The sequence below is a fragment of the Sphingomonas epibiotica genome (genome assembly GCF_039615155.1).
Taxonomy (GTDB): domain Bacteria; phylum Pseudomonadota; class Alphaproteobacteria; order Sphingomonadales; family Sphingomonadaceae; genus Sphingomonas.
Window position 1 is genome coordinate 505,407 of sequence record NZ_JBDGHY010000002.1, and the last position, 57,671, is coordinate 563,077.

At 65.4% G+C, this 57,671-nt stretch carries 45 protein-coding genes and 1 pseudogene (2 of these 46 cut by a window edge); 28 read left to right on the forward strand and 18 right to left on the reverse strand.

The window, feature by feature from the left end:
• Both AAIO73_RS06125 and AAIO73_RS06130 read left to right on the forward strand, forming a co-directional pair.
• Positions 1-2,986 carry the 3' portion of an efflux RND transporter permease subunit gene (locus tag AAIO73_RS06125; RefSeq protein ID WP_345876847.1) on the forward strand. Its footprint begins 185 nt before the window's first position, so only the last 2,986 of its 3,171 coding nucleotides appear in the window; the start codon falls outside the window, past its left edge; the stop codon is at positions 2,984-2,986.
• 12 nt (positions 2,987-2,998) lie between these two features.
• On the forward strand, positions 2,999-4,399 hold the full coding sequence (locus tag AAIO73_RS06130) for an efflux transporter outer membrane subunit (protein ID WP_345876848.1): 1,401 nt from the start codon (positions 2,999-3,001) through the stop codon (positions 4,397-4,399).
• Positions 4,400-4,404: 5 nt separating this feature from the next.
• Here the strand turns inward: AAIO73_RS06130 and AAIO73_RS06135 are convergent, their stop codons facing one another.
• The gene (locus AAIO73_RS06135) at positions 4,405-5,670 is read right to left on the reverse strand and encodes a PQQ-dependent sugar dehydrogenase (protein ID WP_345876849.1); all 1,266 of its coding nucleotides are present in this window, start codon (positions 5,668-5,670) and stop codon (positions 4,405-4,407) included.
• Between the two features lie 220 nt (positions 5,671-5,890).
• Between AAIO73_RS06135 and AAIO73_RS06140 the strand changes: the two genes are divergently transcribed.
• Positions 5,891-7,579: a GH39 family glycosyl hydrolase gene (locus tag AAIO73_RS06140; RefSeq protein ID WP_345876850.1), complete on the forward strand. Its 1,689-nt coding sequence runs from the start codon at positions 5,891-5,893 to the stop codon at positions 7,577-7,579.
• A gap of 80 nt (positions 7,580-7,659) precedes the next feature.
• The gene (locus tag AAIO73_RS06145) at positions 7,660-9,141 is read left to right on the forward strand and encodes a DUF389 domain-containing protein (protein WP_345876851.1); all 1,482 of its coding nucleotides are present in this window, start codon (positions 7,660-7,662) and stop codon (positions 9,139-9,141) included.
• A gap of 254 nt (positions 9,142-9,395) precedes the next feature.
• On the opposite strand, the gene AAIO73_RS06150 is transcribed toward AAIO73_RS06145, so the two are convergent.
• The 11 genes from AAIO73_RS06150 to AAIO73_RS06200 all read right to left on the reverse strand — a co-directional run bounded on the left by AAIO73_RS06150 (position 9,396) and on the right by AAIO73_RS06200 (position 23,568).
• Positions 9,396-10,001, reverse strand: a complete 606-nt coding sequence (locus AAIO73_RS06150; RefSeq protein WP_345876852.1) for a hypothetical protein — start codon at positions 9,999-10,001, stop codon at positions 9,396-9,398.
• Entirely contained in the window at positions 9,998-10,699 is a 702-nt protein-coding gene (locus AAIO73_RS06155; protein WP_345876853.1) for a HupE/UreJ family protein, read from the reverse strand. Before AAIO73_RS06155 ends, AAIO73_RS06150 begins: the two co-directional genes overlap by 4 nt.
• Positions 10,696-11,064: a hypothetical protein gene (locus AAIO73_RS06160; protein WP_242116407.1), complete on the reverse strand. Its 369-nt coding sequence runs from the start codon at positions 11,062-11,064 to the stop codon at positions 10,696-10,698. Before AAIO73_RS06160 ends, AAIO73_RS06155 begins: the two co-directional genes overlap by 4 nt.
• A gap of 19 nt (positions 11,065-11,083) precedes the next feature.
• Complete coding sequence (locus tag AAIO73_RS06165) at positions 11,084-11,812, reverse strand: DUF4198 domain-containing protein (RefSeq protein WP_345876854.1); 729 nt, start codon at positions 11,810-11,812, stop codon at positions 11,084-11,086.
• A gap of 169 nt (positions 11,813-11,981) precedes the next feature.
• A complete protein-coding gene (locus AAIO73_RS06170; RefSeq protein ID WP_345876855.1) occupies positions 11,982-12,371 on the reverse strand; it encodes a hypothetical protein in 390 nt (129 codons plus the stop codon).
• Between the two features lie 171 nt (positions 12,372-12,542).
• Positions 12,543-13,517 (reverse strand): hypothetical protein, encoded by a 975-nt coding sequence (locus AAIO73_RS06175; RefSeq protein WP_345876856.1) that lies wholly within the window; start codon positions 13,515-13,517, stop codon positions 12,543-12,545.
• 74 nt (positions 13,518-13,591) lie between these two features.
• On the reverse strand, positions 13,592-14,830 hold the full coding sequence (locus AAIO73_RS06180; protein WP_345876857.1) for a purple acid phosphatase family protein: 1,239 nt from the start codon (positions 14,828-14,830) through the stop codon (positions 13,592-13,594).
• 11 nt (positions 14,831-14,841) lie between these two features.
• On the reverse strand, positions 14,842-18,045 hold the full coding sequence (locus AAIO73_RS06185) for a TonB-dependent receptor (RefSeq protein WP_345876858.1): 3,204 nt from the start codon (positions 18,043-18,045) through the stop codon (positions 14,842-14,844).
• Between the two features lie 96 nt (positions 18,046-18,141).
• The gene (locus tag AAIO73_RS06190) at positions 18,142-19,071 is read right to left on the reverse strand and encodes a FecR family protein (protein WP_345876859.1); all 930 of its coding nucleotides are present in this window, start codon (positions 19,069-19,071) and stop codon (positions 18,142-18,144) included.
• On the reverse strand, positions 19,068-19,544 hold the full coding sequence (locus AAIO73_RS06195; RefSeq protein ID WP_345876860.1) for an RNA polymerase sigma factor: 477 nt from the start codon (positions 19,542-19,544) through the stop codon (positions 19,068-19,070). Before AAIO73_RS06195 ends, AAIO73_RS06190 begins: the two co-directional genes overlap by 4 nt.
• Positions 19,545-19,920: 376 nt before the next feature.
• Positions 19,921-23,568, reverse strand: a complete 3,648-nt coding sequence (locus AAIO73_RS06200; RefSeq protein WP_345876861.1) for a lamin tail domain-containing protein — start codon at positions 23,566-23,568, stop codon at positions 19,921-19,923.
• 349 nt (positions 23,569-23,917) lie between these two features.
• Between AAIO73_RS06200 and glyA the strand changes: the two genes are divergently transcribed.
• The 10 genes from glyA to AAIO73_RS06250 all read left to right on the forward strand — a co-directional run bounded on the left by glyA (position 23,918) and on the right by AAIO73_RS06250 (position 39,203).
• The gene (glyA, locus tag AAIO73_RS06205; RefSeq protein ID WP_345876862.1) at positions 23,918-25,228 is read left to right on the forward strand and encodes a serine hydroxymethyltransferase; all 1,311 of its coding nucleotides are present in this window, start codon (positions 23,918-23,920) and stop codon (positions 25,226-25,228) included.
• The gene (locus AAIO73_RS06210) at positions 25,228-26,481 is read left to right on the forward strand and encodes a sarcosine oxidase subunit beta family protein (protein WP_345876863.1); all 1,254 of its coding nucleotides are present in this window, start codon (positions 25,228-25,230) and stop codon (positions 26,479-26,481) included. The genes glyA and AAIO73_RS06210 overlap by 1 nt, the downstream gene beginning before the upstream one ends.
• 12 nt (positions 26,482-26,493) lie before the next feature.
• Positions 26,494-26,778 (forward strand): sarcosine oxidase subunit delta, encoded by a 285-nt coding sequence (locus tag AAIO73_RS06215; protein WP_345876864.1) that lies wholly within the window; start codon positions 26,494-26,496, stop codon positions 26,776-26,778.
• The gene (locus AAIO73_RS06220; RefSeq protein WP_345876865.1) at positions 26,775-29,756 is read left to right on the forward strand and encodes a sarcosine oxidase subunit alpha family protein; all 2,982 of its coding nucleotides are present in this window, start codon (positions 26,775-26,777) and stop codon (positions 29,754-29,756) included. Before AAIO73_RS06215 ends, AAIO73_RS06220 begins: the two co-directional genes overlap by 4 nt.
• The gene (locus AAIO73_RS06225) at positions 29,749-30,288 is read left to right on the forward strand and encodes a sarcosine oxidase subunit gamma (RefSeq protein ID WP_345876866.1); all 540 of its coding nucleotides are present in this window, start codon (positions 29,749-29,751) and stop codon (positions 30,286-30,288) included. The genes AAIO73_RS06220 and AAIO73_RS06225 overlap by 8 nt, the downstream gene beginning before the upstream one ends.
• 5 nt (positions 30,289-30,293) lie before the next feature.
• Positions 30,294-31,655, forward strand: a complete 1,362-nt coding sequence (locus AAIO73_RS06230) for an L-serine ammonia-lyase (RefSeq protein WP_345876867.1) — start codon at positions 30,294-30,296, stop codon at positions 31,653-31,655.
• Between the two features lie 10 nt (positions 31,656-31,665).
• The gene (locus AAIO73_RS06235) at positions 31,666-32,151 is read left to right on the forward strand and encodes a prolyl-tRNA synthetase associated domain-containing protein (protein WP_345876868.1); all 486 of its coding nucleotides are present in this window, start codon (positions 31,666-31,668) and stop codon (positions 32,149-32,151) included.
• Positions 32,152-32,465: 314 nt separating this feature from the next.
• A complete protein-coding gene (locus AAIO73_RS06240) occupies positions 32,466-34,460 on the forward strand; it encodes a BCCT family transporter (RefSeq protein WP_345876869.1) in 1,995 nt (664 codons plus the stop codon).
• Positions 34,461-34,674: 214 nt separating this feature from the next.
• Positions 34,675-37,146 (forward strand): TonB-dependent receptor, encoded by a 2,472-nt coding sequence (locus tag AAIO73_RS06245; protein WP_345876870.1) that lies wholly within the window; start codon positions 34,675-34,677, stop codon positions 37,144-37,146.
• Between the two features lie 62 nt (positions 37,147-37,208).
• Complete coding sequence (locus AAIO73_RS06250; RefSeq protein WP_345876871.1) at positions 37,209-39,203, forward strand: tetratricopeptide repeat-containing sulfotransferase family protein; 1,995 nt, start codon at positions 37,209-37,211, stop codon at positions 39,201-39,203.
• Here the strand turns inward: AAIO73_RS06250 and AAIO73_RS06255 are convergent.
• On the reverse strand, positions 39,185-40,267 hold the full coding sequence (locus tag AAIO73_RS06255) for a GlxA family transcriptional regulator (protein ID WP_345876907.1): 1,083 nt from the start codon (positions 40,265-40,267) through the stop codon (positions 39,185-39,187). The genes AAIO73_RS06250 and AAIO73_RS06255 overlap by 19 nt on opposite strands.
• 146 nt (positions 40,268-40,413) lie before the next feature.
• On the opposite strand from AAIO73_RS06255, the gene AAIO73_RS06260 reads away from it, so the two are divergent.
• From AAIO73_RS06260 to AAIO73_RS06320, 13 genes are all read left to right on the forward strand, one after another.
• Positions 40,414-41,163 (forward strand): electron transfer flavoprotein subunit beta/FixA family protein, encoded by a 750-nt coding sequence (locus tag AAIO73_RS06260; RefSeq protein WP_345876872.1) that lies wholly within the window; start codon positions 40,414-40,416, stop codon positions 41,161-41,163.
• 20 nt (positions 41,164-41,183) lie between these two features.
• Positions 41,184-42,116 (forward strand): electron transfer flavoprotein subunit alpha/FixB family protein, encoded by a 933-nt coding sequence (locus tag AAIO73_RS06265; RefSeq protein WP_345876873.1) that lies wholly within the window; start codon positions 41,184-41,186, stop codon positions 42,114-42,116.
• A gap of 35 nt (positions 42,117-42,151) precedes the next feature.
• A complete protein-coding gene (gene purU, locus AAIO73_RS06270; protein WP_345876874.1) occupies positions 42,152-43,009 on the forward strand; it encodes a formyltetrahydrofolate deformylase in 858 nt (285 codons plus the stop codon).
• A gap of 55 nt (positions 43,010-43,064) precedes the next feature.
• Positions 43,065-45,626, forward strand: a complete 2,562-nt coding sequence (locus AAIO73_RS06275) for a GcvT family protein (protein ID WP_345876875.1) — start codon at positions 43,065-43,067, stop codon at positions 45,624-45,626.
• A 20-nt stretch (positions 45,627-45,646) separates the two neighbouring features.
• Entirely contained in the window at positions 45,647-46,096 is a 450-nt protein-coding gene (gene folB, locus AAIO73_RS06280; RefSeq protein ID WP_345876876.1) for a dihydroneopterin aldolase, read from the forward strand.
• A 121-nt stretch (positions 46,097-46,217) separates the two neighbouring features.
• Positions 46,218-47,465: an aromatic ring-hydroxylating oxygenase subunit alpha gene (locus AAIO73_RS06285; protein WP_345876877.1), complete on the forward strand. Its 1,248-nt coding sequence runs from the start codon at positions 46,218-46,220 to the stop codon at positions 47,463-47,465.
• A gap of 22 nt (positions 47,466-47,487) precedes the next feature.
• Positions 47,488-48,567 carry an FAD-binding oxidoreductase gene (locus AAIO73_RS06290; protein ID WP_345876878.1) on the forward strand — a complete coding sequence of 360 codons (1,080 nt, stop codon included), beginning with the start codon at positions 47,488-47,490 and terminating at the stop codon, positions 48,565-48,567.
• Positions 48,568-48,776: 209 nt separating this feature from the next.
• Positions 48,777-49,952 (forward strand): zinc-dependent alcohol dehydrogenase, encoded by a 1,176-nt coding sequence (locus AAIO73_RS06295; protein ID WP_345876879.1) that lies wholly within the window; start codon positions 48,777-48,779, stop codon positions 49,950-49,952.
• An 11-nt stretch (positions 49,953-49,963) separates the two neighbouring features.
• The gene (locus AAIO73_RS06300) at positions 49,964-50,551 is read left to right on the forward strand and encodes a hypothetical protein (protein WP_345876880.1); all 588 of its coding nucleotides are present in this window, start codon (positions 49,964-49,966) and stop codon (positions 50,549-50,551) included.
• A gap of 110 nt (positions 50,552-50,661) precedes the next feature.
• Entirely contained in the window at positions 50,662-50,907 is a 246-nt protein-coding gene (locus tag AAIO73_RS06305; protein WP_345876881.1) for a hypothetical protein, read from the forward strand.
• 21 nt (positions 50,908-50,928) lie between these two features.
• Positions 50,929-51,174 (forward strand): SRPBCC family protein, encoded by a 246-nt coding sequence (locus AAIO73_RS06310; RefSeq protein WP_345876882.1) that lies wholly within the window; start codon positions 50,929-50,931, stop codon positions 51,172-51,174.
• 207 nt (positions 51,175-51,381) lie between these two features.
• Entirely contained in the window at positions 51,382-52,017 is a 636-nt protein-coding gene (locus AAIO73_RS06315) for a zinc-binding dehydrogenase (protein ID WP_526023772.1), read from the forward strand.
• Entirely contained in the window at positions 52,014-52,349 is a 336-nt protein-coding gene (locus AAIO73_RS06320) for an MDR/zinc-dependent alcohol dehydrogenase-like family protein (RefSeq protein WP_345876883.1), read from the forward strand. Before AAIO73_RS06315 ends, AAIO73_RS06320 begins: the two co-directional genes overlap by 4 nt.
• On the opposite strand, the pseudogene AAIO73_RS06325 reads toward AAIO73_RS06320, so the two are convergent.
• The 3 genes and pseudogenes from AAIO73_RS06325 to AAIO73_RS06335 form a co-directional block, all read right to left on the reverse strand.
• Positions 52,348-52,653: pseudogene (locus AAIO73_RS06325) on the reverse strand (aldo/keto reductase); the annotation flags it as partial. The gene AAIO73_RS06320 and the pseudogene AAIO73_RS06325 overlap by 2 nt on opposite strands.
• A 70-nt stretch (positions 52,654-52,723) precedes the next feature.
• Positions 52,724-53,023 carry a putative quinol monooxygenase gene (locus tag AAIO73_RS06330; RefSeq protein WP_345876884.1) on the reverse strand — a complete coding sequence of 100 codons (300 nt, stop codon included), beginning with the start codon at positions 53,021-53,023 and terminating at the stop codon, positions 52,724-52,726.
• Positions 53,016-54,047, reverse strand: a complete 1,032-nt coding sequence (locus tag AAIO73_RS06335) for a zinc-binding alcohol dehydrogenase family protein (RefSeq protein ID WP_345876885.1) — start codon at positions 54,045-54,047, stop codon at positions 53,016-53,018. The genes AAIO73_RS06330 and AAIO73_RS06335 overlap by 8 nt, the downstream gene beginning before the upstream one ends.
• Here AAIO73_RS06335 and AAIO73_RS06340 point away from each other — a divergent pair.
• Complete coding sequence (locus AAIO73_RS06340; protein WP_526023766.1) at positions 54,037-54,495, forward strand: winged helix-turn-helix transcriptional regulator; 459 nt, start codon at positions 54,037-54,039, stop codon at positions 54,493-54,495. The two genes, AAIO73_RS06335 and AAIO73_RS06340, sit on opposite strands and share 11 nt — an antisense overlap.
• 23 nt (positions 54,496-54,518) lie before the next feature.
• On the opposite strand, the gene AAIO73_RS06345 is transcribed toward AAIO73_RS06340, so the two are convergent.
• Together AAIO73_RS06345 and AAIO73_RS06350 are read right to left on the reverse strand one after the other, a co-directional pair.
• Positions 54,519-54,776 carry a hypothetical protein gene (locus AAIO73_RS06345; protein ID WP_345876886.1) on the reverse strand — a complete coding sequence of 86 codons (258 nt, stop codon included), beginning with the start codon at positions 54,774-54,776 and terminating at the stop codon, positions 54,519-54,521.
• A gap of 6 nt (positions 54,777-54,782) precedes the next feature.
• Positions 54,783-57,671 carry the 3' portion of an error-prone DNA polymerase gene (locus AAIO73_RS06350; RefSeq protein WP_345876887.1) on the reverse strand. The gene runs 375 nt beyond the window's last position, so the window shows 2,889 of its 3,264 coding nt (coding positions 376-3,264); its start codon lies beyond the right edge, outside the window; the stop codon is at positions 54,783-54,785.

The window sequence follows — 57,671 nt, forward strand, 5'->3', positions numbered from 1 at the left end:
CGTCGCCGCCCCGATCGAGCAGGAGATCAATGGCGTCGACGGGATGCTGTACCAGTCGTCGCAATCGACCGGCGACGGGCGGGTGACGATCACCGTCACCTTCAAGCCCGGCACCGACCTCGACGCCGCGCAGGTGCTGGTCCAGAACCGCGTCGCGATCGCGACCCCGCGCCTGCCGCAGGAGGTGCAGCGCCTCGGCATCGTCACCAAGAAGACGACCCCGGACTTTCTGATGGTCGTCAATCTGGTGTCGCCCGACCGTTCGCTCGACACGCAATATCTCTCCAACTACGCGCTGACGCAGGTCAAGGACCGGCTCGCCCGCATCGAGGGGGTGGGCGATGTCCAGCTCTTCGGCGCACGCGACTATGCGATGCGGGTGTGGATCGATCCGGGCCGCGCCGCCGCGCTGAACCTGACTGCGGGCGATATCGTGCAGGCGCTGCGGGCGCAGAACGTACAGGTCGCCGCCGGAACGCTCGGCCAGCCGCCCTATAATCAGGGCAATGCCTTCCAGCTGAACGTCGAGACGCAGGGTCGCCTGACCGAGCCGCAGCAATTTGCCGATGTCGTGATCCGCACCGATGCCGATGGCCGGCAGGTCCGCGTGCGCGACGTGGCACGCGTCGAACTCGGCGCAGCCGATTATTCGACCAACACCTATCTGTCAGGCGAACCGACCGTGCTGCTCGGCGTGTTCCAGCGCCCTGGATCGAACGCGTTGGCGGCGGCGGAAGCGATCACCGCCGAGATGGACACGCTGCAAAAGACCTTCCCCAAGGGTCTGGAATATCGCGTCATCTACAACCCGACCGAATTCATCGCCCAGTCGATCGACGAAGTGATGAAGACGCTGGGCGAGGCGATCGTACTGGTCGTGCTGGTCATCATCGTGTTCCTGCAACGCTGGCGCGCGGCGATCATCCCGGTCGTGGCGATTCCGGTATCGCTGATCGGCACCTTCGCGGTGCTGCTGCTGGTCGGTTATTCGCTGAACAACCTGTCGCTGTTCGGGCTGGTGCTGGCGATCGGGATCGTCGTCGACGACGCGATCGTGGTGGTCGAGAATGTCGAACGCAATCTGGCGCGCGGTATGACCCCGCTACAGGCAGCCTTCACCTCGATGGACGAGGTGGCGGGCGCGCTGGTCGCGATCGTCGCGGTGCTGTGCGCGGTGTTCATCCCGACGCTGTTCATGAACGGCATTTCGGGCGCCTTCTATCAGCAGTTCGCCGCGACCATTTCGACCGCGACGATCATCTCGCTGATCGTGTCGCTGACCCTGTCCCCGGCGCTCGCCGCGCTGCTGCTGAAGGGCCATGCCGAGGACGCGCCGGTAAATTCGCGCTTCATGCGGACGCTGCGGCGTGCGGGCGACGGCTTTAATCGCGGGTTCGAGGCGATGAGCGAACGCTACAGCCGGATGACGCATGCGCTGGTGACCCGGCCGAAGCGGGTGATGGTCGCCTATGCCGGATTGATCGCTGCGACCGTGGCGATGCTGTGGACGACGCCGACCGGCTTCATCCCGCAACAGGATCAGGGCTATTTCCTGACCGTCATCCAGTTGCCCTCCGGCTCGTCGGTCGAACGCACCGATGCGGTGATGCGCAAGGTCGCCAGCCGCATCCTGCCGATCGACGGGGTGAAGGGCGCGGTGATGCTCGCCGGCTTCGACGGCCCGTCGCAGACGCTCGCCCCCAATGCCGCCGCCGCCTATATCCCGCTCAAGGACTTCAAGGATCGGAAGGGCCTGCACGTCAGCCAGATCATGGCCGAGGCGCAGAAGGCGACCGCCGACATCACCGAAGCCCGGCTGATGATCGTGCCCCCGCCGGTCATCCAGGGTATCGGCGCCGCCGGTGGTTTCCGGATGATGGTGCAGGACAAGGGCGGCCACGGCTATCAGGCGCTGGGCAAGGAAGCCTATGCCCTGATCGCCAAGGCCAATCAGGCACCCGGCCTTGCCGGCGCCTATACCTTCTTCGACACCGCCACGCCGCGCGTCTTCGCCGATATCGATCGGGCGAAATCCGACCTGCTCGGCGTGCCGCCGGAACGGGTGTTCGAGGCGCTGAACGTCTATCTCGGCTCGGCCTTCGTCAACGATTTCAACCTGCTCGGCCGCACCTATCGCGTGACGGCGCAGGCCGACGCGCCGTTCCGCGCGACCGAAAGCGATATCGCCAATCTCAAGACGCGCTCGAACGCCGGCGGCATGGTGCCGATCGGATCGCTGGCGACGTTCGAGGACAAGACCGGCCCGTATCGCGTCGTGCGCTACAACATGTTCCCGGCGGTCGAATTGGACGGCAACACCGCGCCCGGCTTCTCCTCGGGCCAGTCGCTCCTGACGATGGAGAAGCTGGCGGATGAGACGCTGCCCGCCGGCTACAGCACGGAATGGACCGATATCGCCTTCCAACAGCAGCTGGCCGGCAATACGGCTGCGATCGTCTTTGCGCTGGCCGTGGTGTTCGTCTTCCTCGTGCTGGCGGCGCAATATGAGAGCCTCGTGCTGCCGCTGTCGATCATCATGATCGTGCCGATGTGCCTGTTGGCGGCGATGATCGGGGTCAACCTGCGGGGCATGGACAACAACGTCCTGACCCAGATCGGTCTGGTCGTGCTGATCGCGCTGGCCGCCAAGAACGCGATCCTCGTGGTCGAATTCGCACGGCAGGCAGAGGCGGAGGACGGGCTGTCGCCGATCGAAGCCGCGGTGCGTGCGGCGGGCGACCGGTTGCGCCCGATCCTGATGACCAGCTTCGCCTTCGTGCTCGGCGCCGTACCGCTGCTGGTGGCGACCGGGGCAGGGGCCGAACTGCGGCAGGCGCTAGGGACCGCGGTGTTCTTCGGCATGCTTGGCGTCACCGGCTTCGGGCTTGTCTTCACTCCGACCTTCTATGTCGTTTGCCGCGCGCTGGGCGATCGGCTGCGGTTCCGCCGGCCGCAGCCCGACGCATCGCTCCAGCCCGCCGAATAAGGGAGCCAGATCATGGTCCGCATTCTCCTCGCTTCCGCTGCCACGCTGGCGCTTGCCGCCTGCACGGTCGGTCCCGACTATCACCCGCCGGTCGCGCCATCCGCCGCCGCCGGCCGGTTCGTCGCCGCCGGCCCGGCAGTCAACACGACCGTCGCTGCCGACGATCGATGGTGGCAACTGTATCGCGACCCGGTGCTCGACGGGCTGATCGCCGACGCGCTGGCCGCCAATACCGATATCCGCGTCGCCGTCGCGCGCCTCGCCGCCGCCCGCGCATCGCTGCGCGAGGTGCGCGGCGACCGCCAACCACAGGGGGCGGCTGGGGCAAGCGCTACCTACGGCCGGCTGTCCGCGATCCAGCGCCCCCCCGGCCTAGAGCGCGAAAACTGGACGATCGATACTGGATTGGACGTCGCCTATGAGGTCGACCTGTTCGGCCGCATCGGTCGAAATGTCGAGGCGGCGCGTGGAGAGGTCGGCGCGGCGCAGGCAGATGCCGATAGCGTCCGCGTCGCCGTCGTCGCCGATACCACCCGCGCCTATGCAGATGCCGCCGCTGCCGCCGAGCGGCTTGCGGTGGCGGAACGGATCGTCGCGCTGATCGACCGGTCACTGAAGGTAACGCAGGGGCGGGCGCGGGTCGGGCTGACCACCGGGCTCGACACCGCGCGGATCGCCGCGCTGCGCAGCCAGCGACAGGCGGATATCCCCGCCATCGCTGCCGAGCGGCAGGCGGCGCTGTTCCGTCTCGCCACAATGACCGGGCGGACCCCGGCCGAGCTTCCCGCGATCGCGGCGGAACGCAGCGCGACGCTTCGCCTTTCGCAACCGATCCCGGTCGGCGATGGCGCGGCGCTGCTGGCACGGCGCCCCGATGTCCGCGCCGCCGAACGCCGCCTGGCGGCGGCGACCGCGCGGATCGGGGTGGCGACCGCCGATCTCTATCCGCGGATCAGCCTGGGGGGATCGATCGGATCGACGGGTACCGGCCTCGGCAATGTGTTCGGCGCGGGGCCGCTCAACTGGCTGCTCGGTCCGCTGCTCAGCTGGAACGTCAATCCTGCCAAGGCGCGCGCCCGGATCGCCGGGGCGGAGGCGAACAGCCAGGCGGCCCTTGCGACCTTCGATGGCGTGGTGCTCACCGCGCTCCGCGAGACCGAGACGGCCCTGTCTAACTATGCCCGCGCGCTGGACCGCCGCACCGCGCTACAGGCCGCACGCGACCAGGCGGCGATTGCCGCGCGGATCACCCGTGCCCAGCAGCGTGAGGGACAAATTGACAGCCTCGCCCAGCTCGATGCCGAACGCACCTTCGCCGATACCGAAGCGGCACTGGCGCTGGCCGACACGCAGATCGCCGATGCGCAGATCGACCTGTTCCGCAGCCTCGGCGGCAGCTGGACCAGCAGCTGACGGGATCAACCCGCGCGCGGCGAGGTGAGCCTTAGCAGCCGTCCATCGCTGCCGTCCTCCAGCAGCCACAGCGCACCATCCGGACCGGCCATGACCGCCCGGATGCGTGCGCCCATGTCCCAGCGTTCCGCTTCGCGCGCGGTCGTGCCGTCGAACGCTATCCGCACCAGCGCCGTCGCTGCCAGTCCGCCGACGAATGCCGAGTCGCGCCAGTCAGGAAACATGTTACCGTTGTAGAAGGCCAGACCCGCCGGTGCGATCACCGGCGTCCAGTAGAGCGCCGGCTCGCGGAATTTCGCGTTCCCGGCAGGCGATGCGATCGGGGTGTCGTCGTAATTCTTGCCATAGGAAACGACCGGCCAGCCATAATTGCCGCCTGCCTCGATCAGGTTCAGCTCATCACCGCCCTGCGGTCCCATCTCGGTTTCCCACAACCGCCCCTGCGCGTCGAAGGCGAGGCCATAGGGATTGCGATGCCCGGTCGACCAGGTTTCGGCCGGCGTCAGATTGGGCGCCGGCATCTCCGCCTTACGCACCGCCGCCTTGGCCGCCGCACCGGTATTTTCCGGCGGATCGATGAGGCCGATCACGGTCGCGCCGGTCTTGCCCGCCTGCGGATTGCCGGGAGCGGGCTTGCCATCGAGCGTCAGGCGCAGGATTTTGCCCAACGCCTGATCGGGGTCCTGCGCCGGCGTGAAGCGCTGCCGCTCGCCCGACGTCAGGAACAGGTAGCGGCCGTCGGGCGAGAAGGCGATATAGCCGCCGAACTGCCCGCCCGCACCGCGCGGCAATTGCCGCCACAATACCTGCACGTCGCGAAGCGTTGGCTGCGAAGCGTTGAGGTCGAGCGTGCCGCGCGCCAGCGCCAGCCCATCGCCCCCTTCGCCCGGTTCGGAATAGGTCAGATAGACGTGCTGGGTCTGCGCGTAATCGGGGGATGTCGCGACGAACAACAGCCCACCTTGCCCCTCGAAATGGACCTTCGGTACGCCGGTGACCGGCGTCTTGTTGCCCGATGCGGTCACCAGCCACAGCCCGCCCGGCTTTTCAGTCACGAGCATCCGCTGGTCGGGCAGGAACGCCAGCGCCCATGGATTGTCGAAGGTCGCAACGGTCTCGGTCTTGAACGGCTTGCTCTTGGCCGGCGTCGCCGCACCGTAATTGACGGGCGCCGCTGCCTCCGGCGCGGTCGCGTTCTGTGCCGGCTGGGACGTGCCGCAACCGGGCAGCAACAGCAGGGTGCCGAGGCTTAGCAGGGGAAATCGCAACACAGATCGCCTTTCGGACAGGGGGTCGCTACAGACCGCGACCACGTCAGAAGGGCGATACGATCCCTTCGAAGTCAATAGCCTGGGTCGTGGTCCAAATTATCGCCGTCCGCAATTACCGCTTGCGGCCTGCGGCTTTTTTGTAGGAGTAAACAATCGGTTCGGCAAGAGGTTCGCGCGAAGCGGCCCGTGGATCGAGTGACAACCAACGGAGGAGAGGCGCATGATCCGTTTTCCCGAACTGGCGGCGCTGGCCGCTGCTTTGCTGCAGGGAGCAGCCGCGGTGGCGCAGACGGTGCCAGCCCCAAACACGGCACCCGCATCGGTCCGCGACGTGTCGGTCTCGGTCGATGCACGCACGTCGCTGGGACCGTTGCCGCCCGCATGGCGCTTCTTCGGCGCCGACGAACCCAATTACGCGACGATGAAGGACGGGCGGAAGCTGCTGGTCGAACTGGGCGAACTGAAACCGGGCGAGGTGTTTTTCCGTGCGCACAATCTGCTCAGCACCGGCGACGGCACGGCCGCGTTCAAATGGGGGAGCACCAACGCCTATACCGAGGGACCGGACGGCAAGCCGGTCTATGACTGGACGATCGTCGACAATATCATCGATACCTACCTCGCTCGCGGCGTCCGCCCGTATCTGCAGATCGGCTTCATGCCCCAGGCACTGTCGACCGCGCCGAAGGGTACGCCGTACCAGCATAGCTGGCGGCCCGGCTTCGATTACCGGCTGATCGCGACCGGCTGGACCTATCCGCCGAGCAGTTACGAAAAATGGGCCGAACTGGTCTATCAATGGACCCGGCACAATGTCGAACGCTATGGCGCGGACGAGGTGAACCGTTGGTATTTCGAAGTCTGGAACGAGCCGGATTCGAAATTCTATTGGCAGGCGTCGCCCGAGGATTTCAACAAGCTGCACGATTTTGCGATCGACGCGGTGCGCCGGGCGCTGCCGACGGCGAAGGTCGGCGGCCCCGATGTCGCCGTGGCCGGGGAGTTCATGGAAGGCTTCATGCGCCATGTCGCTTCGGGCCGGAATTACGTGACCGGCCGGACCGGCACGCCGACCGATTTCCTGTCCTTCCATGCCAAGGGCGCGCCGAGCTTCGTCGATGGTCATGTCCGCATGGGGCTGTCGACGCATCTGCGCAATGTCGACCGGGGGTTCACCCGGGTCGCCGGTTTCCCCGCGCTCGCCGCCAAGCCGATCGTGATCGGCGAGAGCGATCCCGAGGGCTGTGCCGCCTGTCCGGGACCGCAAAACGCCTATCGCAACGGTACGATGTATTCGAGCTACACCGCCGCCAGCTTCGCGCGAATCTGGGACCTAGCGGCACGGCGGAAGGTCAATCTCGACGGCATCCTGTCCTGGTCGTTCGAGTTCGAGGACCAGCCGTGGTTCGCGGGCTATCGCCAGCTGTCGACCAACGGCGTCGACCTGCCGGTGCTCAACGTCTTCCGCATGTTCGCGAAAATGGGTCCCGAACGTATCGCCGCGACCAGCAGCGCGCAGGTGCCGCTCGATACGGTCGTGACTGACGGGGTGCGCGGCGATGCCGATATCGGTGCGCTGGCGACGCGCACGCCCGACGGGCGGGTCGCCGTGCTGTTGTGGCATTATCACGACGATGACGTCGCCGGGCCGGTCGCGCGGGTGAAGCTCGACATCGCCGGGGCGAAGGCGAGGTCGGGCAAGCTGTGGCGAGTCGATCGCGACCACGCCAACGCCTTTACCGCATGGCAGCGTATGGGATCGCCGCAATCGCCGAACGAGAAGCAATATGCCGAATTGGAGGCGGCGTCGGCAATGCAGCAAGATACGGTCGTCGTCACCAGCGGCCGGTCCTTCGCCATTGATCTGCCGCGGCAGGGGGTCGCGCTGCTTACGCTCGACGAGCGCTGACGCGGCAGTCTCGCCAAATCCGGTCGTGCGACGTTATGCCGCATCGCACGTTGAGCGTGACGTGTCGAACGGGCGGGAGCATGGACGGAATGACGGCAACGACGGCAGACGGCCGGACAAAGGCAAGCCGCTGGTGGTCGATGTGGGTAGTCGGAGGGGTCGATCATGACGCAGTTCTGCGGCAGATTGCCGAGGATTCAGGCTGGTCGGGGCGCTATGCGTTTCTGATCGTGGTGTCGGCGGCGATCTCGCTGCTGGGGCTGTTAATGCCGTCGGTCGCGGTGCTGATCGGGGCGATGTTGCTGTCGCCGCTGATGATGCCGATCATCGGGCTGGGCTTCGGGATCGCGACGCTTGATACGCGCGAAATCCGGCGAGCGGCGATCGCGTTGGTCGCCGGTGCGGCGATCGCGGTGGCGCTGTCGGTCGTGCTGGTCAGCCTGTCGCCGATCCAGACAATTACCAGCGAGATTGCCGGCCGCACCCGCCCGACGCTGTTCGATCTGCTCGTCGCGCTGCTGTCGGCGGTCGCCGGTGCCTATGCGCTGATCCGCGGTCGGGGCGGCACGGTGGTCGGCGTCGCCATCGCCATCGCGCTGATGCCGCCATTGGCGGTGGTCGGCTTCGGTATCGCCACCCTGAACTGGACCGTCTTTTCGGGATCGGTGCTGTTGTTCCTGACCAACGCGATCACCATCGCGCTGACAGCCGCGCTGGTCGCGCGCGTCTATGGTTTCGGCAGCCATTTGTCGCCGCAGCATACCGGATGGCAGCTGATGCTGTTCGTCGTCGCGCTCGGTGTGCTGTCGGTACCGCTCGGCACCGGTCTGCGCCAGATCGCGTTCGAGGCAGTGGCTCAGCGGCAGGTGCGCGATACGATCCGCGACCGCTTTCCCGACGCCTCGCGGCTGGGACAACTCGATATCGACTATGCCGCGACGCCGATCCGCGTCCGCGCGGTCGTGCTGACTCCGAAGCTCGACCCGCAGGCGGACCGCGTCCTCGCTGCCGATCTGCAAAACCGGCTCGGTCGCCGGATCGACCTCCATGTCGACCAGCTACGCGTCGATCCTGCTGCCGGCGGTGTCGAGGCGGCGCAGATCGCACGGGCCGCGGTCGCGACTCCCGATCCCGACCAAGAACAGCGACGCGCACTCGCCGACCTCGCGCTCATTGCCGGGAGCGAGGCCGCGCCTGCACAGGCCGACCCGACGACCCGGACGTTGCAGGCCACCGCTGCGCCGCTGCCAGGGCTCGGCATGGTGGGGTATCGGGCGCTGGAGGTCCGCGCGCAACAGGCGCTAAACGCATGGCAAGTCCGGCTAGCCCCGCCTGCCGATGCACCGTTGCCGATCGTGGCCATTGACGCTGGCGTGATCGATAGCGGCGCGCTCGACGCCGCGGCGTGGGGATCGGCGCGGCTGGGGCGTCAGATCTCGATCGACGGTGGCACCGCCAGCCAGCGCCGCGCGGTCGCGGAGGGGATCGTCGCCCGGGGCGGCACAGCGGTCGCCGGCAGCGCCGGAGGCGCGCTTCGCCTCGACTGGGTGGCAACGACGTGACCGGTCGCACCCGTTTGCGGTGACTGGCGACGTCCGTGCGCACTGGCGGAACGGCATGCTCCGCCAGTGGGCCGTGATGGTCCGGCAACGTTCTACAGCGTGATGACAACAGGCAGAACCGTTCGTGCTGAGTAGGGGCTGAGCTTGTCGAAGACCCGTATCGAAGCAGCGGCCGCAGACGGTCCTTCGATACGCCATTTCGACAAGCTCAATGGCTACTCAGGACGAACGAGTCAATTTCATGTCATCCAACTCTAATTTCGCACGAAAACGCTTTCGTAAAAGCCGTCGAGCCTGACGGTAACCGTGATCGGTTTGTCCTCGCGGTTCTTCCAGTACCAGCCATGCGTGCCGGCAAAGGGCGCGGTGAAGCTGCCCTGCGAGGACGCGACGTCCTTCTGCTTCCAATAGTCCGTGAACTCGTCCTCCTTGCCCCCGGTAGGTTCGCCGTGCATGTCGGCACGAACGGGACCGGTCGCCGTCCAGCGGAAGTTGAAGCTGTCGCCAGCCTTCATCCGTGCCTTCACCTCGATCCCCTTGCCGGGTTCGAGGATGACCGTCTTCGCATCGCTCCGGAACGGGGTGGCACGTGCGATGTTCGCCTGCGTTTGCGCAGGGACGGCAGCGACCGTCGGGGCGGACGCGGCAACCGGCGAAACGGGTGCGTCTTCCACCGCATCGTCGCCGGCCGCCATCCGGGTAAGGCCCAACGCCTTTCCTACTCCGGTCGGGTCGACGGCATATTCCGCCGGGAGAACGAACAGCACGAGGATAGCGGCACCCGCTGCCAGCGCAGCGACAGAAGCCCGGCCCAGCGTCCGTGGCGTTGCCTGATACGGCGTAGTGGTTGCAGCAGTCATGCGACCTTCTCCGTCATGAAACCGGCAAGCTGGTAGCCGGTGAGAACGATCCCCGCGCACATCAGCGCGGCGTTGGCGACGACGACGCTCCGGGTGAAACTCGGCGAGCGGCGCCACAGCGTCATCAGGATCAGGATGATGCTGAGCGCGAGGAACTGCCCCATTTCCACCCCGATGTTGAAGCTCAGCAGGTTCGGGATCAGCCCATCGCGCGACGCGATCAGGTCCTGCAGCTTGGTCGCCAAGCCAAAGCCGTGAAAGAAGCCGAAGATCAGCACCGCGGCCTTCTGGTTCGGCTGAAACCCGATCAGCGTCGGAAATGCACCCAGATTATCCAGCGCCTTGTAGACGACCGACAGCCCGATGATCGCATCGACCAGAAAGGGGTTGGCGTGAATATTGAAGAACACGCCCGCCATCAGCGTCGTGCTGTGCCCGATCGCGAACAACGTTACATAGGTGCCGACGTCCTTCAGCCGATAGAGGAAGAAGATGACGCCGAACAGGAACAGCAGGTGATCGTACCCGGTCACCATGTGTTTCGCCCCCAGATACATATAGGGCACGATGTTGATGCCGGGATTGTTCTGGATGAACGCCTTGTCCCCCTCGGCGACGCCATGCGCCGCGGCGACGCCATGCAGGCCGAGCGCCAATGCCGCGCCGAGCAGCGGCCACGCGCGACGCAGCCCCCTCATTTGACGGCGAAGGTCGCGGTCTGCCGCGCCTGCGTCTTTCGATCGATCAGCAGGACGCCGACCTTCGATCCGGCGGGGATCTTGGCGCCCTTGGCGACGAACTGGTTGTTGGCAGCCGGCGTCAGCATGACCTCGCTGCGTTGTGCTCCGGTGGTGACGAACAGCTTGCCCATCATGCCGGCGGCGGGAACCTCGTCGCCATCCTCCATGACATAGAGCGACACGCCGGCGGGCGCGCGGACCAGTTCGAACACGGTTTCGCCGACTTCGACGACCTGTCCGCCATGACGCGGCTTGTCGTCGCCATGGGCGAGGGCGGGTGCAGCGATCAACGCGAGTGCGATCGACAGGGTCTTGATCTTCATGGGTGATCTCCTCGAACGATTATTTCTCGGGTGCGTGCGGCAGCGTGAACGACAGCGTCGCGGTATGCTCGTAATGGTCGATCTTGGTCGGCTGGTCGGTCGGCGAGACATAGACGGCGCGCAGCACGTTCAGTCCCTGATTGCGGACCGGGAAGGTGACCGTACCGTCGGCCTTGGTCGCGATTTCCGCCGCGTCGGGATCGTTCACCATGTCGTTGATGACCGTTGCGCCGGACACCGGCTTGCCCTTGAAATAGACCTTGTAGGTCATCGGCGTGCCGAGCTTCGCCGGCAGCGCGCCGACCGGCACGATCTGCAGCAATTGCGACGGGATCAGCGGGACCGGCTTGGTCAGCGTGCCCTGGATGGTGGTCGCGTATTTTACCGTGGTTTCGCTCTTGACCGCATTCGGGACCTCGTCCTTCGGTTTCTTCACGAACTCGCCGTCCGGCAGCTTCGACCAGGTGCCGTTCTGGAGCACCGCGCTCACCAGTGCCGGCGGGGCGTCGGTATCGACAACGACCAGCGACCCGTTGGTGCGCAGTTGCGCGCCGATCGGATTCAGGTCCGCATCCCAGGCCTGCACATTCTCCATGTTGGGCTGCCGCTTCACGGCCTCAAGGTCGTCGGCACCGATGCCGTAGATGATTGCGATCTGCTTGGCACGCTGCGCGAACCAGATTCCATGGGCATTCGCCAATGCAGGCGCGAGAATGCCGGCCGAAACGGCTGCCGTGGACAACAACATTCTTATCTTCGTCACGTCATTCCCCTTTGCTGATCGAAAGTGATGCTAATATGGCTTCGCGGTATCGAATGGCCTTATCGATCCAGCGTTCGGCATAAGCTGCCAAAACAGTCGGAACATGGGGCATTTTGCCGAGAAGGATCTTTGCAGACACATCACCGGGTCGCCGTCAGAAATATTTGCGCGATGGGATATCACGACGCCACCACTTCAATCGCAGAAACCAGGCGGTTGGCAGGTAAAGCGGCACCAGTAGTGCGAAGTGCCAAAGGATGACGCCGCGATAATTGTCGAAGCTATGGCCCGGGTCCCAAAGGGCAGCCGCACTATGATAGACGATGTGCAATATCGTCAGGTGGAACAGGAAGAAGAACATCGGCGCACCGCCGAACACCGCGAGCGCGGCCGTCAGCCGCAAGGTGTCGATACGCAGCATGAGAAGCACGATCAGCCCACGCAAGCCATCGATATCCCGCAGCCGGGTCCGGGCTGCAGGTGTCGCTAAGCTATCCGCGCGTTGCGCGACCGTCGCGGAGCCAATCGAAGCAAACGATGCCATCTGTCATTCCCCGGCTCGACGGGATGGGCCGTCCCTGTCGCAGGATGATGGCGGTAGCGAAGCAATATACCCCGCGTTTATTGCCCGAACCGTCGCATATGCCGGATTTGCAGGACTGTGCGACACGATCTGTCGCGCAGCACTGCAGGTCGGTTCGACGTAATCTAATCCCTATCGTGACAACGGCAGCGCCAGGGGTGCCCGTAACTGCCTCGCCATGGTCACACTGTCCGCCGCAATCCTATGGCTCGGTTGAGTGCCCCCCACTTCCCGGGGTTCGAGTCGATACAGAGCGATGCCCCCTTGGCCACTTCCCGGACGGTCGTCTTCGCGGCTGAGGACGTTGAGCGACAGCCTGCCGTTTGCGTCCGCGTGGAAGCCAAGGCCCTCGATCTCCTGGTCGCCGGCAAGCTTGAGGGAAGCTAATTTCTCCACCGTACCCGTCGTCAAGTTGGCGCGCAGGACCGTTTTGTCGTCGCCATCGGTGGCAAGATAGATCCACCCGTCGCGCACCTTGCCCCCCTGCGCCCGATCGATCGGTCGGGATAGCGGGAGGTAGCGGCGGAAGGTAAAGTCGAGCAGGCTGTAGACGGCCAGTTCGCTCGCCTGATGATAGGCGATGCCATAGGCCACGCCGTTCGCCGCATCGACCGCGATCCAGCTGGCGATGTCGTCGGTCCCATGCGGCGGGCGGAGCGGGTAGGCGCGTCCGGTATAGCGGAACGTGCGCGCGTCGTAGAGCGCCACCGTCGGATGCGCATAGGCCTTGCCGACGGTCGGGTCGATATGGCTCGAATCGAGCGGCACATAGAGCAGGCCATCGGCGTAATCGATGTCGCCGATATGGTTGAGGCCGATCGGCGAGAGCCGCGAAGGTCGCCATAGCCGGGCGGGGATGGCGCTACGGTCGATACGAAGCGTGCGGAAGTCGCTATCGACCCGCTCCAGCGACCGTGTGCCGGAGAATATCCAGTGGACGCCGTCCGTGGTGACGCCTTGGCCGCGGGCGTCGCTGGCTGCCGGACCGTGAAAGAAGCGCCGTTCCACGATGCGCCACGGGTCCGCCGGGGCGGTAGCGGCCGAGGCGGCAGCCATGGTCGCGGTGGCGATCAGGCAGCGTGCGACAAGGAAAGCCAAGCGGCGCATCGATACGCTTCTTCCGTAAAAAGGTGCGGCACCACGCCCGTTCGGCGGGGCTAATGCGGTCGCCCCGCCTGCGGTCACTTGCGCAGCACGGTTTCATCGAACAATCGGCCCGCCGCCGTATAGGCGCGAATGACCATCTCGCGGTCGGAAACGTCGATCAACTGAAAGGTCTGGGTGTCGGTCGCGCTTTTTTCTGCCCATTGCCGGACGCCGCCATCGTACATCTTGGGTCCCGCGACCGCGACGACATAGGTCGCGCCCTTGCCTGGCGTGCCCGGCCCGTCCGGACCGACGGTGCCGCGACCATAGCCATGGTCGTGGCCTTGCAGGACGAGGTCGACCTTATATTTGTCGATCAACGGCTTCAGCGCATCGCGCACCCGTTCGTTGTCGCGCTGCGGCTCCAGCGAATAGAGCGGGAAGTGCAGCACCAACACCGTCCAGCGATTGGGGTTGTGCGCCAGCAGCGGTTCCAGCCATTTCACGATCGCCATGCGCGATTCCGGCACGCCGTGAAGCTGCGGCGCGTCGATCGAGATTAGCCGCAGCCCCTGATAATCGGTGCTCCAGCAAGTATCGCGCAGCCGGTCGAACCCGGCGGGGCCATTGGCGGGCAAGGTGAATTGACGCTGCCATTGCGGGTTCAGCACCGGGCCACGGCCATATTCGTGATTGCCCGGCGTCGGCATCTGCGGCGTCTGGCCATAGGCATAGCCGCCCGCGGCGAACCATTCGCCCCATTCGGCATCGCTGTCGTGGCGGTTGATCAGGTCGCCGCCCTGCACGACGAACGCGGCGTCGCCCGCCATCCGCAGCCCCATGCGCAGCGTCCGCGACGCCTCCGACAGGATCTGGTTCTGCATGTCGCCGATATAGAGGAAGCGGAAAGGGCGCGCGGTCGCGGCGGCGGTGCGGAACTGTAGCCATTCGGACCAGTGCGCGCCGTCGCCGACGCGATAGGCATAGACGGTGTCGGGTTTCAGCCCGGTCATGGTCAGGCTGTGATAGGCGGCATGGAGCGTTGGTGTCTCGCGCACCGCGATCGTCGCGTCGTCGGTCTGCGCGGGCAGGCGCGTCGCGGTCTTGACGAAGTCCGGGCCATCGCCCGCCTCGGCCAGTTCGACCAGCCCGGGCAGCCCCGCCGCCGAGCGCCATGTCACCGCCATGGCATGGGCCGGATCGGCAGCGAGGTTTAGGACGATGCGTTCGGGCGAGGCAGTAGGCGCGGCGAGCGGCGGCTCGGGTGCCTCCTGCGCGGCGATCGGCGCGGCGAACAGCAGGGCACCCAGCAGGAGCATGGGACGAAAGGTCATGGTGCTGGTCCTCAGAAGACGGCGTTGATGCCGAACGAGACGCTGCGGCCGTTCTTGGTATAGGCGCGGCTCGACCCGATGCCGGGTCCGAAGGTCTCCCAATAGGTGTAGTTGTCGAGCAGGTTCTGCACCTGCACCGACAGCGCGACGTCGCCCACCACCTTGTAGCGCGCCGTCAGGTCGACGAACGAGTAACCGTGGTCGTACGGATCGTTGCCGAAATCCTGAATGCCGCCCAGGAACTTCGACTGGTGCGTCCACGACGCATAGATCTCCGCCCTTTTGTGGTTCCAGAACAGCTGGATGTTGGCGATCCGCTCCGGCGTTTCGACCAGCGGCAGGGTGTAGCCATCGGGATGCCAGCTGATCCCGGTAATCGCGCGCGACTTTTGCAGGGTCAGGTTGACGTTGAAGCCGAGGTCCGCGAACGCTCCGGGGAGCCAGTGCAGCATCTGCTGTGCGCTGAACTCCGCGCCATAGACCTGCGCCTGACGCCCGTTATTGGGCATGGCGATCGTCACGCCCTCCGGCGACACCAGTTCGCCGAGCGTCCCGTTGCGCACGTTGCTGGAAGAGGAGCGGAAGAGGAAGTTGCGGATATCCTTGTAGAACAGTGCCGCGCTATAGGCACCGAACTTGCCGGCATAATGTTCCAGCGACAGATCGATATTGACCGCGCGCATCGGCTTCAGCCGCGGATTGCCCTGACGGATGGCCATCAGAACCCATTGCGCGGTCGGGTTTTCGACGCCGTCGCCATCGGGATCGGAGTCGTAGCTATATTCGCGCGACGAACTCATCCGCGCGATATCGGGGCGTGAAAAGCTGGTCCATATCGCGGCGCGCGCCAGCGTCCGCGACGCGACGTCGTAATTGAGGTGGAGCGACGGCAGCACGTTGACGAAGCTGCTATAGTCGGTCGTGTAGCGTTCGCCGCGAACCGGATCGAGCGCATAGGCATCGATATCGTTGGCGGTATGTTCGACGCGGACCCCGCCGATCAACTGTGCCGGACCCCAATGCGCCGTCGCCATCGCATAGCCGGCCAGCACGCGCTCGTCGAACCGGAAGCTGTCCTCACCGGTCAGTTGCGCCGCGTCGGGCGAAACGGCCAAACCGCTGAAGATCGTGCTTGTCCCCTGTTCGGCGCGTTGCAGTTCGGCGAGCATCTTGCGGTTGTCGATCACCGTGCCGAGGCGATAGTCGCCCGTATAGGCACCACCGAACATCGACGTCACCGGCTTGCCGAAGAAGGCGGCGAAGTCGGCCATCGTGCCCTCGGCACTCAGATCGAGGAAGGTGCCGTTGTAGACGCTGCGGCGCGAGCGGAAGACCTTAGCCCCCAGCTTGATCGAATCGAGCCATACCGACCCCGGCGTCCACGACAAATTCATCTGCGACTGCCACAGGCTTTCGCCGCTGCCGCCGACCTCGCCTGACAAACCGTTGAAGGGATATTGGGACGGGTCCTGCACCGCCGCCAGCCCGGCCGGGTTCAGAATCCATTTCGGGAAGCGGGGATCCTGCATGCTGCTGATCGCGACGCCGGTGTTGCCGAGCCAGCCATATTTGTCGCCGCGGAACTGAAGGTCGTAGCTGTCGTCCAGATTGTCTTCGGAACGCGAGAAGGACAGGTCATAGTCGAGCTTGACCGCAGCGAAGTCGCTGACGCCGCCGATATTGACCGACGCCAACGTACCGGTGTTGCGCGCACCGCTCCAGAAGCGGCGCAGGCGGAAACCCTGCGGATCCCATTGGCCCGAGCCGCCATACAGCGAATAGAGCGATTTGGTCTTGCGATCCGCATCGGTGATGCGACCGTCCTTGTCCTGATCGATGATCTGCGCGGTCGTGTAGCCGTAGATGCGCCCCTTCTTCGTATCATAGCCGATGACCGCATTGCCCGGCTGCTGGAGGTCCAGGGCGCCGGCATCGCGCTGCACCAGTCGCGTCGAGTTCCGGCCGGTGTCGCTGCGGAAATTCAGTTCGTTGTCGAATTGGGTGTTGCTGTAGCGGTTGTACTGACCGCGCAGATGGAACTGGTGGTCTTCGGGGCGCCAGTCGATACTGCCGTTTACGCCCCAGCGTTTCACGTCCGTCTCACCCATCGCCAGGCTCATGCCGCGCATGACGAAGTCGGCCGGGTCCCAGCCAAGCGTCTCACTGTCCGCATACCAGCGGCGCGGCTGGTTATCGCCGTCGCCGCCGTTCGATTCATATTGCGACCGGCGGCGGCTCCAGCTTCCGGTCAGGAAGACGCCGAAGTCGTCGGTGATGCGGCGACCGACCGATGCCGATATCTGCCCCGAGCCGCGACGATCGAACTTGCGGAGCCAGCCGGCCTGCGCGTTGACCAGATAATATTCCGGCTTGCGGTCGAAAGCGGTCGGCGTACGGATGTCGATCCCGCCGCCCAGCGCATCGCCGTCGCGATCGGGCGTCAACGACTTGTAGACGGTGATCGTGTCGATCCCGTCGGGCGGCAGCACGCTGAGGCGGACGCCGCGAAAGAAATTGTCGTCGCGCGAGCCTGCACCGCCCATCCGCACGCCGTTGACCGCATAGCTGTTCAGTTCGGTGGAAAGGCCGCGGATCGTGATGCGGTCGCCTTCGCCGGTGGTCGGGTTGCGGACCGCATTGACGCCGGGCATCCGCGCCATGGATTCGGCGACGTTGTTCACCGGCAGTTCGCCCATATCATCCGCGCTGATCGAGTCCGATATGACGCGGTTGCGGCGCTTGAGGTCGGTCGACTGCTTGAATGCGGCGGCATAGCCGGTGACAACGATTTCGTCGCTGGCGGCGGCCACCGCCGGGGCGGATCGGTCCGCGACGGGAACGGCGGCGCTTCTGATGGCACGGGCGGCAGCGTTCGGACGCGAGACCGGCTTCGCCGTGCGCAGGCGCAGGACAATGGTGCTCCCGACAATGCGCGCCTCGACATCGGTACCCGCGGTGATCTGCGCCAGCGCGCGGCTGGCATTGATCCGGCCATCGACGGCGCGACTGCGGCGGCCCTGCAACAGATCGGGCCGTGCCGCGAGTTGCAGCCCGGTCGTCCGGGCGAATTCTTTCAGCGCGTTGCCAAGATCCTGTGTCGCGATATGGAAATCTCGCGTTGCGCTCGTGGCATTGCCTTGCCGTGCTTCGGCGCCCGTAGCGTAGACAAGCGCAATCATCGCCGGCCCCATGGCCAGCGCCTTCTTCATCGTCATCGGAACTCCCCCGCAGGTCGATCATCGGCCTTCGCGGGTAAGACGGTCGAGGATCGATGAACCCGACAAAAAAATGTTATGGCAATTTGGTGACAATTACCGCTGTTCTACGGCGGCGGTGACGACGTAGCGTTTGCCGGTGTCGCGCCATGCCAGCCCCATGCCCAGCGCCAGCCCGTCGAGCGCGCGTGCCGGGTGACGCAGATCGAACCGGCCGCTGGTGCGCATCGCGCCGATGCCGGGCGTGGCGAGCATAATCGGCTTGGCCGAGAAACGGTTGAGCCGCGTCACGACCTCTGCCAGCGGCCAATCGTCGACCTCCAGCCACCCACCGATCCATTCCGGCGCGCTGCCGCTCGAGGGCGCCAGTCGCTTCATGCCGCCGGGTGCCCAGCGCGCGCCCTGGCCGGCGCGGACGACCCAGTTCACGCGGTCCGCCCCGCCGAACGACACGGCACCGCGATAAACGCGCAGCGCGGCGGCGCCTCCGCCCTGCCGTTCCACGTCGAAAGCGGTGCCCAACACGCGCGCCTCCGCGTCGCCGACCGCGACCGAGAACGGCCGGAAGCGGCGATGCGCGACATCGAAGAAAGCCTCTCCGCGGACCAGCTCCGCGCTGCGGTTCCAAGGCGTCATTCGCACATCGAGTTCGCTGTCGCCGGCGAGCACCACCCGCGAGCCGTCTTCCAGCACCGTCGTTCGCGTCGTCCCCGCCGGTACGACGACATGCCGATGCGCGAAACCGGGCATGAACCATAGTCCGGCCGCCAGACAGGCGGCGAGGGCACCGGCGAGCATCATGCGCGGTTGCCGACGATGACCGGCGGTGTCGGTCGCGCCCAGCGCTTCCGCCAGCGCGGGACCGACCCATAGCGCCTGCACCGCGCCATAGCGTTCGGCATGGCGCGGATCGGCCATGATCCAGGCATCGAACCGGGCCAGCAGTTCGGCATCCTGTACCGGTCGCGCCAGCCGCTCGACCCACGCCGCCGCCGCCAGATCCACTGCGTCCGTCGACAGGCTCATGCGCTCAGATCCTCCAGGCCCAGCCCGTTACGCTCCAGCGCCGCGCGCAGATCGGTCAGCCCCCGCGCGATATGCTTCTCCACGGCGGCCGAGGAAAGCGACAGATCGGCGGCAATCGCAGCACAACTCTGTCCATTGAGACGGCGACGGACAATCACCTCACGGCGCAGCGGCGGCATGCGCCGCAACGCCCGCGACAGAATGTCCACCATCTGCCGAGATCCCACGATACGCTCCGCACAGGGCGCGGCGCACGCAATCTCCTCGTCCGGCAAATCCGTCATGCGCGATTGCTGGCGGGCCCGATCGATCAGCAAATTGTCCGCAATCCGGAAGGCGAGTGCATGGACGCTGCCGATCTGCTGACAGCGGCGAAGGTCGATCAGGCGCAGCACCACTTCCTGCGCGACATCGTTCGCACCCTCGCGATCGGCCGTGCGATGACGCAAATAGCGCAACACCGCGTCCTGCACGCCGTGCCAGTCCGTCACGTCGTCCGGTGCATCGATCGAACAGTGCGACGCCATGGCGGCCGGTCTGATCTCCGTTGTCGTTCCGGAGGCGATCTAATCTGCGGAATTGACAAGTTCGCGACAGGCCGCGCGTGAATTGTGAACTGCACGCCTGCGCGTTCGTCTAGTCCTCGGGCGGCCGCCTATGGCGTCACGAGCATACGCCGCTGGACGCAAAGGGCGGAACGCTGCGGCCGCGGAAGCGCAGGACGACCCGATCGACGTCATGCGCTTCCGCCGCGGTCCGGGCGGGCGACCCAACGGGCGACCGACAGCATCCGCGAGCATCGTTGCGGCGGAAGCGGCAGATACGATGCCGAGGATGTGCCGGGACCGGTCAGGCGGATAGATCGAGTGTAGCGACGCCCGCGGCCGATCCGACCAGGCTATAGACATAATGGTCGATGCCGGTCGCCTCGTCGCGCCAGATGCCGTCATATTCGAGCGCGACGACGCGCTTGCCGGCGGCACCCATGATGCTGACCTGCCCGCCGCCGGTCAGGTCGAGCAGCTTGTTGCGGCCGAAGGTGACGACACCGTTGCCGTCGCTGTCGAACAGCGCGACGTCGGTGACCAGCACATCCTCCGAAGAGAAGTCGAGAATGCGGTCGAGCGTCTGCGCCCGGGCACGCGACAGGCCGTTGTCGCCGATCGAGAAGAAGAACGCGTCGGCGCCCGCACCGCCGCGCATGGTGTCCGATCCCGCTCCGCCGACCAACCGGTCGTTGCCGGCATTGCCGGACAGCGTATCGTTGCCCGCGCCACCCTCGATCAGGTCGGCGAGGACCGTACCGTCGAGCACGTCATTGTCGGCCCCGCCGACGATACGCGATCGCGCGATGTAGCCGGGCGATCCGGTCTCGCTGTTCCCGGTGCTGCCCGGGACGGTGAAGGCGCCGTCGACGCCGGCGGTGGCGATCGTCGTCAGACGGGCATTGTTCAGCCCGGCGGCATTGTCGAAGGTTGCCAGCGCCGGGACGCCGGTCGACGCGCCGAAGGTGACGTTGGCCGCAACGGCGCCGGCGGCATCGAACAAGACGACCGCGTCGCCGCTTCCGCTCAACCCGATGCCCGAACCGGTATAGCTGCCGAAGGTCAGCCCGGCCGGTGCCTGTCCACCGAACCAGGTCTCGACGAAGGTCCTGGCGGTCGAGGCAAGGTCGCTGGTCTGCAGGAAGATCACCGATTGCCCGGCGGCGATGCTGGTCACGCCGCCCAGTGCGACCGATGCGGCGAAGCTGTTCGAATCGTCGTCGACGCGCCACCCGGCGATATCGACCGCTGCATCGGAAAAGTTGGTCAACTCGAACCAGTCGGCGCGGACCGGGCTGTCGCCGCTGGCCCAGGGCGCAACTTCGGTAATGCGGATCGCCGGGCCGATGCCTTCGTTCGCGATGTCGCGGACGTTCAGCACATAATCGGTGGTGGCGTCGGGCGTCGCGCCCACGGTCTGGTCGTCGACGGTGACGGTGACGGCGTAGCTGGTCTTGCTCTCGTAATCGAGATTGGTGCCGGCCCTGAGATACAGGCCGTTCGCATCGACTTCGAAAAAGGCCGCGTCCGAGCCGGTCAGGCCCAGTGCGTTGGTGCCGCGTCCGTCATCGACGATGGCGATATCGGCCACCTTGATCCGGTTCAGCGTAGTGCTGTTCTCATCGATGCTGCCCAGCGCATTGGCGAGGGTGACGGCGCTCGGCGCGACATTGCTGTCGTCGACGATCGTGCGGATCGACCCCGGCGATCCCGTCTCGGTGCCGTTTGCGGTCGTCACCTGATAGGCGCCGTTGCTGCCGATGGTGCTGATCTGCGTGATCGCGCCGGTCAAGCCGGCGCCATTGTCGAACGTCGCTAGCGAGGGCAGCGCGGTCGACTGGCCGAAGCTGACGCTGGTCCGCAGCGTATTGACGGCATCGTAAAGGTTGACCTGATCGCCACCGGTGCTGAGGCCGATCCCCGATCCCGTATAGGTGCCGATCTGGACCCCGTCGGGCAGCTTGCCGCCGAACCAGGTGGCGATGAACGCCTGAACCTCGGCGGCGCCGCCATTGACGAAGATGACCGATTCCCCGGCCGCGATCTCCTCGACGCCGGCCAGGGCGACGGCGGCGATCGGCGATTGCGAATTATCGTCGACCTTCCACCCGGTCAGGTCGATGGCGAGACCGGTCGAGTTGGTGACCTCGAACCAGTCGGCACCGACCGGGCTGTCGCCGCTTGCCCAGGGAGCGACCTCGGACACGAACAGCTTGCCGACGGTACCGGGCGAACCGATCGCTGCGGTCGCGCCGTCGCCAACCGCGACCGCGCCGTTCCGGCCGGCTTCGCTCAAGGTGGTGACTTCACCGTTGTTGATCGCGCCTGCGTTGTTGAAGGTCGCGAATGGGCTGGCGGCGGGCGACGCGCCGAAGCTGACGCTGGCACGCACCTCGCCCGCGGTGTCGTACAGATTGACCTGATCGCCATTGCTGCTGAGGCCGACGCCCGCCCCGGTATAGGCTCCGAATTGAAGTCCCGCCGGTGCCTTCCCCCCGAACCATGCGTCGATGAACGCCGCCTTGGTCGCGGCCAGATCGGCGGTTTCGAAGAAGATCACCGACTCGCCCGCGCCGATTCTGTCGATACCGGTCAATGCACGCGCGTTGCTGAACTGCGCCGAATTGTCGTCCATCTTCCATCCGGTGATGTCGATTGCGACATCCCCATTGTTGGTGACTTCGAACCAATCCGCGGCGACCGGGCTGTTGCTGCTCGACCATGGCGCGATTTCGGAGATGAACAGCGTCGGCTTCGCGACTTCGTTCGTGATGTCGGTAACGTTCAGCACGTAATCGACGCTGGCATCGACCGCGCCGCCGACATTGGGATCGTCGACGGTGACGGTAACGGCGTAGCTGGTCTTGGTCTCGTAATCGAGTTTCGTTCCGGCCTTCAGATACAGGCCGGTCGAATCGACTTCGAAGAAGGTGGCGTCGGCGCCGGTGACCGCCAGCTGGTTCACGCCGATGCCGTCGTCGGTGACCAGCACGTCGGCGACCTTCGTCCGGCGGGCGGTGCCGCTATTCTCCTCGATCTCCGACAGCGCGTTGGCCAGCGTGACCGCTGTCGGCGCGGCATTGGGGAAGTCGGCGGGGGCATAGACCCAGAGTTGCGGATGATCGGCGTCGCCGCCGCCATTTTCGTTGACGACGTAGATGAAGCCGTTGCGATCGACGGTAATCCCTTCATGCTGCTGGTCGGCGACGCCCAGCGGGTTGCCGGCATCGGTCTTGATGACCAGCTCGCTCAGGATGTTGCCGGCGCGATCGACCTTGACGATCTTGCCTTCCTCCTGACTGATGATGAGGAGATTATCGGCTTCGCTGGTGCCGGCCAGCGACGGAATGTTCGATAGCGCGAACACGTCGGCGACGTCGGACAGGCCGAGCAGGGCCGGGTCGAACAGGTTCGCCGAATTTTCGGTCGTCGCCGACCCGTTGCTGGCGATGTTGTTGGCGAAGTCCAGCGTCGTCTGGAACACGCCGATCGGACCGGCTTCCTTGACGAAGATGAAACCCTTGGTCAGCGGATCGTAGCTCAACCCTTCCAACCCGATATTGTTGACGAAGGTGCCGAGGTTGACGACCTGCGCATCGGCGCGGGTCTTCGTCGCGCCTGCTTCATAGGTGATAAGCACGGCGTTGCGGTCGCGTTCTTCAGTGAAGACGAATTGGCCGTTGCCGACATAGGTAATGCCTTCGGGATCGAAGAAGGCGGTGCCTTGCGGACTGTTGCCCGCGCCCAGCGTCATGGTGCTGACCAGCTTGCCGGTCTTGTCGACTTCGGTGATCGACCGGCCGCCGTCGCCGACGATGAACAGCGTGTCGGTATCCCAGTTATAGGCGACGCCCGACGCTTCCTGTCCCAGCACATTGCCGGCGGGGGCCGCAGTGCGGGTGGGTTCCGGCAGGTCGTAGCGGCCGACCCGGACATAGTTCGAAAGATCCATCACCCACTCCCTGCGCGTCCCGTTGCGGCCTGTCGCCGCGAAGAGATGTTGGAGTGCAGGGACTGCGTGGCATGGCGATTACCGTGTCATGACGTCCGCATGACACATGGTTAATAATGAGTGGCGTTCCCGCACGAGTCTGTCAGATGCGGTCGCGCTTTTCCCGGAACTGCTTGCGATCCGTTTCGTCCGTCCACTTCGCGGGGCGTCATCGCGCTCGCTGACCCGCTGCTTCTCATGTTCCGCACTTTGACGGCTGTCGCAAATCTTCACGATTGGCGGCGCGCTTGTCCCAGCGGTCAGCCCGGTCAGTCCGCATCCTCCCCGATAGAGACGAGGGAGGACCAACATGGCGGATACGCGCAATCGCGGCGGCGACGTCGGCCACGCGTTCTTCGGCGGGGCGCTGGCCCTGACCGATCCCGAGGTTGCCGCTGCGATCGACGCCGAACTGGGGCGGCAGCGCGACAAGCTCGAACTGATCGCGTCGGAGAATATCGTGTCGACCGCGGTGCTGCAGGCGCAGGGGTCGGTGCTGACCAACAAATATGCCGAAGGCTATCCCGGCCGTCGCTACTACGGCGGGTGCGAGCATGTCGACGTCACCGAGCAGCTTGCGATCGACCGCGCCTGCCGCCTGTTCGGCGCCAGGTTCGCCAACGTCCAGCCGCATTCGGGCGCGCAGGCGAACATGGCGGTGCAGTTCGCGCTGATGAAACCGGGCGACACGCTGATGGGGATGAGCCTCGCGCATGGCGGGCACCTGACCCATGGCGCGGCGCCGACCTTTTCGGGCAAGTGGTTGAACGCGATCCCTTACGCCGTGCGCCAGGACGATCAGCGCATCGATTATGACGCGGTGGCCGAGCTGGCGCGGGAATATCATCCTCGGCTGATCATCGCCGGTGGCTCGGCCTATCCGCGACAGATCGATTTTGCCCGGTTCCGTGAGATTGCCGACGCCGTCGATGCGCTGCTGATGGTCGACATGGCGCATTTCGCCGGGCTGGTGGCGGGGGGCGCGCATCCCAATCCGCTCGACCATGCGCATGTCGTCACGACGACCACGCACAAGACGCTGCGCGGCCCGCGCGGCGGGATGATCCTGACCAATGACGAGGCGCTGGCCAAGAAGTTCAACGCCGCGATCTTCCCCGGCATCCAGGGCGGGCCTCTGGAACATGTCATCGCGGCCAAGGCGGTCGCGTTCGGCGAGGCGCTGCAACCCGAATTCGGCGACTATGCCCGCCGCGTGGTCGAGAATGCGCGGGCGCTGGCCGCGGTACTGGAGGCGAACGGCCATATGATCGTGTCGGGCGGCACGGACACGCACATCGTGCTGGTCGACTTAAGGCCCAAGAAGCTGACCGGAAAGCGCGCCGAGCACCTGCTCGATGCGGCCGGCATCACCTGCAACAAGAACGGCATCCCGTTCGATCCGGAGAAACCCTTCGTGACGTCTGGCATTCGTCTGGGAAGTGCGGCCCTGACCAGCCGCGGCTTCGATGTTCCGGCTTTTCAGGAAGTCGGTCGCCTGATCAACCGCATCCTCGACGCTGCGTCGGAGGGGGAGGTGCCGGAGGCGCTGATCGACGCGGTGCGCGCCGATGTTCTCGCGCTGTGCGCCCGCTATCCGATCTACGATACGGCGCGCGGCTGATGCAGCGTTATTCCGCATTCTCGCTGTTCCGGCAGGGACTGGGCGGTCACAAGGGGTGGAAGCCGCAATGGCGCAACGCCAGCCCCAAGGCGGCCTATGATGCGATCATCGTTGGTGGCGGCGGGCACGGGCTAGGCGCGGCCTATTATCTCGCCAGCCAGTTCGGCATCCGCAACGTCGCGGTGGTGGAGAAGGGCTGGATCGGCGGCGGCAATACCGGCCGCAACACGACGATCATCCGCTCCAACTATCTCTTCGACGAAAGCGCGGCGCTGTACGACCATGCGTTGAAGATGTGGGAAGGGCTTAGCCAGGAGCTCAACTACAACGTCATGTTCTCGCAACGCGGCGTGATGATGCTGGCGCACAACATCCACGACGTGCAAGTTTTCAAGCGCCACGTCCACGCCAACCGGATCAACGGCGTCGACAATGAATGGCTGACGCCGGAGGAGGCGAAGGCCTTCTGTCCGCCGCTGAACATCGAACGCAACATGCGCTATCCCGTTCTGGGCGCGGCATTGCAGCGGCGCGGCGGCACCGCGCGGCACGATGCCGTCGCCTGGGGCTATGCGCGCGCGGCCGATGCGCTCGGCGTCGACATCATAGAGAATTGCGAAGTCACCGGTATCCGGCGCGACGCATCGGGTGCGGTGTCGGGCGTGGAGACGACGCGCGGCTTCATCGGATCGACGCGCGTCGGCGTGTCGGCGGCGGGGCATACCAGCGTGGTGCTGGGGATGGCCGATGTCCGCCTGCCGCTGGAAAGCTATCCCCTCCAGGCGCTGGTATCGGAGCCGGTTAAACCGGTCTTCCCCTGTGTCGTCATGTCGAACACCATCCACGCCTATATGAGCCAGTCGGACAAGGGCGAGCTGGTGATCGGCGCGGGGACCGACGCCTATACCAGCTATACGCAGCGCGGCGGGCTGCACATCGCGACCCACACGCTGGAGGCGATCTGCGAGCTGTTCCCGCAGTTCCGCCGGATGCGGATGCTGCGCAGCTGGGGCGGGATCGTCGACGTCACCCCCGATCGCTCGCCGATTATCGCCAAGACTCCGGTGCCAGGCCTCTACGTCAATTGCGGCTGGGGCACCGGCGGGTTCAAGGCGACGCCGGGCGCGGCGCACCTGCTGGCGCATACCATGGCGAAGGACGAGCCCCACCCGATCAACGCGCCCTATACGATCGAGCGCTTTCGCGACGGGTTCATGATCGACGAGGCGGCGGCTGCCGCCGTCGCCCACTAAAGAGGCGTAGCGATGCTGCTGATCCCCTGTCCCTATTGCGGCGAGCGGCCCGAGCTGGAGTTCAGCTATGCCGGCGAGGCGCATATCGACCGCCCGGTCCGGCCGGCCGACCTGAACGACGCCGAGTGGACCGCCTATCTCTACACGCGCTCCAACCCGAAGGGCACCCATGCCGAGCGGTGGCGGCACCTGCACGGCTGCGCCCGTTTCTTCAACGCCCTTCGCGACACGCGCAGCGACACGTTCCTCGCGACGTACCAGGTCGGCGAACAGCCCCCGGAGGTGGAGCGCGCATGAAGCCCCCGCATCACCGTATCGCCCGCAGCACCGTGGTCCGCGACGCGACGATCCACTTCACCTTCGATGGCAAACGCTATGCGGGGCAGGAGGGCGACACGCTCGCTTCCGCGCTGCTGGCCAATGGCGTGCATCTGGTCGGGCGGTCGTTCAAATATCACCGGCCGCGCGGCATCCTGGGCGCGGGGGCGGACGAACCCAATGCGCTGGTCGGCATCCGTCGCGACGCGGCGCGCTATACCCCCAATCTGCTGGCGACGCAGGTCGAGCTGTACGACGGGCTGGATGCGGTCAGCCAGAACCGGCACCCCAGCCTCGAGAACGACCGCATGGCGGTCAACGACAAGCTGTTGAGCCGCTTCATTCCGGCGGGCTTCTACTACAAGACGTTCATGTGGCCGAAAAAGGCCTGGGACCGGCTGTACGAGCCGCGCATTCGCGAGGCCGCCGGGCTGGGCATTGCCCCCAGCGTGCCCGATCCCGACCATTATACCCAGCGTTATGCGCATTGCGACGTGCTGGTGATCGGCGGCGGCCCGGCGGGAATCGTGGCGGCCCGGCAGGCGGCGGAGGCGGGCGCTCGGGTGATCCTGTGCGACGATCGCGCGCGGTTCGGCGGGTCGCTGCTGGCGGCGGTCGATACCGTGATCGACGGTCGGGCGGCGGCGGACTGGCTGCACGGGGAACTGGCGGCGCTCGCCGCGCTGCCCAACGTCACGCTGCTGCCCCGCACGATCGCGTTCGGCTATTATCCGCACAACTGGATCGGGCTGACCGAGAAGCTGACCGATCATCTGCCAGCGCCGGCCAGGGGCGCCCCGCGCGAGCGGCTGTGGCAGGTCCGCGCGAAGCAGGTGGTGCTGGCGACCGGCGCGATCGAGCGTCCGCTGGTCTTCCCCGACAACGACCGGCCCGGGATCATGCTGGCGGATGCGGCGCGGACCTATCTTCAGCAATATGGCGTTGCGGTAGGGCGGACGATCGTCATCGTCGGCGCGCACGACAATGCCTATCGCGTCGCGCACGAGATGGCGGCGGCGGGCGTGACGGTCGCGGCAGTCGCTGACATCCGTCCGCGCTCGGCGGCGTCGGACGCGGCATTGCAGGCGGGTCTGCCGGTGGTGACCGATGCGAAGATCGACGGCACGACCGGCGGGCTGCGCGTGGAATCCGTTACCATCACGGCGGATGGTGCGACCCGCCGCCACCGCTGCGACGCGGTGCTGATGGCGGGGGGTTTCACCCCCAGCGTCCACCTCTTCTCGCAATCGCGCGGGAAACTCGCGTGGGACGAGGCAATGCAGGCCTATCTGCCCGACGTATCGGCGGAAGCGGAGCGGTCGGCGGGTGCCTGTCGCGGCCGCTTCGCGCTTGCCGATGCGCTGGCGGATGGCATCGCGGCCGGTCGCGACGCGGTGTCGGCGGCAGGGATCGCGCCGACCGGTTCGGCGGCGGCTCCCGCGGTGAAGGTCCGACACACGTTGGGGACGGGCGGCTATATGGGCGCCGCCCCGACGTCGAGCGACCTGACCAAGGCGAAGGCGTTCGTCGACTGGCAGAACGACGTCACCGCCAAGGATATCCTACTCGCCACGCGCGAAGGGTTCCTGTCGATCGAGCACGTCAAACGCTACACCACGACGGGCATGGCAACCGATCAGGGCAAGCTGTCGAACATCAATGCACTGGGCATTGTGTCGGAGGCGACCGGTCGGTCGATCCCGGAGATCGGGCTGACGACCTTCCGCTCACCCTATACGCCGGTGACGTTCGGTGCGCTGGCCGGCCATGCGCGCGGCGACCTGTTCGACCCGGCGCGGATTACCGCCATCAACGACTGGGCCAAGGAACAGGGCGCGGCGTTCGAGGATGTTGGCAACTGGCGACGTGCGCATTACTTCCCGCGTGCCGGCGAGGACATGCACGCGGCGGTGGCGCGCGAATGCGCCGCCGTGCGTAGCGGCGTCGGCATCTTCGACGCCTCGACGCTCGGCAAGATCGAGGTGGTGGGGCCGGATGCGGCCGAGTTCATGAACCGCTTCTTCGTCAACGCCTGGACTAAGCTGGGCGTCGGCAAGTGCCGCTACGGCGTCTTGCTGCGCGAGGACGGCTTCGTCCTCGACGACGGCGTGGTCGGTCGACTGGCGGCGGATCGCTTCCACGTCACCACCACCACCGGCGGCGCGGCGCGCGTCCTCAACATGATGGAGGATTATCTCCAGACCGAATGGCCGGACCTGAACGTCTGGCTGACCTCGACGACCGAACAATGGTCCGTCATCGCGGTGCAGGGGCCACGCGCGCGCGACGTCCTGGCACCGCTGATCGAGGGGCTCGACGTGTCGGCGGCGGCCTTCCCCCATATGAGCATCGCCGACGCGCGCATCTGCGGCGTGCCTATGCGATTGATGCGCGTCAGCTTCACGGGCGAGCTTGGCTTCGAGGTGAACGTGCCGAGCGGCTATGGCCGGCAGGTCTGGGAAGCGATCTGGGAACGCGGCAAGACCTTCGACATGGTCCCCTATGGCACCGAGACGATGCACGTACTGCGCGCCGAGAAGGGATATATCATCGTCGGTCAGGAAACCGACGGCACGGTCACGCCCGACGATGTCGGCCTCTCCTGGGCGATCGGAAAGGCCAAGCCCGACTTCGTCGGCAAGCGCTCGCTGGCGCGTCCGGCCATGTCAGCACCCGATCGCAAGCAGCTGGTCGGCCTCAGGACGCTGGACGGCCGGACGGTGCTGGAGGAAGGCGCGCAGATCGTGACGCCGTCCGCAGCGAAGACGCCGATCGGCCACGTCACCTCAGCCTATCACAGCCCGGCGATCGACGCACCGATCGCGCTGGCGCTGGTACGCGGCGGCAGGGGCCGGCAGGGCGAGACGTTGCACGTCCCGATGCCCGGCGGACCGGTCCCGGTCGAAGTCGTCGCGCCTGTCTTCTACGATCCGGAAGGGACCCGTATCGATGTCTGATCGCTCTCCCGCATCATCCGTTACGCCCGGCACGGTATCGATCCGCCCCTTGGGCCATTTCGGCCGCGCCGTGCTTCGCTGTCGGGCCGCAATGGTCGATAGCGTGTCCGATCGGCTGGGTATTGCCCTGCCGCGCGAAGCCTGTCGCTCTGTCGTCGATGCCGGGATCAGCGCGTTGTGGCTGGGACCCGACGAATGGTTGCTGTTGTCCGCGAATGCCCCCGATAGCTGGGTGGCGACGCTTCAGACGCAACTGGGCGACGTCCTGTGCTCGCTGGTCGATGTCAGCCACCGGCAGGTCGCATTGGAGATCGTCGACGGCGGGGCGACCGCAGAGACGCTGCTGGCGAGCGGCTGCGCGCTCGACCTGTCGCTTGCCGCGTTTCCCGTCGGGATGTGTACCCGGACGATGTATGACAAGGCGGAGATCGTCCTGTGGCGGCGCGCGGCGGACCGCTTCCATATCGAGGTGTGGCGGTCGTTCGCACGCTATGTCGAGGGGCTGCTGCGCATCGCGGAGACCGAGGCGTAAGCGCGATGCTGGGCGTCCGCGACCTATTCCGCGTCGGCATCGGACCGTCCTCGTCGCATACGGTCGGGCCGATGAAGGCTGCGTACAGCTTTGCGCGCAACCTGCACGGCGTCGTCTTTGCGGGAGTCCGGGTCGATCTGCTGGGGTCGCTGGCATGGACCGGGGCGGGCCACGCGACCGACAAGGCGGTGGTACTCGGCCTTGCCGGCTACCTCCCCGATGCGATCGCGCCCGAACAGATCGACGGGATCGTCGAACAGGCTCGGCGCGAGCGGCGGCTGGTGGTCGCCGGGTGCACCATCGACTTCGATCCCGACGTCAATATCGTATTCGACCGCGTCGGCGCGACGCCGGTCCATCCCAATACCTTGCGATTGTCGGCGTTCGGCCCCGATGGCGACGTCGCGTTCAGCGAACGCTGGTGCTCGATCGGCGGCGGATTCATCGTGCCGGAGGATATGGTCGGCGACACGGCGTTGACCGAGGACGAGGCGCACCCGCCCTTTCCGTTCCGCCGGGCGGCCGAGTTGCTGGCGATCTGTCGCTGTCATGGCCTGACCATCGCCGAAGTGATGCGCGCGAACGAACTGTCGCGTACGTCGGCTGTCGAGATGGAGGCGTATCTCGACCGCGTGATCGAGGTGATGATGACTTGCATCGATCGGGGGATGCACACCGAGGGCATCCTGCCCGGCCGGCTAAAGGTGCCGCGCCGGGCCCACGCGCTGCGTCAGAAGCTGGAGGGCGATCGCTTCCGCAATCGGCAGGCGCCGCATAGCATCATGGACCATGTCAGCCTGTTCGCGATCGCGGTGAATGAGGAGAATGCGGCGGGCGGTCGCGTCGTGACTGCCCCGACCAACGGCGCGGCGGGGGTCATTCCGGCGGTGCTGCGCTATTACCGGGATTTTTGGCCGGGCGCGGACCGGGCGGGGATGCACGACTTCCTGCTGACCGCCAGCGCGATCGGCGTGCTGACCAAGCTCAACGCCTCCATTTCCGGCGCGGAGGTCGGGTGCCAGGGCGAGGTCGGCACCGCCAGCGCGATGGCCGCCGCCGGCCTCGCCGCGGCGATGGGCGCGACCGATCCTCAGGTGGAGAACGCCGCCGAGATCGCGATGGAACATCATCTCGGCATGACCTGCGATCCGATCGCCGGGCTGGTGCAGGTGCCCTGTATCGAGCGCAATGCGTTCGGCGCGGTGAAGGCGATCAACGCCGCCTCGCTGGCCCTGCGCGGCGACGGGACGCATATCGTATCGCTCGATCAGGTCATCGAAACGATGATGCGCACCGGCACCGACATGCACGCCAAGTATAAGGAAACGTCGCAAGGCGGGCTGGCCGTCAGCTTTCCGGAATGTTGAAGGGCGGATCATGACCGAAGACGAACTCTTTGCCGAACTCGACAGGGCCGGGATCGTTGTCGAGAAACTCGAGCATCCGCCGGTCTTTACCGTCGACGAAAGCGCCGCGATCCACGCCGCGCTACCGGCCGCGCATACCAAGAACCTGTTCCTGAAGGACAAGTACCGGAAGTTATGGCTGATCGTCTTGCCAAGCGACCGCCGCGCCGATCTGAAGGCCTATGCGGAACTGCTGGGTGCAGGCAAATTTTCGTTCGGCAAGGCGGAAGAGATGGCGGCGGTGCTGGGGGTGACGCCCGGTGCGGTCACGCCGCTGGCCATCGCGAACACCGCGCCGGGCGCGGTATCGCTGGTGTTCGATGCCGCGTTCGAGCGGAGCGAGCGGATCGCGGTGCATCCGCTGCGCAACAGCGCGACGGTCGCATTGTCCTTTGCTGCTCTGGTAGCGTGGCTGGAAGAACGCGGGCATGCGGTGCGTGTCGTCGCGCTGCCCTGACGGACTGCCGCCGGGGAAACCGATTCGTCCGGAGCGCAAAGATTCGGCCCTGCTGCATCGCAACGATGACAATTTTATCACAGCGTTCGTTCTGCATCCGAAATATGTCGGTGATGACGCATTCGTGACGGCCCCATGTCGCAGTCCTGATGGTCCGGGCGGCAGCCGCCATGCTCTTCTTCATGCCAAGCCGAGTGCCTGACGATCGATCAGAGCCGGGCAACCAAAGATCACAAGCAGGGGAAACATGCACCTTTCGGCCGGGCCATGCGGGCAACGGCAGTAATGTATCGATAAACAGGGGACCGAACGGGGTGAACAGGTTCGTCATCAATCCACCGGTATTCTACGGTTCGGTTGGCGTCATCGCGGTCCTGCTGGGTGTAGGGGCGTTGCTGCCGCACCAAGCTGAAGCGATCCTGTCGAGGGTAGAGGCGAGCATCCTGGCCGAGCTCGGCTGGTTCTACCTGCTTGCCGTCGGCGTCTTTCTCTTGTCGGTGACCATCCTTGCCTTCAGCCGGTTCGGCGACCTGAAGCTCGGTCCCGACGATTGCGTCCCCGATTTCCGCTTTGCCTCGTGGGTCGCGATGCTGTTCGCCGCGGGCAAGGGCATCGGGCTAATGTATTACGGCGTCGCCGAGCCGATCATGCATGACGTGCTGCCGCCCGATGCCGTGGCGCGGTCGATCGCGGCGCAGCAGGATGCGATGAGCATCACCTTCTTCCACTGGGGCATCCATGCCTGGTCGATCTACTCGGTCGTGGGCCTGTCGCTCGGCTATTTCGGCTATCGCTACAATCTGCCGCTGACGATCCGGTCGGGCCTGTACCCGATCCTGAAGCAGCGCATCCACGGCCGGATCGGGGATGCAGTCGACATCTTCGCGATCTGCTGCACCGTCTTCGGCCTTGCGACGTCGCTCGGTCTCGGCGTGCAGCAGGTCAATGGCGGGCTCAACTATCTGGTCGGCGTGCCGATGAACGTCGGGGTGCAGGTGTTGCTGATCGTCGTCATCTCGACGATCGCGACGCTGTCGGTGCTGTCGGGGTTGGGCAAGGGGATCAAGCGGCTCAGCGAGCTCAACATCCTGCTCGCCATCGGGCTCATGCTGTTCGTGCTGGTCGCCGGACCGACGATCGTGCTGATGCGCGATCTCGTCGAAAATATCGGCCTGTATCTCACGACGTTCGTACCCCGCACCTTCAACGTCTATGCCTATGCGCCCAACGCCTGGATCAACGCGTGGACGCTGTTCTACTGGGCATGGTGGATGTCGTGGGCGCCGTTCGTCGGCATGTTCATCGCGCGCATCTCGCGCGGGCGGAAGGTGCGGGAGTTCATTCTCGCGGTGCTGCTGCTGCCGACGATCTTCACCTTCGTATGGATGACGGTTTTCGGCAACACGGCACTGTACCTCGATCACGGCGTCGCCGACGGCGCGCTGTCGGCGGCGGTCCGCGATAATGTCTCGATCGCGTTGTTCAAGTTCTTCGACTATCTGCCCTTTTCCAGCGCCACCACCGCGCTCGCCGTGTTCATGATCGGCATCTTCTTCATCTCCTCGCAAAGCTCCGGATCGCTGGTGATGGACATTATCGCGTCGGGCGGAAAGACGGTGACGACCTCCGCGCAGCGGCTGTTCTGGTGCGTGCTGGAAGCGCTGGTCACGATCATTCTGCTGTTGGCAGGGGGCCTTGCTGCGTTGAAGGCGGCGACGATCATCGCCGCGCTACCCTTCGCGATCGTGATGCTGACCCTGGTCTACGGCCTGTTCCGCGGGATGCGCGCCGACATGGCGCAATATGCCTTGAACGGCCGGGCGGTAGCGGGGCATGCCCGACCGGCCGCCGGCCGGTCGTGGCAGGCGCGGCTGAGCTTCGCGCTGCAAACGCCGACCGCCGGAGAAGTACGCGGCTTCCTCGCCGATACCGCGTTGCCGGCATTGCAGGCGGTCGCGGACGAACTGAGCGCCCGTGGCCGGCCGGCCGGCGTTCGCCAGGACGAGGACAGCGCCTGGCTGGAGTCGCCGACCCCGGGTCAGCGCTGTTTCGTTTACGGCGTCCGGGTAACGGCCCGTCCGCGTGCGACATTATCGGCAGCAGATGCGATCGCGATCGAGGACCGGTTCGAGGCGCGCACCTTCTTCGCCTGTGGCGGTCAGGGCTACGACATTCTCGGGCTCTGCCAGGATCAGGTCATCGCCGACGTGCTCGTACAGTTCGAGCGTCACCTTGCCCTGTCGCGATCCCCCGACGCGCTGCTGGTGTCGCAAGCGCCCGATCATGCCCCGGACGTCCGGCAGCAGTGAGCGGCGCCGGAACGGGCAGGTCGCACTATTGCCAAGGATAGCCAGTCCATAAGCTGGTTAATGTAACGGCGCCGCCAATGTTCGGGCCGAGCGTAACACCGATAAATATAACAATAGACAATCGCGCCGGAGGAAAGATGGGATGGCCAGGTAACCTAGCCGTCTGGTTTCATTGAGGGAGGCGGGAATGAAGAGGGATCGTAATCTATCGTGTATGCGTAGCCTTTACGCGACATCTGCATTGACGATAGTCGTGCTGGGTGGGCAGCCGGCATGGGCGCAGGTCGCCGCGGACGGCTCCGCCGCGCTGGCGGTAGAGGGCGGGGCGGCAACGCCCGCTGCGTCCACAGGCGATGAGGTCGGCAAGCAAACCACCGCCGCGACGGCGGGTTCGCAGGACGGCATCGAAGAGATCGTCGTCACCGCAACCAAGCGCAACGAAAGCATCCAGCGCGTGCCGGTGTCGGTTCAGGCGCTCGATACGAAGGCTTTGAGCAATCTGAACATCACCAGCTTCGACGATTATGTGAAGTATCTGCCGAGCGTCCGTTCCGGCGGCCGAGGCCCCGGTCAGAACGACGTGTATATTCGTGGCCAGGCCACCGACGCGGTCACGGTGCTGCTGTCGGGGGCGCAGGGTTCCGAACCGAACGTCGCGATGTATCTCGACGAGCAGCCCGTGACGTCACCGGGCCGGAACCTCGATGTCTATGTGACCGACATGGCGCGGATCGAGGTGCTGCCCGGACCGCAAGGTTCGCTGTTCGGTGCCAGTTCGATGGCCGGCACAGTGCGGCTAATCACGAACAAGCCCGACATGAGCGGGTTGAGCGCCAGCGTGACCGGCACCGCCGAGTTCACCAAGAGCGGCGACATGAGCAACGCCGTCGAGGGCTTCGTCAACGTGCCGCTGGCGGACAATCTGGCAGTGCGCGGCGTGTTCTATTCGGCGCACCGGGGCGGCTATATCGACAACGTTCCCGGCACCTATACGCCAAGCCCAGCCGTCAACAGTGCGCTGCCCTCGGCACCGGGGACGACCTACGAGACCGCCAACAACAGCAACCTCGTCCAGAAGAACTTCAACGATGCCAGCTATCGCGGCGTGCGCCTCAGCGCGGCGTACAAGGTGTCTTCCGATCTCGACATCCTCGTCACACATGCGCGGCAGGTTCTCGATACAGACGGCGTGTTCGACTATGATCCGAAGGTCGGCGATCTGGAGGTGACGCGCTTCTTCCCCGACTTCCTGCGCGACAAGTTCAGTCAGACCGCCTGGACCGTCAACGGCCGGCTGAAGGGTCTCGATCTCGTCTATACCGGCGCATTCCTCGATAGAAAGATCGCGCAGGCGGTCGACTATACTGGTTACACCAATACCGGTGCATTCGCCGCCTACTACACTTGCACCTATACGACGCCGCGTCGCTGTCTCGATCCGGTCAAGGGGTATAACGGCAACCAGCGCATCCGGCGTTTCACGCAGGAGGCGCGCCTTTCGACGCCGCAGGACCTGCGTGTTCGCTTGACGGCCGGCCTGTTCTACGACCGCACGAAGCTCGAGGCGCTCGACGACTATGTGTATGAGGCGACCCCGCAACTCGGTTTCGCGCGCAACGCGCCGATTACGGCTGCACGCAACATCGATCCCGGCACGCGGCCTGCCGGTGTCGCCTTCTTCAACGACATCACCCGTATCGGTGAGCAGAAGGCGATTTATGGCGAGGCCGCGTTCGATATCGTTCCCGGGAAGCTGATCCTCAGCGGCGGCGGGCGGTATTATTGGCAGACGACGGAATTCTACGGTTCGTCGAACTTCGCCAATCTCGGCACCGATTCCACGGTTCCCGGTGCCGGTGGCCGCATCTACAACCGCCCGAAGCTGCGGGAAAAGGGCTTCGTTCCCAAGGCGACGTTGACGTTCAAGCCCACGGCGCGGCTGCTCTTCTACGCTACTTATTCCGAAGGATTCCGCCCGGGCGGGTTCAATCGTGGCGGCGGGGCACCATCGTTCAATCCGGCCTATCCGACGGTTCCGGTCAACTATGTCTCCGACAGCGTCAAGAACTATGAACTCGGGTTCAAGACGGACCTGTTCGATCGCAAGGTCCGCTTCAACGGCAGCTTCTATCGGGTCGACTGGAGGAATATCCAGGTGTCGCGCCTCGATACCGTCAACGTGTCTAACCTGACTTTCATCGACAATGCGGCGAATGCACGCATCAACGGCTTCGAAGGCGATCTGACGGTCAAGCTCGCGCCGCCGCTGACGCTGTTCAGCGCGGTATCATACAATGACGCGAAGCTGACCGGTACGCAGTCGACTGTGATCGAACTGGCCCCGGTCGGCAGCCAGTTGCCGCTGACGCCGAAGATCCAGGGCAATGTCCGCTTGCGCTATGACGGCTTGCTGGAGGGGGACCGAAGCTGGTTTGCCCAGGTCGGAACGCAACTGGCCGCGCACAGCTACAACTCGCTCGCTTCGGCGCTGCGGGTCCGGCAAGACGGGTACAGCACGTTCGACGCCAGCGGCGGCTTCGTCGTCGGCAAGTATCGCTTCGAAATCTATGGCGAGAACCTGACCGATACGCGGGCGCAACTATTCTACAACAACCAGGACCAGATTCCGCGGATCACGACCAACCGGCCGCGGACCATCGGGTTGAAGGTCACGGTAGACATGTAACGATGGCGGCGCTCCCCGGCATCCGCAAGGATGCCAGGGAGCGCCAATTCCATGGAGATCGAATGAGCGCGATGGCGGCGGATCAGGCGAAGATCGCTCTTCAGGCCGGACGGCTGGCCGATGCAGAGACACTGGCTCGGAACGGCCTGGCCGCCGTGCCCGATGATCGCGACCTGTTGTACGTCATGGCGGTCGCGCAGCGCTATCAGGGCAAGCTGGACGACGCTCTCGCGACGCTGGAGAGGCTGACGGCCGCGCATCCGGATTACGCGCGGGCGGAGCAGGAGCGCGGGCACGTACTGGTCGCGCTCGACCGTCCGGACCAAGCGCGCGCCGCCTATGATCGGGCCATCGCCGGCAATCCGACGCTGGTCGCCAGTTGGCGCGCGTTGATCGCGCTCAACGCCGACGATCGACGCGCGGCGGAGCGGGCGCGAGAAGAAGTTTCCTATCTTAGCGCTTTGCCCAAGGAACTGCTGGCGGTCGCCAGCATGATCTACGAAGGGCGGCTGCAACCGGCCGAGGAACTGTGCCGTCGCTATCTGCGGGCGCATCCGGCCGATGTCGAGGCGATGCGGCTGCTTGCCGATATCGGCAAGCGGCTTCACGTCTATGACGATGCCGAATATCTGCTCGAAAGCGCGCTGGAGTTCGAACCGGATTATGCGCTCGCGCGGCTCGATTATGTCGGGGTGCTGCACAAGCGCCAAAAATTCGCCGCCGCCCATGCGCAGGCTGAGCGGCTGCATGCGATCGATCCCCAAAATCCGCTGTTCCAGAACACGCTTGCGAACGAAAGCACGGCGATTGGTCGCTATGACGAGGCGCTGGCGATCTACGACCGTCTGGTGGCGTCGGGCGCGGCGGCGGCAAGCACGCATCTGGCGCGCGGCCATGCGCTGAAGACGATCGGGCGGCAGGACGAGGCCGTCGCCGCCTATCGCGCGGCCTATGGCGCGCAGCCCGATTTCGGCGACGCCTATTGGAGCCTCGCCAACCTCAAGACCTATCGCTTCACCGATGCCGAGATGGACGCCATGAACGCTGCCGCCATTGCACCCGGTACCTCGATCGACGATCGTGCCCATCTGCATTTCGCGCTGGGGAAGGCGTATGAGGACCGGCGCGACCACGCCGCCGCCTTCGCGCATTACGATACCGGCAATCGGTTGCGCCGCGAACAGTCGCGCTATGACGCCGATGCGATGGACCGGGAGATGGCGGCGCAGATCCGCTTCTTCACGCCCGAGCTGATCGCCCGGTTGGCCGGATCGGGCGACCCCAGCGATGCGCCGATCTTCATCGTCGGCCTGCCGCGTGCGGGATCGACGCTGGTCGAACAGATTCTCGCCTCGCACAGCCGGGTCGAGGGGACGCTGGAACTGCCCAATATCATGGCGCTGGCGCACCGGCTGAACGGCCGTCGCCGCGCCGACCAGGAAGAGATCTATCCCGATTGCCTGGCCGGGCTGTCACGCGACCACTTGGCGCGCTTCGGGCGGGAGTTTCTGGAAGAGACGCTGATCCATCGCACCGGACGACCGCATTTTACCGACAAGATGCCGAACAATTTCCGGCATATCGGACTGATCCACCTGATCCTGCCCAACGCCCGGATCATCGATGCCCGGCGCGATCCGATGGATTGCTGCTTCTCCGGCTTCAAGCAATTGTTCGCCGAGGGGCAGGAGTTCACCTACGGCCTCGAAGAAGTCGGCCGCTATTATCGCGGCTACGAACGGCTGATGGCGCATTGGGACGCGGTGCTGCCGGACAAGGTGCTTCGCGTGCAATATGAGGACATGATCGACGATCTGGAAGGGCAGGTCCGCCGCATCCTCGACCATTGCGCTCTGGCGTTCGAGCCGGCGTGCCTCGACTTCCACAAGACCCGGCGGTCGGTCCGTACCGCGAGTTCGGAGCAGGTCCGTCAGCCCATCTATCGCACGGGCATGGCGCAGTGGCGGCCGTTCGAGCCATGGCTCGACCCGTTGAAACGGGCGCTGGGGATGATGCCGCCCGACCCGTCCGGAATGGGTCAGGCTGCGCCCGGCTGAGCGGTCATCGCCGCGTCGCTCGTCGGAGCGCGGCACGCGCCGGACAGCGAGGCGCGTGCCTCCAGCGGCGACCGGCCGAAGCGGCGGCGGAACATGCGGCTCATATGCGAGGAATCGCAAAAACCGCATTCGACCGCGATCGTGGTGATCGATTTGTCGGTGGTCTGCAGCATGTGATGCGCAAGCGACAGGCGCACGTCCATGAACGCGACCTGCGGCGATACGCCCAGCGCGGTCTTGAACCGGCGTTCGAGCTGCCTTTTGCTTTTCCCCATGCGCTCCGCGATGTCGGCGACGGACAGCGGCATCTCGATATTCTGCTGCGTAATCATCAACGCACGCAGTACGATCGGATCGTCGGTGCGATAGTTCAGCATCGCGCCCGGCTGCGCCTTCTCGCCGCCCAACGCCTCGTCGATGATCATGATGTGGAGGCTCTTGCTCGCCTGCGCCCGGCCCACATGCCGGTCGACCAGATAAGCGGCGAGGTGCGCCGAACTCGCACCGCCCGAACACGTCAGCCGATCGCGGTCGACGATAAAGATGCGGTCGGAAACAGGGTCCAGCCCGTCGAATTGTTCGAGGAAATCGCGGTGGTGAAACCAGCTGACGCAGCATTTATACCCGTCGAGCAGTCCCGCGCCGTGCAGCAGGAAGGCGCCGGTGCAGACGCCCACCAGCGGAATGCCGAGCGCCGCTGCCTTGCGAAGATAGGCGGTATATTCCGAGCCGAACCCCTCGATCTCGTCGATAAGGCCGCCGATCACCACGATATAGTCGAACCGGCTGGGATCGCCGAGTTGTTCGTCGGGCTGGATGCTGATCCCCGAACTGGACGGGATCCGGGCGCTGGTGTCCGATATGACCTTCCAGTCGCAGGCGATGTGGCGGCTGCGGTCGCCCTCGTCTGCGGCGAGGCGCAACACGTCGACGAAATTGGCGAACGCACACAGGGTGAACTTGCGGGCAAGGATAAAGCCCACCGACAAACGAAGTCCTGCAGCACGACGGCGCTGCGCGGCGTCCAGTGCCGATGTCACCATGTTCAATCGCGCCTCCGTCATCTCGACCAATTTCTGTCACATGTCGTAGAGTTTGTGGCGTTCTGACGCAATTATCCTTTCCGGCTCTGTAATGCCTGTCGCAAACCTACTGATGTTCAAGGCAATTCTTGCACGTCCACGACATGATCGTGGTGGGGAGCAGCAGCATGAAAGTTCTGGTGCCGGTAAAACGCGTCGTCGATCATAACGTCAAGATTCGTGTCAAGGGCGACGGGTCGGGCGTCGACCTCGCCAATGTAAAGACGTCGATCAATCCGTTCGACGAGATCGCGGTCGAAGAAGCGGTGCGGTTGAAAGAGGCCGGCGTCGCGACCGAGATCGTCGTCGTCTCCGTCGGCCCCGCCCAAGCGCAGGACGTGCTGCGCACCGCGCTGGCGGTTGGTGCGGACCGCGCGATCCTGATCCGCGCAGAGGCGATGCCGGAACCGCTGGCTGTCGCGAAGCTGTTGGCGGCGGTCGTCGGTAAGGAGCAGCCGGGCCTGATCCTGCTGGGCAAGCAGGCGATCGACGACGATGCCAACCAGACCGGGCAAATGCTGTCGGCGTTGCTGGGGTGGTCGCAGGCGACGTTCGCCTCGCGGATCGCGATTGCTGGTGACCGCGCGACCGTGACGCGCGAGGTCGATGGCGGGTTGCAGGTGATCGACGTGGCGCTGCCCGCGGTCGTGTCGGTCGATCTTCGCCTCAACGAGCCGCGCTATGCGACGCTGCCCAATATCATGAAGGCCAAGAAGAAGCCGCTGGACGAGGCGAGCGTGGAGGAGTTCGGGGTCGATGTCGGCCCGCGCCTGACCGTCCTTGCGACCGAGGAGCCGAAGCTGCGCGGGCCGGGCGTCCGCGTCGCCTCCGTCGCCGAGCTCGCCCACAAGCTCAGGGCCGAGGCCTGCGTCCTGTAATCGCGATCGGGAGACCAGACATGACGATCCTGCTGCTCGCCGAGCACAACAATGACGATCTTTCCGAATCGACCGCGCGGGCGCTGACCGCGGCATCGCAGATGGGCGATGCGGTCGACATCCTGGTGGCCGGGCAGGGCGCTGCGGGCGTCGCCCAGGCCGCGGCGCGGCTTACCGGCGTGCGCCGGGTGCTGCTGGCGGAAGCGGCGGCGCTGGAACAGCGGCTGGCCGAACCGACTGCGGCGCTGCTCGTCGCGCTGGCCGCGAACTATGACGCCATCGTCGCACCGGCGACCAGCACCGGCAAGAACGTGCTGCCGCGCGTCGCCGCCCTGCTCGACGTGATGCAGGTGTCGGAGGTTGTCGAGGTGATCGCGCCCGACACCTTCAAGCGTCCGATCTATGCCGGTAACGCGGTGCAGACGGTGCGTTCGGGCGATCCCGTGAAGGTCGTGACCGTCCGCACCGCGTCTTTCGCGCCGACGGCAACAGGTGAGGCGGTGGCGGAGATCGTCGCGGTCGGCGATCCCGTCGATCCCGGCCTGTCGCGCTTCGTGGAGAACCAGTTTGCCGCCACGGACCGGCCCGATCTCGCGGCGGCCCGTATCGTCGTCTCGGGCGGACGGGCGCTCGGTTCGGCGGAGAAATTCCGCGAAACGATCCTGCCGCTCGCCGACCGGCTGGGTGCGGCGGTCGGCGCATCGCGCGCGGCGGTCGATGCCGGCTATGCTCCGAACGATTGGCAGGTAGGACAGACCGGCAAGGTCGTCGCGCCCGACCTGTATGTCGCCTGCGGCATTTCCGGCGCGATCCAGCATCTGGCCGGGATGAAGGACGCCAAGGTCATCGTCGCGATCAACAAGGACGAGGATGCGCCGATCTTCCAGGTCGCCGACTATGGCCTGGTCGGCGACCTGTTCGACCTCGTCCCCGAACTCGAGCGCCAACTCTGAGCCGATCGAACGCAATTCCCGAACGAGGCCCGTCCATGAGCGAGAAGTCCTACGTCATCCGGCTCGGCTGCCCGGATCAGCCCGGCATCGTCGCCGGCGTCACCACCGCGCTGGCGGGGCTGGGCGCCAATATCCTGGAGTCGAACCAGTTCTGGGATCGTCAGGCCGATCATTTCTTCCTGCGGATCGCGGTGACGGTCGCGCCCGACATCACCCGCGAGGCGATCGAACACGCGCTCCAGCCCGCCGAGGAGCAATTCGGTCTCGACCTGTCCGTTACGGACATGGCGCAACGGCCGAAGATCATCGTGATGGTGTCGAAATTCGACCATGCGATGCATCACCTGCTTTACCAGATCAAGGTGCGCTGGCTGAACGCCGATGTGGTGGCGATCGTGTCCAACCACGACGTGGCGCGTGCCGCTGCCGAGATCGACGGCATCCCCTTCCACCACTGGCCGGTGACGAAGGAGAACAAGGCGGAGCAGGAGGCGAAGCTGCTCGATCTGGTCGAGGAGACGGGCGCCGAACTGGTGGTGCTGGCGCGGTACATGCAGGTCTTGTCCAACGATCTGTCCGAGCGGCTGTACGGCCGCGTCATCAACATCCACCACTCGTTCCTGCCGAGCTTCAAGGGGGCCAAGCCCTATCACCAAGCGCATGAGCGCGGCGTGAAGCTGATCGGGGCGACCGCCCATTATGTCACGCCCGACCTCGACGAGGGGCCGATCATCGAGCAGGAGACCGAGCGGGTCAGCCACAGCCTGACCAGTGAGGATTTCGTCGCGGCCGGACGCGACATCGAATCGCGGGTCCTGGCGCGCGCGGTCAAATATCATCTCGAAGGACGGGTGATGCTCAACCGCCACCGCACCGTGGTGTTCGCACCGTGATTGCGCGCGCCGCCGTACTGCTTCTGGCCCCTATCTCTGACGCAAAGGATTGAAGATGGCTGCGCTTCCCGAAAAGGCCCGTGTCGTGATCGTCGGCGTCGGCGGCATCGTCGGCGCATCGGTGGTCCATCATCTGGTCGAGCGCGGCTGGACCGATATCGTCGGCATCGACAAGTCGGGCGTGCCGACCGACATCGGCTCGACCGCGCACGCCTCCGACTTCTGCTACGCGACCAGCCACGATTATCTGACGACGTGGACGACGCTTTACTCGATGGATTTCTTCGAGAAGATGGGTCACTATTCGCGGATCGGCGGGCTGGAGGTCGCGCGGGTCGGCGACGACCAGCGGATGGACGAGATCCGGCGTAAGGTTGCCTCTGGCAAGGCGTTCGGCACCCGCGCGGAGCTGATCGATCCCGCCGGGATCAAGGCGAAGTTCCCGTTGATCGAGGAAAGCCTGGTGCAGGGCGGGTTGTGGGACCCGGACGCCGGTCTGGTCGTGCCGCGGTCGCAGACGGTGGCGGGCAAGCTGATCGACCAGGCGGTCGATGCGGGCAAGCTGACCGTCTTCGCCAACAACCAGGCGGAATCGCTCGTCATCGAGGATGGCCGGATCAAAGGTGTCGTCACGACGCGCGGCACCATCATGGCCGACTATGTCGTCGTCTGCACCGGCCTGTGGGGACGGTTGATCGCCGAGATGGCGGGCGAGGACCTGCCGGTGTTTCCGGTCGACCACCCGCTGACCTTCTTCGGGCCGTACACCGAGTTCGAGGGTACGGGGAAGGACATCGGCTATCCGCTGCTCCGCGATCAGGGCAATTCGGCCTATATGCGCGACACGGGCGACCCGAAGACGACCGAGGGCGGCCAGATCGAATGGGGCTATTACGAGGAACATGCCCCGCGCCTCGTCCATCCGCGCGAGCTGCTGGAAAAGGATCAGGCGCGATTGTCGCCGTCGCAGCGCGATCTGGAGATGGAGCAGGTGCTCGAACCGCTGGAGCGCGCGATCGAACTGACGCCGATCTTGGGCGAGCTGGGCTATAATGAGGGGCATTCCTTCAACGGCCTGCTTCAGACGACCACCGATGGCGGTCCGTCGATCGGGGAGAGCCAGAAGGTGCGCGGCCTGTGGTATGCGGTCGGCATCTGGGTGAAGGACGGCCCGGGCATGGGCAAGCTGGTCGCCGACTGGATGACCGACGGGCGCACCGCGATCGACCATGCCAGCATCGACTATGCGCGGTTTAACCCGTTCCAGCTGGAAGCGACGTTCATCGAGGAACGCTGCCTCGAAACCGCCGCCAAGATCTACAATCCGCCGGTCCACCCGCGCGAGCCGTTTGCGGGCGGGCGCGGCATCCGCCGCTCGCCCTTCTGGGAGCGCGAGAAGGAGCTGGGCGGCTATTTCATGGAACTCGGCGGGTGGGAACGCGCGCACGGCTATGCCGCCAACGAGCATCTGCTCGACAAGTACGCCGATCAGGTGCCGGTGCGCGAGAATGAATGGGACAACCGCCATTTCTGGCGCGTGTCGAACGCCGAACAGCTCGAACTCAGCGCCGATTGCGGGCTTATCAACCTGTCGCACTTCCACATCACCGATATCGAGGGGCCGGACCATGTCGCGCTGATGGAGTGGCTGTGCGCGGCCAAGGTCGGCGGCGACGAGAGCGTCGGCAAGGGCATCTATACCCATTTCCTTGATGACGAAGGCAACGTCCGCGCTGACTTCACCGTCTTCCGCCTCGCCGATCGCTGTCGGCTGGTGAACGGCGCCGATGCGGGCCCGCGCGACGTGCACTACATGCGGCGGGTGGCGCAGGATCGCGGGCTGGGCGTGACCGTCACCGACGTGACCGAGAAAAATGTCACCATCGGCATCTGGGGTCCGAACGCGCGCGTCAATCTGCAGAAGGTTGTCGAGGATCCCGAGGCGCTGTCGCTCGAAAATTTCCCCTTCGCCGCGATCCGCATGGTTCGTATCGCGGGCAAGGACGTCATGGCGTTCCGCATTTCCTATGTCGGCGAACAGGGCTGGGAACTGCACATGGCCTATGAAGACGGGCTGGCGGTGTGGGACGCACTACGCGCGACCGGCGTGATCGCGGTCGGCATCGAAACCTATGCCAATTCGCGACGTATGGAGAAGAGCCTTCGCCTCCAGAACGCGGACCTGCTGACCCATTACAACCTGCTGGAGGCCGATCTGGCGCGGCCCAAGGCCAAGGCGGCCGACTTCCGCGGCAAGGCGAAGCATCTGGAGCATCGCGCGCGGGAGCATCAGCCTGCCAAGTTGTGTACGCTCGTCATGACCGACAATGTCGATGCCAAGGGCGTGAAGCGGTATCCGGTCGGTATCCTGCCGGTGATCGACCCGGAAACGGGCGAGGTGCCGGTCGATGAACTGGGGCGGCGCTCTTACACCGCCTCGATCGCCTATGGCCCGTCGATTGGCAAGAATATCGCGCTGGCCTATTTGCCCTGGGCCTTATGTCAGGAGGGCCGGAGACTCGAGGTCGAATATTTCGGAGAGCGATATCCGGTTGAGGTCGCGTCGGTCGGCTACCGACCGCTCTACGACCCCGAAAACCGCAAGCCGAAGAGTTGATCGGTCGCCGGTCCCGCATCGTGCGCTATGTCATCCGTCTTAAGAACTGTTCCTTCTTCGCGCATCATGGCGTGTTCGACGAAGAGGGGACACTTGGTCAGCGCTTCCATATCGATGCGGAAGTGCAGGTCGATGCGACGATGGCGCGCGATGGCCAGACGATCGTCGGGACAGTCGATTATGGCGAGATCTTCGCCGAGATCGAACGGGTGGTGCGGGGCCGGCGACGGCTGCTGATCGAATCGCTCGCACTGGAGATCGCGCGCGAGCTGTGCGACCGCTTCGCCGCGATCGCCCACGCCCGCATCACGCTGCGTAAGCCGAGCGTACCGATCCACGGCATACTGGATCACGTCGAGGTCGAGGTGACGTGGCCAATGGCGAGTGGGACGGCCAATGCGGCGGCTGTTGTGTCGCGATCCGCGGTTGGGGATGACGCGATCGTCCTATTGACGCCCGGCCGAGTCTGAATAGCCTCCATGGTCATCGGCGCAGTTGAATGGGCGCAGAATAGCGGTGCGAGAGGAACAGGTGTGATTTCCGCCGGGCGCGTGTCCGGCGGAGCCGCGGCTGCATTGGGAAGGATAAGAAATGAACGTCCGTAGCGAGATGCTGAACCTGATCCGTCATCGTAAGGACGGTTATTCCTTGCCCCAGCCCTTTTACGTCGATCAGGCGTTCTTCGACGTTGATCTAGACCTGATCTGGTATCGCGACTGGCTGTTCGCGGGCCACGACTGCGAACTGCTGAAGCCCGGCAGCTATTTCACGCTACAGGTCGGGGCCTATCCGATCGTCGTGCTGCGCGATCGCGACGGCTCCATCCGCGCCTTTCACAATAGCTGCCGCCATCGCGGCAGCCGGGTGTGTAGTGCGGATCGCGGCGTCGTCGCCAAGCTGGTCTGTCCCTATCACCAATGGACCTATAATCTCGACGGCTCGCTCGCCTTCGCGCGGCAGATGGGGGAGGGGTTCGATCCGACCCAGCATTCGCTGAAGCCGGTCGCGTGCGAGAGCGTCGCAGGCTATATCTTCATCTGCCTGGCCGACAAGCCGCCGGCCTTCGCACCGTTCAGCGACCTGATGCGCCCCTATTTCGCGCCGCATAACCTGACCGATGCCAAGATCGCCTTCCAGTCGACGATCGTCGAGAAGGGCAATTGGAAGCTGGTCTGGGAAAATAACCGCGAATGCTATCATTGCGCGGGCAGCCATCCCGAATTGTGCAAGACCTATGACGAGTCGCCCAACGTCACCGGCGTCGCCGGCGGCGAGGAAGATCCAGAAATGGCGGCGCATTGGGCGCGGTGCGAGGCGGCCGGGCTGCCGGCGCAGTTCCGCATCCACGACAGCGGCCAGTTCCGCGCGATCCGCGCGCCGCTGCTGCGCGAGGCGGAAAGCTATACGATGAACGGCAAGCGCGCCGTCGCCCGCGGCCTGTCCGACGGGGTGACGGCCGAGCGGATCGGCGCGCTGATGCTGTTCAACTATCCGACGACCTGGAACCACGTCCTGATCGACCACGCGGTGACGTTCCGCGTGATGCCGATCGGCCCGAACGAAACCGCGGTGACGACGAAGTGGCTGGTCCACAAGGATGCGGTCGAGGGCGTCGACTATGATCTCGACACGCTGACGCATGTCTGGACCCAGACCAACGACCAGGATCGCCGCATCGTCGAGGAGAATGCGCTCGGCATCCGCTCCCCCGCCTACGAACCCGGACCCTATTCGCAGCTTCACGAGGGCGGGGTGATCCAGTTCGTCGACTGGTATGCGCGCGCGATCGAGTCCCGGCTGGACGGCGCGGGTTTAGATCGCATTCGGCGGGTCGCGTGATCCTTTGCGCGCGGAGCGGGCGATGACGGGCCGCTATCTCCATCTCGACGAGATGTCGCCGTGGAGTGACCGGCTGCACCATCTGGAAGTGATCGGCATCGTCGACGAAGCGCCGGGGGTGAAGACCTTCACCTTCCGTTCCGAACGCGATCGCTGGTTCCGCTATCGTCCCGGACAGTTCGTGACGCTGGAACTGCCGGCGGAGGGTGGCCCGTTGCTGCGGACCTACACGCTGTCGTCCTCGCCCTCCCGGCCTTTATCGATCGCGGTGACGGTGAAGGCGCAGGCCGACAGCATCGGCACGCGGTGGATGTTCGACCATCTGCGACCCGGCGCGCGCATCCGTGCCTATGGCCCGTCCGGGCAGTTCACCCATGTCGCGCATCCGGCACCGCGCTACCTGTTCGTATCGGCCGGATCGGGCGTCACGCCGATGATGTCGATGCTGCGCTGGATGGCTGATTGCGCGCCCGACAGCGACGTCGCCTTCGTCACGGTCGCACGACGGCCGGAGGATATCATCTTCCGCCGCGAACTCGAATTGCTCGACCGGCAGATGCCGAACCTATCGCTGGCGATGATTGTCCGCGACAATCCGCCCGGCGAGACCTGGAGCGGGCTTCGCGGGCGCCTCGACGCGGCGCGCCTGGCGATGCTCGTGCCGGACCTGACGACGCGCGAGATATTCTGTTGCGGGCCGGACGCGTTCATGACGCTGGTCGGCGGCATCGTCCGCGATGCGGGGGCGGACATGGCCCGCTATCATCAGGAAAGCTTCGGCGAGGCGCCGGCAAACGCACCGAGCGAGCAGGTGCCCTTGGCCGAGGGCACCTCCGATGCGGCGGTGACGATCACCTTCGCCACCTCCGGCGTCAGCGCGACCTGCGAACCCGGCCGGACCGTGCTCGAAACCGCGCGCCACGCCGGCGTCCGTATCCCGGCCGCCTGCGAATCGGGCCTTTGCGGCACCTGCAAGGTCATGAAGCATTCCGGCGAGGTCCGCATGGAGCACAATGGCGGCATCCTCGACGACGAGATTGCGGAGGGGTATATTCTGGCTTGCTGCGCTCGACCGGATCGGGATCTCAGCGTCGACGCCTGACCAACGCGCCAGTTCGCTATCCACCCGTTGTTCGCGAAGCGCCTCGAGGCAGTGGGTCTCGAAGCTTCCCTGGTCAGAGCCCCGTTCTCCCTGCTGGGTCACCGGAGCAGCCCGGCCGCGGGGTTTGCGGAATATCCCTAAGGGATCGCCCGCATATTCTGCTGCTTCCATAAAGGCTTAGGTCGCCTTGCTTAATCAAGGAGACCGGCATGAAAGCCCTAGTCTGGCACGGCAAGGAGGACATCCGATACGACACGGTGTCCGATCCTTCGATCGAAGATCCGCGCGACGCTATCATCAAGGTGACGAGCTGCGCGATCTGCGGATCGGACCTGCACCTTTTTCACAATCTCGTTCCCGCGATGCTACCCGGCGACGTCATGGGCCATGAGACGATGGGAGAGGTGGTCGAGGTCGGCAGCGGGTCGAAAGGCAAGCTGAAAAAAGGGGACCGCGTCGTCATTCCCTTCACCATCCAGTGCGGCGAGTGCGAGCAGTGCCGGCGCGGTAATTTTTCGGTCTGTCAGCGGACCAACCGCAAGGGCGAGCTGGGCGACAAGGCGTTCGGCCACCGCACGGCCGGGTTGTTCGGCTATACCCATCTGACCGGCGGCTATCCGGGTGGACAGGCCGAATATCTGCGGGTGCCGTTTGCGGACACCACGCATATCAAGGTGCCCGACGGTATCGACGACGAGAAACTGCTGTTCCTCTCCGACATCCTGCCGACGGGATGGCAGGCGGCGGTACAGGCGGATATCCAGCCTGGTGATACGGTGGCGATCTGGGGCTGCGGCCCGGTCGGACAAATGGCGATCCGCTCCGCGTTTCTGCTTGGCGCCGAACAGGTCGTTGCCATCGACCATCTGCCCGAACGGCTGTCGATGGCCGCCGCGGCGGGTGCGATTACGATCAACTTCGAAAAGGAAAGCGTCGTCGAGCGGCTGAACGAGCTGACCGGCGGTCTTGGCCCGCACAAATGCATCGATGCGGTCGGCACCGAAAGTCACGTCAGCTTCGGTCAGCCCGACACTGTGCTGGATCGTGCCAAACAGATGCTGATGGCGGAGAACGACCGACCGCATGTTTTGCGCGAGATGATCTACGTCTGTCGACCGGCCGGGGTCATCTCGATCATCGGCGTATATCTTGGACTGGTGGACAAAATTCCGATGGGGCAGGCGATGAACAAGGGCCTGACGTTCCGCATGGCGCAGGCGCATGTGCCGCGCTGGACCGGCGATCTGCTGCGCCGGATCGAGGATGGCCAGATCGACCCTTCGTTCGTCATTACCCACAAGGTCGATCTGTCCCAAGGGCCTGAGATGTACGCCACGTTCCGCGACAAGGCGGACGGCTGCATCAAGGTCGTGCTTCAGCCCTGACGGAGGCTTTCATGTCACTCATCAATCTCACTGGCATTGCCCGGTCGCCCGGCGATCCGCGTATCGAGCGTAAAGGCCCAAGTTCGATGACTGGCGCCGACCGGCTCGCACGGGCGCTCGGATGGTTCTCGATCGGACTTGGCGTCGCCGAACTGGTGGCGCCGGGCAAGCTCGCCCGCAGCCTCGGGCTCGACGGCAAGGAGGGTCTGATCCGCGGCTATGGCGCGCGCGAGTTGGCAAGCGCCGTGCCGACGCTGTCGATAGACAAGCCTGTCGGGCTCGCGGCCCGGATCGGAGGCGACGTGCTCGACCTTGCGACGCTCGCAACCGCGTTGCACGGGGATAATCCCAAGCGCCGCACCGCAGCGGTCGCGACCGCGCTGGTGCTAGGCATCACCTTGCTTGACATCGTCGCCTACAACGGCGTGAAAGCAGTGCATCGTCGTGAACCGGACAGCGACCGCGACTATTCGGATCGCAGCGGTTGGCCACGTGGTCTGACGGCTTCCCGTGGTCTCGCCCGCAAGGACTTCAAGATCCCGCCTGACTACCACGCGGAGGGCAGTGTTGCGAAGGCGCTGCCAAGAGTGCCCGCCTAGCGTCGGATCATCGCACCACGCCACCGTCCCCGACATGCGCTCAATCGGTGCCGCGGCAACCCTCCCGCGCCACCGCTATGACCACCAGTGGCAGTAGAAAGGGCTTCTTCATGACGGTTGATGCACCGGACAAGCCGTTGGAATCGGAGGCGCGGGCCGCCGTCACGATCGGCCGGCCCGCCGACGAACTGCGCAGACTCTGGCTGCGTCCGGATGTGCAATCCTGCATCTGGGCGCATTTCGCCGACATCTCCGCCCTCGATGATCGCACCGCCGAATGGACCGCTTATGGTCCGGCCGGAGGAACATATCGCTGGCGCACGACCGTGGAGGATACAGGCGACGAAGTGCGCTGATCAACGCTCGACGACGCCGACGTGGCGAATACGGGCGTGCTGACCTTCCGGACCGCCCCCGGCAATCGCGGAACCGAATTGCACCTCGACCTACGGTTCGATCCGCCGGGCGGCGCCATTGGCAAGGCAGTCGAAAAGCTGTTTCATATCGTGCCCTGCGAAATCGTCCTGAAAGCGCTTTACCGGTTCCGCGCGCTCGCGCTGACCGGCGAGATCCCCACAACCGATCCCCAACCCGCCTCCCGTCATGGCGGCAGCGACCGTTAGGAGAAACTCGATGCGTTCACTGTGCTGGAACGGCATCAACGACCTGCGCGTCGAGACCGTCGCCGACCTCGATATCCTGAACCCGAACGATGTGATCCTGAAGGTAAGGCTTTCGACCACCTGCGGCTCTGACCTGCACCTGATCGACGGCCTTATCCCGACGATGGGGGGGCGGGCGACGTGCTCGGTCATGAGTTCATGGATTAGATCGTCGACGTCGGCCGCGAGGTCACGAAGGTCAAGAAGGGCGACCGGGTCGTCATCGCGTCGTTCATATCGTGCGGAAGCTGCTGGTATTGCCGGCACGACCTGTATTCCCTCTGCGACACAACCCATCCGAAGCCGGAAATGCAGGAGCCGTTGCTCGGCTATCCGACCGCCGGCATCTATGCCTATTCGCATACATTCGGTGGCTATGCGGGTGCGCATCCGGAATATGTGCGCGTGCCCTTCGCCAACACCGACTGCTTCGTCGTTCCCGACGGCGTGTCGGACGAGGCCGCGCTGTTCATCTCCGACGCTGCACCCACCGGTTTCATGGTTGCGGACTTTTGCAATATCCAGCGCGGCGATGTCATTGCAGTATGGGGCTGCGGCGGGGTCGGGCTGATGACGCAGCAGGGCGCGATGATCCTCGGTGCCGAGCGCGTGATCGCGATCGATCGCTACCTCGAACGGCTCGCCCAGGCAGAGGCATTGGGCGCGATCGCACTCGATTACACCAAGGTCGACGTCGTCGAGGCACTGAAGGAACTGACTGGGGCCGTGGTCCTGACGCTTGTATCGACGCGGTGGGGATGGAGGAGGGCGGCACGGGGCTTCAGCAGGTATATGACCGAGTGAAGCAGGCGCTCTACATGGAGATGGATCGCGGCGAGGCGCTGCGTCAGGCGATGCTGGCTGTCCGCAAGGGTGGCACCCTGTCGATCCTAGGGGTCTATGGGGTCATGGACAAGTTTCCGCTTGGGTTGCTGATGAACAAGGGCGTGACGGTGCGGACCGCGCAACAGCATGGCCAGGCTTATGTTCCCCGTCTTCTGGAGCACGTCCAACGCGGCGAACTGACGCCAGCCGCGCTGGCCATCCACCGCTTCTCGCTGGAGGACAGTCCGAAGGGCTACCACATGTTCAAGCATAGGGAGGATGGCTGCCTGCGTGCCGTCTTTGTCCCCTGAGGGCTGCGCCGTTCGGGTCGGGGCGCATCCGGCCATGGACCTTGGTCGCGATCACCACCTCGTCGCGGCGGGTGAAGTCCTTCAGCGCGCGGCCGACGATCTCCTCCGACGTGCCGTCGGAATAGACGTTGGCGGTGTCGAAGAAGTTGATCCCGGCCTCCACCGCCTGCCGCAGGAGCGGCCGGCTCGCTTCCTCGCCCAGCGTCCAGGCGTGATTGCCACGATCCGGGATGCCATAGGTCATGCAGCCGAGGCAAAGGCGCGACACGTCGAGGCCGGTGTGGCCGAGCTTGATATAGTCCATGGATGGTCTCGCTTGTCCGTTCGAGCACGACAACGAATGGAGTGCTCTCGCGCCGCAAGTGACGGGAAGATCATCCGATCCGGCGGAGTCGTTCGACGGATGGCGGCTCGGCCAGCAACGCGTCGAAGCGGGTGGCGAGGCGGGTGAGGGCAGGGGCGTGACCATGGGCATCGAGGGCCGCCTGATCGGTCCAGCTTTCCACCATCACGATCACGCCGGGCATGTCGCGGCTCTCATGCGCGTCGTAGAGCAGGCAGCCCGGCTCCGCGCGGACCTCGTCCAGCATGTCGAGTAACGCGGTGGCCAGTTCCTCGGCCTTGCCGGGCCGCGGAACAAGGCGGGCGACGACGTGGACGATTCGGTCAGTCATGCCGGGGCTCCCATCCTTCCAGAACGATCTTGCCACGCGTGGTGGCGCTTTCGATGCGACGATGCGCTTCGGTGAGCGTGGCGGCGCTGATCGGCGACAGCGTCTCGGTAGCCGTGGTGCGGATGCGGCCAGCATCGACCAGTTCGGCGACCGTGTCGAGTAACCGGCCCTGCTCGGCAAGGTCGGGCGTGCCGAACAGTGAGCGGGTGAACATCAGTTCCCAATGAACCGACACCGCCTTGCGCTTGAAGCCGACGATGTCGAGGCTGGCGGGATCGTCGATCAGCGCGAAGCGACCCTGCGGCGCGATCAACTCGGCGATATCTGCCAGATGGCGATCGGTATGGGTGGTCGAGAAGACGAAGGCAGGCGCGCCTAACCCCAAGGCAGCGATCTGCGGTGCCATCGGTTGGGAATGATCGATGACATGATGCGCGCCTAGGTCACGCACCCAGCCTTCCGTCTCGGCGCGCGAGGCGGTGGCGATCACGGTCAGGTCGGTCCGGGCGCGCGCGATCTGTATTGCAGCGGAACCGACGCCGCCCGCGCCGCCGATGATCAGAATGACGCGGGCGCCGCTGGCCGGCTGATCGTCGACCTTCAACCGGTCGAACAGGGTTTCCCAGGCCGTGATCGCCGTCAGCGGCAGCGCTGCCGCCTCGGCGAAGCCGATGCTGCGTGGCCGATGGCCTACGATCCGCTCGTCGACCAGCTGATATTCCGCATTGCTGCCGTCGCGCATCAGGTCGCCCGCATAGAAAACCTCGTCACCCACCTTGAAGCGGGTGGCTTCCGGGCCGACCGCTTCGACGACACCCGCCGCATCCCAACCGAGGATGCGTTCGTCACGCCCGTCGAACGGTGCGGCGCCGGCGCGGACCTTCGCGTCGACCGGGTTCACCGAGATAGCCCGGACCGCGACCAAAATATCGCGCCCGGTCGGAATGGGCCGTGGCAGTTCTACGTCGATCAGGGCATCGGCTCGATCGATTGGGCCGGCCTGGCGATAGGCTATGGCGCGCATGGGTCTTGCTCCTTCTGCTGACGTACGCGAGATAGAGACGGTGTCAGCTTTTGTCGTAGGCACAAAAAACGCTCATAGTGTCGAAAAGGATACCGTCCCGATGGCGAAAGCCCGTCACTCTCGCCTCGATTGTACCCCGGGTTGTGCCGTCGAGGCAGCGGTGAGCCTGATCGACGGCAAGTGGAAGGCGGTGATCCTCTACCATTTGCAGGACGGAACCACGCGCTTCAACGAACTGCGCCGCCGTGCTGGTGATGTGACGCCGCGCATGCTGACCAACCAGCTGCGCGAGTTGGAAGCCGATGGCCTGATCAAGCGCGAGGTCTTCGCCCAGGTGCCGCCGCGTGTCGAATACAGCCTGTCCGATCGTGGCCGATCGCTGTCGCCGATCATCGCGGCGCTGAAGGCTTGGGGCGACGCGAATATGGACCTTTTTGCCTTGCGGTGAAGTCCCGCCCGGCGACAGCAAGGCTATCTCGGATCGGCCTCCAGCTGCCGGACGATACCATTCAGCGCTGCCGTGCAGCCCTGGGCGCGTCCGATGTCGTGATCGGTACCGGCGGAGTTCCAGAACATGTCGAGCGGCCAGCGCTCTGGGCAATGCGCGATCAGGCAGCGAAGCGCGAGCCGCACCTCGATGGTGTTGACCTTGCCCTTGCCCGACCGCGCGGCGGCCCCGCGCAGGATGTGGAGCGACAAGTCTATGATGATCCGCTGATGGCGCGACATGGCCAATCAATGAAAGTCGCGCGACTTGATCCGCACCACCTGTTCGGGGTCTTGGCCATTGGCGTGCGGTGGCCAGTAGCTGTCGCGCGGGCCCGGTCGCCAGCCGGCATCGCCCCGGTCGGGTGACCCGGCATGGCGCGCACCGTCTCCCCGGCCGGTGGCATGGGGGAAGTCCATCTGTCCGACTTGGGCGAGCAGCCCGCCATAGTCGATGATCCGGTCGCAGATGACATGGATGATAAGCCCCTCGCGCTGGACCCGGCCCTTCATTCCGATCATCGCCGCCGACATGACAGTGCGGCGCTGCGCCTCGAACCGATCGGGCCAGAGGATGCCGTTGGCGATCCCAGTCTCGTCCTCGATCGTGATGAACAGCACGCCCTTGGCGCTGCCGGGCTTCTGGCGGACAAGGATGATGCCGGCGACCTCGACATAGCGGCCGTCCTTGATGTGGGCGAGGTCGGCGCAGCGGACGATGCCGCGCCGAGTGAGATCCTGCCGCAGGAAGGCAAGGGGGTGGGCGCGCAGCGATAATTGCAGCGCGCGGTAATCCTCCACCACCTCGCGGCCCTCGGTCAGTGGGCGTAAGGGTACGTCCGGCTCTAGCCCCTCCGGGCTGAACGAGGCTTCGCGCGCATCGGCAGCGGCGAACAGGGGGAGGGGGGCCTCGCCCAAGCCCTTCACCTTCCATAACCCCTGACGGCGATCCTCGCCCAGCGCATGGAAGGCATCTGCTTCGGCCAGTCGCTCGATCGCTGCACGGGGCACGCCCGCACGCCGCCACACCTCTTCGACCGACTGGAAAGGTGCGTCCCCCCGCGCCGCGACGATCGCCGCACCATGCGCATTGGCAAGGCCGCGCACCTGGCGCAGTCCGAGCCGCACGGCGAGATAGCGGCCGGGTGTTTGTTCTAGCGTACAGTCCCAGCGGCTGGCGTTGATGCAGGCCGGCCGCACCTCGACGCCGTGTTCGCGCGCGTCGCGGACGACCTGGGCCGGCGCGTAGAAGCCCATCGGCTGCGCGTTGAGCAGCGCCGCGCAAAAGACGTCGGGATGATGGTGCTTCATCCAGCAACTGGCATAGGCGATCTTGGCGAAGCTGGCGGCGTGGCTCTCGGGAAAGCCGTAGGAGCCGAAGCCCTCGATCTGCTTGAAGGTCCGTTCGGCGAAGTCGCGGGGGTAGCCGCGCGACACCATGCCCTCGACCAGCTTGTCGTAGAAGTGGCTGACCCCGCCGGTGAACTTGAACGTCGCCATGGCGCGGCGGAGCTGGTCGGCCTCGACCGCGGTGAAGCCTGCACCGACGATCGCGACCTTCATCGCCTGTTCCTGGAACAGCGGCACGCCCAGCGTCTTCTCGAGCACCGCGCGCAGCTCGGGGCGCGGATAGTCCGGCTTTTCGCGTCCTTCGCGACGGCGGAGGTACGGGTGGACCATGTCGCCCTGGATCGGTCCCGGCCGCACGATCGCGACTTCGATGACGAGGTCGTAGAAGCGCGCCGGCTTCATGCGTGGCAACATCGACATCTGCGCGCGGCTTTCAATCTGGAAAGTGCCGAGCGTGTCGGCCTTCTGGATCATCGCATAGACGTGCGGATCGTCGTCCTGCAGGTCGGCCATGCCGACCGCCACGCCCTTGGCCTCCTCCAGTAGGTTGAAGGCACGGTTCATGCAGCCGAGCATGCCCAACCCCAGCACATCGACCTTCATGAACTTCAGTGCGTCGATATCGTCCTTGTCCCATTCGATCACCTGCCGGTCGACCATCGCGGCGGGCTCGATGGGGACGAGATCGTCGAGGCGGGTCTGGGTCAGCACAAAGCCACCAGGATGCTGAGACAGGTGGCGCGGCACGCCGATGAGCTGGCGTGACAGTTCCAGCGCGAGGCGCAGGCGCCGGTCATCCATGTTGAGGCCAAGCTGAGTGACCTGCTTCTCGCCGACGCCCTCCTGGCTCCAGCCCCAGATGAGGCCGGCGAGCGCCTTGGTCAGATCCTCGGGCAGGCCCAAGGCCTTGCCGACCTCGCGCACCGCGCCTCGCGCGCGATAGCGGGTGACGACGGCGGTCAGCGCGGCATGGTTGCGACCGTAGGTGTCATAGATCCACTGGATGATCTCCTCGCGCCGCTCATGCTCGAAATCGACGTCGATGTCGGGCGGCTCGCGGCGCTCGCCGGAGACGAAGCGCTCGAACAGCAGCTCGTGCTTTATGGGGTCGATGCTGGTGATGCCGAGCACGAAGCAGACGCAGCTGTTGGCGGCCGATCCGCGCCCCTGACACAGGATGCCGCGCCGCCGGCTTTCCGCGACGATGCTGTTCACGGTGAGGAAGTAGGGCGCGTAACCCAGCTCTCCGATCAGCCTGAGCTCGTGCGCGATCTGGTCGCGATAGGCTTTCGGAAGTCCGTTGGGGAACATCCGCGCCGCGGCGATTTCGGTCAGGTGTTCGAGCGCGCCCTGCGCGGTCAGCCCCTCGACCACCCGCTCGTGCGGATATTGGTAACTGAGTTCGCCGAGGTCGAAGCTGCAGGCGCGCGCGATCGCAGCGGTGGCGGCGATGGCGTCGGGGAAGGCGGCGAAGCGCCGCTCCATCTCGGCCGGGGATTTGAGGTGACGGTCGGCATGGCGCTCGCGCCGAAAGCCGAGCGTGTCGACCGTGCATTTCTCGCGGATCGCGGTGACGACGTCCTGCAACAGCCGCGCCTCGGGGGCATGGTAGAGGATGTCGCCGAGCGCCACCGCACGGATGCCAGCTGCTCCGGCGAGCGCGGCGAGATCGTGCAGCCGCAGCGCATCGTCGGGCCGGCGGCGGAAGGCGAGTCCGCAATAGCCGCGTGCGCCGAAGGTCGTGCGCAGCTCGGCGAGCTGCGCTGCGGTCACCGCATCTGCTTCGCC

Bases quoted from the DNA above. Each gene is read 5' to 3' on its own strand.
- AAIO73_RS06130 (WP_345876848.1), top strand. From the start codon at position 2,999: ATGGTCCGCATTCTCCTCGCTTCCGCTGCCACGCTGGCGCTTGCCGCC.
- AAIO73_RS06140 (WP_345876850.1), top strand. From the start codon at position 5,891: ATGATCCGTTTTCCCGAACTGGCGGCGCTGGCCGCTGCTTTGCTGCAG.
- AAIO73_RS06145 (WP_345876851.1), top strand. From the start codon at position 7,660: ATGGACGGAATGACGGCAACGACGGCAGACGGCCGGACAAAGGCAAGC.
- AAIO73_RS06150 (WP_345876852.1), bottom strand. From the start codon at position 10,001: ATGACTGCTGCAACCACTACGCCGTATCAGGCAACGCCACGGACGCTG.
- AAIO73_RS06155 (WP_345876853.1), bottom strand. From the start codon at position 10,699: ATGAGGGGGCTGCGTCGCGCGTGGCCGCTGCTCGGCGCGGCATTGGCG.
- AAIO73_RS06160 (WP_242116407.1), bottom strand. From the start codon at position 11,064: ATGAAGATCAAGACCCTGTCGATCGCACTCGCGTTGATCGCTGCACCC.
- AAIO73_RS06165 (WP_345876854.1), bottom strand. From the start codon at position 11,812: ATGTTGTTGTCCACGGCAGCCGTTTCGGCCGGCATTCTCGCGCCTGCA.
- AAIO73_RS06170 (WP_345876855.1), bottom strand. From the start codon at position 12,371: ATGGCATCGTTTGCTTCGATTGGCTCCGCGACGGTCGCGCAACGCGCG.
- AAIO73_RS06175 (WP_345876856.1), bottom strand. From the start codon at position 13,517: ATGCGCCGCTTGGCTTTCCTTGTCGCACGCTGCCTGATCGCCACCGCG.
- AAIO73_RS06180 (WP_345876857.1), bottom strand. From the start codon at position 14,830: ATGACCTTTCGTCCCATGCTCCTGCTGGGTGCCCTGCTGTTCGCCGCG.
- AAIO73_RS06185 (WP_345876858.1), bottom strand. From the start codon at position 18,045: ATGACGATGAAGAAGGCGCTGGCCATGGGGCCGGCGATGATTGCGCTT.
- AAIO73_RS06190 (WP_345876859.1), bottom strand. From the start codon at position 19,071: ATGAGCCTGTCGACGGACGCAGTGGATCTGGCGGCGGCGGCGTGGGTC.
- AAIO73_RS06200 (WP_345876861.1), bottom strand. From the start codon at position 23,568: ATGGATCTTTCGAACTATGTCCGGGTCGGCCGCTACGACCTGCCGGAA.
- glyA (WP_345876862.1), top strand. From the start codon at position 23,918: ATGGCGGATACGCGCAATCGCGGCGGCGACGTCGGCCACGCGTTCTTC.
- AAIO73_RS06210 (WP_345876863.1), top strand. From the start codon at position 25,228: ATGCAGCGTTATTCCGCATTCTCGCTGTTCCGGCAGGGACTGGGCGGT.
- AAIO73_RS06215 (WP_345876864.1), top strand. From the start codon at position 26,494: ATGCTGCTGATCCCCTGTCCCTATTGCGGCGAGCGGCCCGAGCTGGAG.
- AAIO73_RS06220 (WP_345876865.1), top strand. From the start codon at position 26,775: ATGAAGCCCCCGCATCACCGTATCGCCCGCAGCACCGTGGTCCGCGAC.
- AAIO73_RS06225 (WP_345876866.1), top strand. From the start codon at position 29,749: ATGTCTGATCGCTCTCCCGCATCATCCGTTACGCCCGGCACGGTATCG.
- AAIO73_RS06230 (WP_345876867.1), top strand. From the start codon at position 30,294: ATGCTGGGCGTCCGCGACCTATTCCGCGTCGGCATCGGACCGTCCTCG.
- AAIO73_RS06235 (WP_345876868.1), top strand. From the start codon at position 31,666: ATGACCGAAGACGAACTCTTTGCCGAACTCGACAGGGCCGGGATCGTT.
- AAIO73_RS06245 (WP_345876870.1), top strand. From the start codon at position 34,675: ATGCGTAGCCTTTACGCGACATCTGCATTGACGATAGTCGTGCTGGGT.
- AAIO73_RS06250 (WP_345876871.1), top strand. From the start codon at position 37,209: ATGAGCGCGATGGCGGCGGATCAGGCGAAGATCGCTCTTCAGGCCGGA.
- AAIO73_RS06255 (WP_345876907.1), bottom strand. From the start codon at position 40,267: ATGACGGAGGCGCGATTGAACATGGTGACATCGGCACTGGACGCCGCG.
- AAIO73_RS06260 (WP_345876872.1), top strand. From the start codon at position 40,414: ATGAAAGTTCTGGTGCCGGTAAAACGCGTCGTCGATCATAACGTCAAG.
- AAIO73_RS06265 (WP_345876873.1), top strand. From the start codon at position 41,184: ATGACGATCCTGCTGCTCGCCGAGCACAACAATGACGATCTTTCCGAA.
- purU (WP_345876874.1), top strand. From the start codon at position 42,152: ATGAGCGAGAAGTCCTACGTCATCCGGCTCGGCTGCCCGGATCAGCCC.
- AAIO73_RS06275 (WP_345876875.1), top strand. From the start codon at position 43,065: ATGGCTGCGCTTCCCGAAAAGGCCCGTGTCGTGATCGTCGGCGTCGGC.
- AAIO73_RS06285 (WP_345876877.1), top strand. From the start codon at position 46,218: ATGAACGTCCGTAGCGAGATGCTGAACCTGATCCGTCATCGTAAGGAC.
- AAIO73_RS06290 (WP_345876878.1), top strand. From the start codon at position 47,488: ATGACGGGCCGCTATCTCCATCTCGACGAGATGTCGCCGTGGAGTGAC.
- AAIO73_RS06295 (WP_345876879.1), top strand. From the start codon at position 48,777: ATGAAAGCCCTAGTCTGGCACGGCAAGGAGGACATCCGATACGACACG.
- AAIO73_RS06300 (WP_345876880.1), top strand. From the start codon at position 49,964: ATGTCACTCATCAATCTCACTGGCATTGCCCGGTCGCCCGGCGATCCG.
- AAIO73_RS06305 (WP_345876881.1), top strand. From the start codon at position 50,662: ATGACGGTTGATGCACCGGACAAGCCGTTGGAATCGGAGGCGCGGGCC.
- AAIO73_RS06330 (WP_345876884.1), bottom strand. From the start codon at position 53,023: ATGACTGACCGAATCGTCCACGTCGTCGCCCGCCTTGTTCCGCGGCCC.
- AAIO73_RS06340 (WP_526023766.1), top strand. From the start codon at position 54,037: ATGGCGCGCATGGGTCTTGCTCCTTCTGCTGACGTACGCGAGATAGAG.
- AAIO73_RS06335 (WP_345876885.1), bottom strand. From the start codon at position 54,047: ATGCGCGCCATAGCCTATCGCCAGGCCGGCCCAATCGATCGAGCCGAT.
- AAIO73_RS06345 (WP_345876886.1), bottom strand. From the start codon at position 54,776: ATGTCGCGCCATCAGCGGATCATCATAGACTTGTCGCTCCACATCCTG.